General features: G+C 65.8%; 48 protein-coding genes and 2 pseudogenes (2 of these 50 running past the window's edge). 26 read left to right on the forward strand and 24 right to left on the reverse strand.

Annotated elements, in window-relative coordinates; genetic code table 11:
* Positions 1–2779, forward strand: partial view of a YhdP family protein gene (locus tag ACSBPQ_RS04360; protein ID WP_442683837.1) — the 3' portion only. It extends 1049 nt beyond the left edge of the window; only the last 2779 of its 3828 coding nucleotides appear in the window; its start codon lies off the left edge, out of view; the stop codon is at positions 2777–2779.
* A 49-nt stretch (positions 2780–2828) separates the two neighbouring features.
* Positions 2829–4274: a metalloprotease TldD gene (gene tldD, locus ACSBPQ_RS04365; protein WP_442683838.1), complete on the forward strand. Its 1446-nt coding sequence runs from the start codon at positions 2829–2831 to the stop codon at positions 4272–4274.
* A 69-nt stretch (positions 4275–4343) separates the two neighbouring features.
* Here tldD and yjgA read toward each other — a convergent pair whose 3' ends face one another.
* Positions 4344–4937 (reverse strand): ribosome biogenesis factor YjgA, encoded by a 594-nt coding sequence (yjgA, locus tag ACSBPQ_RS04370; protein WP_442683839.1) that lies wholly within the window; start codon positions 4935–4937, stop codon positions 4344–4346.
* A 215-nt stretch (positions 4938–5152) separates the two neighbouring features.
* Between yjgA and pmbA the strand changes: the two genes are divergently transcribed.
* Together pmbA and ACSBPQ_RS04380 are read left to right on the forward strand one after the other, a co-directional pair.
* Positions 5153–6520 carry a metalloprotease PmbA gene (gene pmbA / locus ACSBPQ_RS04375; RefSeq protein ID WP_442683840.1) on the forward strand — a complete coding sequence of 456 codons (1368 nt, stop codon included), beginning with the start codon at positions 5153–5155 and terminating at the stop codon, positions 6518–6520.
* Between the two features lie 81 nt (positions 6521–6601).
* Positions 6602–6991: a DUF4870 domain-containing protein gene (locus ACSBPQ_RS04380; RefSeq protein ID WP_442683841.1), complete on the forward strand. Its 390-nt coding sequence runs from the start codon at positions 6602–6604 to the stop codon at positions 6989–6991.
* A 79-nt stretch (positions 6992–7070) separates the two neighbouring features.
* On the opposite strand, the gene ACSBPQ_RS04385 is transcribed toward ACSBPQ_RS04380, so the two are convergent.
* The 5 genes from ACSBPQ_RS04385 to ACSBPQ_RS04405 all read right to left on the reverse strand — a co-directional run bounded on the left by ACSBPQ_RS04385 (position 7071) and on the right by ACSBPQ_RS04405 (position 11926).
* Positions 7071–7949 carry a polyprenyl synthetase family protein gene (locus ACSBPQ_RS04385; protein WP_442683842.1) on the reverse strand — a complete coding sequence of 293 codons (879 nt, stop codon included), beginning with the start codon at positions 7947–7949 and terminating at the stop codon, positions 7071–7073.
* Positions 7939–8199: an exodeoxyribonuclease VII small subunit gene (locus ACSBPQ_RS04390; RefSeq protein ID WP_442683843.1), complete on the reverse strand. Its 261-nt coding sequence runs from the start codon at positions 8197–8199 to the stop codon at positions 7939–7941. The genes ACSBPQ_RS04385 and ACSBPQ_RS04390 overlap by 11 nt, the downstream gene beginning before the upstream one ends.
* A gap of 31 nt (positions 8200–8230) precedes the next feature.
* Complete coding sequence (tilS, locus tag ACSBPQ_RS04395; protein ID WP_442683844.1) at positions 8231–9526, reverse strand: tRNA lysidine(34) synthetase TilS; 1296 nt, start codon at positions 9524–9526, stop codon at positions 8231–8233.
* A 175-nt stretch (positions 9527–9701) separates the two neighbouring features.
* Positions 9702–10193, reverse strand: coding sequence for a WG repeat-containing protein (locus ACSBPQ_RS04400; RefSeq protein WP_442683845.1), 492 nt, complete (start codon positions 10191–10193; stop codon positions 9702–9704).
* Positions 10194–10225: 32 nt separating this feature from the next.
* Positions 10226–11926 carry an alkaline phosphatase gene (locus tag ACSBPQ_RS04405; RefSeq protein ID WP_442683846.1) on the reverse strand — a complete coding sequence of 567 codons (1701 nt, stop codon included), beginning with the start codon at positions 11924–11926 and terminating at the stop codon, positions 10226–10228.
* 151 nt (positions 11927–12077) lie between these two features.
* On the opposite strand from ACSBPQ_RS04405, the gene ACSBPQ_RS04410 reads away from it, so the two are divergent.
* The 7 genes from ACSBPQ_RS04410 to ACSBPQ_RS04440 all read left to right on the forward strand — a co-directional run bounded on the left by ACSBPQ_RS04410 (position 12078) and on the right by ACSBPQ_RS04440 (position 19607).
* Positions 12078–13388 (forward strand): dicarboxylate/amino acid:cation symporter, encoded by a 1311-nt coding sequence (locus ACSBPQ_RS04410; protein WP_442683847.1) that lies wholly within the window; start codon positions 12078–12080, stop codon positions 13386–13388.
* Between the two features lie 658 nt (positions 13389–14046).
* A complete protein-coding gene (locus tag ACSBPQ_RS04415; protein ID WP_442683848.1) occupies positions 14047–14514 on the forward strand; it encodes a hypothetical protein in 468 nt (155 codons plus the stop codon).
* Positions 14511–15149, forward strand: a complete 639-nt coding sequence (locus ACSBPQ_RS04420; RefSeq protein ID WP_442683849.1) for a hypothetical protein — start codon at positions 14511–14513, stop codon at positions 15147–15149. The genes ACSBPQ_RS04415 and ACSBPQ_RS04420 overlap by 4 nt, the downstream gene beginning before the upstream one ends.
* A 47-nt stretch (positions 15150–15196) precedes the next feature.
* Positions 15197–16627 carry an adhesin gene (locus ACSBPQ_RS04425; protein ID WP_442683850.1) on the forward strand — a complete coding sequence of 477 codons (1431 nt, stop codon included), beginning with the start codon at positions 15197–15199 and terminating at the stop codon, positions 16625–16627.
* Positions 16628–16792: 165 nt separating this feature from the next.
* On the forward strand, positions 16793–17494 hold the full coding sequence (locus ACSBPQ_RS04430; protein WP_442683851.1) for a C39 family peptidase: 702 nt from the start codon (positions 16793–16795) through the stop codon (positions 17492–17494).
* Between the two features lie 11 nt (positions 17495–17505).
* On the forward strand, positions 17506–18273 hold the full coding sequence (locus ACSBPQ_RS04435; protein ID WP_442683852.1) for a hypothetical protein: 768 nt from the start codon (positions 17506–17508) through the stop codon (positions 18271–18273).
* A 47-nt stretch (positions 18274–18320) separates the two neighbouring features.
* Positions 18321–19607, forward strand: coding sequence for a hypothetical protein (locus ACSBPQ_RS04440; RefSeq protein WP_442683853.1), 1287 nt, complete (start codon positions 18321–18323; stop codon positions 19605–19607).
* A gap of 7 nt (positions 19608–19614) precedes the next feature.
* On the opposite strand, the gene ACSBPQ_RS04445 is transcribed toward ACSBPQ_RS04440, so the two are convergent.
* From ACSBPQ_RS04445 to ACSBPQ_RS04465, 5 genes and pseudogenes are all read right to left on the reverse strand, one after another.
* Positions 19615–20967, reverse strand: a complete 1353-nt coding sequence (locus ACSBPQ_RS04445) for a sigma-54 interaction domain-containing protein (RefSeq protein WP_442683854.1) — start codon at positions 20965–20967, stop codon at positions 19615–19617.
* A gap of 152 nt (positions 20968–21119) precedes the next feature.
* Positions 21120–22343: an ISL3 family transposase gene (locus ACSBPQ_RS04450; protein WP_442682939.1), complete on the reverse strand. Its 1224-nt coding sequence runs from the start codon at positions 22341–22343 to the stop codon at positions 21120–21122.
* A 135-nt stretch (positions 22344–22478) separates the two neighbouring features.
* Complete coding sequence (locus ACSBPQ_RS04455) at positions 22479–23213, reverse strand: C40 family peptidase (RefSeq protein WP_442683855.1); 735 nt, start codon at positions 23211–23213, stop codon at positions 22479–22481.
* A gap of 104 nt (positions 23214–23317) precedes the next feature.
* Positions 23318–23848, reverse strand: coding sequence for a C40 family peptidase (locus ACSBPQ_RS04460; RefSeq protein WP_442684506.1), 531 nt, complete (start codon positions 23846–23848; stop codon positions 23318–23320).
* Positions 23824–23912 (reverse strand): annotated as a pseudogene (locus ACSBPQ_RS04465) (glycoside hydrolase); the annotation flags it as partial. The pseudogene ACSBPQ_RS04465 and the gene ACSBPQ_RS04460, both read right to left, overlap by 25 nt.
* 48 nt (positions 23913–23960) lie before the next feature.
* Here ACSBPQ_RS04465 and ACSBPQ_RS04470 point away from each other — a divergent pair.
* The 7 genes and pseudogenes from ACSBPQ_RS04470 (at position 23961) to ACSBPQ_RS04500 (ending at position 30566) form a co-directional block, all read left to right on the forward strand.
* Complete coding sequence (locus tag ACSBPQ_RS04470) at positions 23961–24440, forward strand: FKBP-type peptidyl-prolyl cis-trans isomerase (protein ID WP_442683856.1); 480 nt, start codon at positions 23961–23963, stop codon at positions 24438–24440.
* 207 nt (positions 24441–24647) lie between these two features.
* The gene (locus tag ACSBPQ_RS04475; RefSeq protein ID WP_442684507.1) at positions 24648–25868 is read left to right on the forward strand and encodes a DUF418 domain-containing protein; all 1221 of its coding nucleotides are present in this window, start codon (positions 24648–24650) and stop codon (positions 25866–25868) included.
* Positions 25869–25877: 9 nt separating this feature from the next.
* A pseudogene (locus ACSBPQ_RS04480) lies at positions 25878–27128 on the forward strand (NAD(P)/FAD-dependent oxidoreductase).
* The gene (gene gorA, locus ACSBPQ_RS04485) at positions 27125–28477 is read left to right on the forward strand and encodes a glutathione-disulfide reductase (protein WP_442683857.1); all 1353 of its coding nucleotides are present in this window, start codon (positions 27125–27127) and stop codon (positions 28475–28477) included. Before ACSBPQ_RS04480 ends, gorA begins: the two are co-directional and overlap by 4 nt.
* A 104-nt stretch (positions 28478–28581) precedes the next feature.
* Positions 28582–29523, forward strand: a complete 942-nt coding sequence (locus ACSBPQ_RS04490) for a DMT family transporter (RefSeq protein ID WP_442683858.1) — start codon at positions 28582–28584, stop codon at positions 29521–29523.
* Complete coding sequence (locus ACSBPQ_RS04495) at positions 29520–29858, forward strand: MGMT family protein (RefSeq protein ID WP_442683859.1); 339 nt, start codon at positions 29520–29522, stop codon at positions 29856–29858. The genes ACSBPQ_RS04490 and ACSBPQ_RS04495 overlap by 4 nt, the downstream gene beginning before the upstream one ends.
* Before the next feature lie 42 nt (positions 29859–29900).
* Positions 29901–30566, forward strand: a complete 666-nt coding sequence (locus tag ACSBPQ_RS04500) for a rhomboid family intramembrane serine protease (protein ID WP_442683860.1) — start codon at positions 29901–29903, stop codon at positions 30564–30566.
* A gap of 67 nt (positions 30567–30633) precedes the next feature.
* Here the strand turns inward: ACSBPQ_RS04500 and ACSBPQ_RS04505 are convergent, their stop codons facing one another.
* From ACSBPQ_RS04505 to ACSBPQ_RS04515, 3 genes are all read right to left on the reverse strand, one after another.
* Complete coding sequence (locus ACSBPQ_RS04505) at positions 30634–32640, reverse strand: M13-type metalloendopeptidase (RefSeq protein WP_442683861.1); 2007 nt, start codon at positions 32638–32640, stop codon at positions 30634–30636.
* A 347-nt stretch (positions 32641–32987) separates the two neighbouring features.
* Positions 32988–35081, reverse strand: a complete 2094-nt coding sequence (locus tag ACSBPQ_RS04510; protein ID WP_442684508.1) for a M13 family metallopeptidase — start codon at positions 35079–35081, stop codon at positions 32988–32990.
* Between the two features lie 454 nt (positions 35082–35535).
* Positions 35536–35961, reverse strand: coding sequence for a hypothetical protein (locus tag ACSBPQ_RS04515; protein ID WP_442683862.1), 426 nt, complete (start codon positions 35959–35961; stop codon positions 35536–35538).
* A 49-nt stretch (positions 35962–36010) separates the two neighbouring features.
* Between ACSBPQ_RS04515 and ACSBPQ_RS04520 the strand changes: the two genes are divergently transcribed.
* The 3 genes from ACSBPQ_RS04520 (at position 36011) to ACSBPQ_RS04530 (ending at position 38602) form a co-directional block, all read left to right on the forward strand.
* A complete protein-coding gene (locus ACSBPQ_RS04520) occupies positions 36011–36163 on the forward strand; it encodes a hypothetical protein (RefSeq protein WP_442683863.1) in 153 nt (50 codons plus the stop codon).
* Positions 36160–37761, forward strand: a complete 1602-nt coding sequence (locus tag ACSBPQ_RS04525) for a phytoene desaturase family protein (protein WP_442683864.1) — start codon at positions 36160–36162, stop codon at positions 37759–37761. The genes ACSBPQ_RS04520 and ACSBPQ_RS04525 overlap by 4 nt, the downstream gene beginning before the upstream one ends.
* Before the next feature lie 136 nt (positions 37762–37897).
* Entirely contained in the window at positions 37898–38602 is a 705-nt protein-coding gene (locus ACSBPQ_RS04530) for a sel1 repeat family protein (protein WP_442683865.1), read from the forward strand.
* 464 nt (positions 38603–39066) lie between these two features.
* On the opposite strand, the gene ACSBPQ_RS04535 is transcribed toward ACSBPQ_RS04530, so the two are convergent.
* The gene (locus tag ACSBPQ_RS04535) at positions 39067–41943 is read right to left on the reverse strand and encodes a TonB-dependent receptor plug domain-containing protein (protein ID WP_442683866.1); all 2877 of its coding nucleotides are present in this window, start codon (positions 41941–41943) and stop codon (positions 39067–39069) included.
* Between the two features lie 155 nt (positions 41944–42098).
* Positions 42099–44129, reverse strand: a complete 2031-nt coding sequence (locus ACSBPQ_RS04540; protein WP_442683867.1) for an alpha/beta hydrolase family protein — start codon at positions 44127–44129, stop codon at positions 42099–42101.
* A gap of 169 nt (positions 44130–44298) precedes the next feature.
* Here ACSBPQ_RS04540 and apbC point away from each other — a divergent pair, with 169 nt between their 5' ends.
* Together apbC and dcd are read left to right on the forward strand one after the other, a co-directional pair.
* Entirely contained in the window at positions 44299–45159 is an 861-nt protein-coding gene (gene apbC, locus ACSBPQ_RS04545; protein ID WP_442683868.1) for an iron-sulfur cluster carrier protein ApbC, read from the forward strand.
* A 144-nt stretch (positions 45160–45303) separates the two neighbouring features.
* A complete protein-coding gene (dcd, locus tag ACSBPQ_RS04550) occupies positions 45304–45876 on the forward strand; it encodes a dCTP deaminase (protein WP_442683869.1) in 573 nt (190 codons plus the stop codon).
* A 67-nt stretch (positions 45877–45943) separates the two neighbouring features.
* Here the strand turns inward: dcd and ACSBPQ_RS04555 are convergent, their stop codons facing one another.
* From ACSBPQ_RS04555 to ACSBPQ_RS04565, 3 genes are read right to left on the reverse strand one after another with little or no spacing between them, the layout of a single operon-like run.
* Positions 45944–46111, reverse strand: coding sequence for a LiaI-LiaF-like domain-containing protein (locus ACSBPQ_RS04555; RefSeq protein ID WP_442683870.1), 168 nt, complete (start codon positions 46109–46111; stop codon positions 45944–45946).
* Positions 46112–46142: 31 nt separating this feature from the next.
* A complete protein-coding gene (locus ACSBPQ_RS04560) occupies positions 46143–46565 on the reverse strand; it encodes an HIT family protein (protein WP_442683871.1) in 423 nt (140 codons plus the stop codon).
* A complete protein-coding gene (locus ACSBPQ_RS04565; RefSeq protein ID WP_442683872.1) occupies positions 46562–47227 on the reverse strand; it encodes a dienelactone hydrolase family protein in 666 nt (221 codons plus the stop codon). Before ACSBPQ_RS04565 ends, ACSBPQ_RS04560 begins: the two co-directional genes overlap by 4 nt.
* Before the next feature lie 200 nt (positions 47228–47427).
* Between ACSBPQ_RS04565 and rimO the strand changes: the two genes are divergently transcribed.
* Positions 47428–48789 carry a 30S ribosomal protein S12 methylthiotransferase RimO gene (rimO, locus tag ACSBPQ_RS04570; protein ID WP_442683873.1) on the forward strand — a complete coding sequence of 454 codons (1362 nt, stop codon included), beginning with the start codon at positions 47428–47430 and terminating at the stop codon, positions 48787–48789.
* Positions 48786–49616, forward strand: coding sequence for a DUF3025 domain-containing protein (locus ACSBPQ_RS04575; protein ID WP_442683874.1), 831 nt, complete (start codon positions 48786–48788; stop codon positions 49614–49616). Before rimO ends, ACSBPQ_RS04575 begins: the two co-directional genes overlap by 4 nt.
* 36 nt (positions 49617–49652) lie before the next feature.
* Here ACSBPQ_RS04575 and ACSBPQ_RS04580 read toward each other — a convergent pair whose 3' ends face one another.
* Genes ACSBPQ_RS04580 through ACSBPQ_RS04590 form a run of 3 tightly spaced genes read right to left on the reverse strand, consistent with a single transcriptional unit; the run spans position 49653 to position 51492 of the window.
* Complete coding sequence (locus tag ACSBPQ_RS04580) at positions 49653–50219, reverse strand: YceI family protein (RefSeq protein ID WP_442683875.1); 567 nt, start codon at positions 50217–50219, stop codon at positions 49653–49655.
* The gene (locus ACSBPQ_RS04585) at positions 50216–50794 is read right to left on the reverse strand and encodes a cytochrome b (protein WP_442683876.1); all 579 of its coding nucleotides are present in this window, start codon (positions 50792–50794) and stop codon (positions 50216–50218) included. The genes ACSBPQ_RS04580 and ACSBPQ_RS04585 overlap by 4 nt, the downstream gene beginning before the upstream one ends.
* Positions 50791–51492, reverse strand: a complete 702-nt coding sequence (locus tag ACSBPQ_RS04590) for a YceI family protein (protein ID WP_442684509.1) — start codon at positions 51490–51492, stop codon at positions 50791–50793. The genes ACSBPQ_RS04585 and ACSBPQ_RS04590 overlap by 4 nt, the downstream gene beginning before the upstream one ends.
* A gap of 363 nt (positions 51493–51855) precedes the next feature.
* Here ACSBPQ_RS04590 and ACSBPQ_RS04595 point away from each other — a divergent pair, with 363 nt between their 5' ends.
* On the forward strand, positions 51856–55449 hold the full coding sequence (locus ACSBPQ_RS04595) for an ATP-binding protein (protein ID WP_442683877.1): 3594 nt from the start codon (positions 51856–51858) through the stop codon (positions 55447–55449).
* Positions 55450–55467: 18 nt separating this feature from the next.
* Here the strand turns inward: ACSBPQ_RS04595 and mdtD are convergent, their stop codons facing one another.
* Both mdtD and hemE read right to left on the reverse strand, forming a co-directional pair.
* Positions 55468–56883, reverse strand: a complete 1416-nt coding sequence (mdtD, locus tag ACSBPQ_RS04600) for a multidrug transporter subunit MdtD (protein ID WP_442683878.1) — start codon at positions 56881–56883, stop codon at positions 55468–55470.
* A gap of 359 nt (positions 56884–57242) precedes the next feature.
* Positions 57243–57292 carry the 3' end of a uroporphyrinogen decarboxylase gene (hemE, locus tag ACSBPQ_RS04605; protein ID WP_442683879.1) on the reverse strand. Its footprint extends 1024 nt past the window's final position, so the window shows 50 of its 1074 coding nt (coding positions 1025–1074); the start codon falls outside the window, past its right edge; its stop codon occupies positions 57243–57245.

The raw sequence follows: 57292 nt of genomic DNA on the forward strand, positions 1-57292 counted from the left end.
CGCGCTCAGCGATCAGCTGGAGCCCGGGGTGCGGCAATGGCTGGACGGTGCCAGGCCCATGCTGCGGTTCTCGGATGTGAGCATCAGCGGCCGTGCCGGTGGAACCCTGCAGGGCCGTGGTGAACTGGAGGAAGCCGCATTCTCGGCCACTGGCGGCAGGCCGGGAGTCAGCGGATTGCGGGGGCATTTCGAAGGCGACGGGCAGGCGCTGGCGCTGACCCTGCGCCCGGACCACCGAGTCGATTTCAACTGGCCCAGCGGTTTCGGCGTTCTGCATGAGCTGCAACTGGACGGGCAACTGGTCGGCTGGCGTGAAGGCGACAGCTGGCAGGTGGGCACGCCGGCGCTGCGCGTACAGGGCACCGACTACGCCGCCAATGTGCGCGGCGGGCTGCGTTTCCAGGGCGACGGTACGCGCCCGTGGATCAGTCTGGCCGCCGAGCTGGACGATGTGCCGATGACCGCTGCCAAGCGTTTCTGGGTGCGCTCGAAAATGAGCGAGGCGGCGGTGGCGTGGCTGGATGCGGCACTGGTGGACGGCCATGTGCGCAATGGCATCGGGCTGGCGGTCGGCGATCTGGATGACTGGCCGTTCCATGGCCACAACGGCCGTTTCGAGGCGCGCGGGCATATCGATGACGGCACCATCCGTTTCGCTGACGACTGGCCGCTGATGGACGCGGTGGATGCCGATATCGCCTTCATCGCCAACGGTTTTGAACTGCACGGTCACGGCGGGCTGGCCGGGGTGAAGGTCGACCACTTCGAGGCCGGCATCGCCGATTTCGCCGAATCGCGGCTGCAGGTGGCCGCGCGGACCGCCACCGACAGCCGCGCGCTGCTGGCGATGCTGCGCAAGAGCCCGCTGCAGGCCCGCTATGGCGAAACCCTCGACAACCTGGTGGTCTCCGGTCCGGCGGCGGTGACGTTCGACCTGCAGCAGCCGTTGCGTGCCGGCCAGCCGGGGCAACTGGCCGGCGAGGTCGAACTGCAGGGAGCCAGCCTCGCCGACCGCCGCTGGGACCTGAAGTTCGACAATGTGCGCGGCAAGGCGGTTTATGGCGGCAATGGCTTCGACGCGCCGGCGCTGGCGGTCCGCCACAAGGAGCGTGACGGCGTGCTGACCCTGCGTGCCGGTGCGCCGGTGCGTGATCCGGCCAATGCGTTCGAGGCCGAACTGACCGCCGCACTCGGTGCCGGCGACCTGCTGGACCGCGCTCCCGAGCTGGACTGGCTGCGGCCGTATATCGATGGCGTCTCGCACTGGACCATCGGCGTGACCCTGCCGCTCATGCCCGCCGGCAGCCGGATCGAACCGCCGACGCGGCTGAGCCTGCGCTCGGACCTGCGCGGCACCCGCCTGCGCTTTCCGGCGCCGCTGGACAAGCCGGCCGATGAGGCACTGACCACCACGGTGTCGACGGCGCTGCCGCTGGGCAGTGGCCTCACCGAGGTCGCTTTCGGGCGCCGGCTGGCACTGGCTGCGCGTACCGCCAATGACAGCACCGGGGTACAGGTCACCCTGGGCAGCGACGTGGTCGATCGTGCTCCGCCTGCCGACGGGCTGGTGGTCAACGGCCGCACCACCACGCTGGATGCGCTGGAGTGGATCGGGCTGGCCCGCGGCGGTGGCGATGATGCCGGTAGCGCCGCGGCGTTGGCGCTGAAGGAGATCGATGTGCTGGCCGCGCGGCTGCTGCTGGTGGGTGGCCACTTCGAGCAGACCCGGTTGCGTTTGCGGCCGGGCACCGATGCCATCGCGGTGCAGCTGGAAGGGCCGTCACTGGCCGGTGACCTGCGGGTTCCCAACGCCCGTGGCGCGGCGGTTAGCGGGCAGCTGGCACGCGTGTTCTGGCAGTCGGCCGCGCCGGCAGGTGCGGCGGCCGAGCGCGACAGTCCGGAGCCGGCGGTCAATCCGGCCAACATCCCGCCGCTGGCGCTGGACATCGGTGAGCTGCGCTTCGGCAAGACGATGCTGGGGCACACCGTACTGCGGACCCGGCCGCTGGCCGACGGCTTGAAGATCGAGCAGCTGCAGTTCCGTGCCCCCAGACAGGCCATCGATGTCGAGGGGGAATGGCGCGGTATCGGTGCCCAGGCGCACACGCATGCGACAGTGCGGGTGGACAGCGAGAATCTCGGCGGGCTGATGGACAATCTCGGCTATGGCGGGCAGCTGCGCGGCGGGCAGGGGCAGGTGCGGCTGGATGCACGCTGGCCGGGGACGCCGCAGGGGTTCCAGCTGGCCGGGCTGGAAGGCTCGCTGACGGTGAACGCCCGCAACGGCCAGTTGCTGGAAGTCGAGCCGGGCGCAGGCCGGGTGCTGGGCCTGCTCAGCGTGGCGCAACTGCCGCGCCGGCTGATGCTCGATTTCCGCGATTTCTATTCCAAGGGTCTGGCGTTCAACCAGATCGAGGGCCAGGTCCATTTCGGTGATGGCCTGGCACGCACCGAACGGATCGCCATGGAGGGGCCGGCGGCGGATATCACCATCCGCGGGCAGGCCGACCTGCGCACCCAGCAGTTCGACCAGACCATCGATGTGAACCCGCGCTCGGGCAACCTGCTGACCGTCGTGGGAGCGGTGGCCGGCGGGCCGATCGGTGCCGCCGTGGGCGCGGCCGCCAACGCGGTGCTGGGCAAGCCGCTGGGCGAGATCGGTGCCAAGACCTACAAAGTGACCGGCCCGTGGAAAGACCCGACGGTGGACGTGGTCGGGCGCGAGCCCGCGCGCCTGCCGCCGCCCGTCATCGAGCCGCTCCCGGCCGGGTCGCCGTGAACCACCGCTGCGGCTTGCGAACCGCTGCCGCGCCCCCATCTGGAACGACATGACTGACAACACCCTGACGCTCGCCGAATCCCGCCTGCTGCTGCCCGCCGGACTGGACGCCAACCGCCTGGAACGCACCTTCGGCACCCTGCTGGGGCCGGGAATCGACTTTGGCGACCTGTATTTCCAGCACTCGCGGCGTGAGAGCTGGAGCGTGGAGGACGGTATCGTCAAGGACGGCGCCCATTCCATCGAACAGGGCGTGGGCGTGCGTGCGATCGCCGGCGAGAAGACCGGTTTCGCCTATTCCGACGACATCCAGCCGGCTGCGCTGCTGGCGGCGGCGCAATCGGCGCGGGCCATCTCCCGCGAAGGCGGGGCGCAGAACGTGCAGTCGCTGGTGCGCGGCAGCGGGCGGGCGCTGTACCCGGCGCTGGACCCGGTGGACAGCATCGGCAACGAAGCCAAGGTGCAGGTGCTCAAGCGCCTGGACCAGTACCTGCGTGCGGCCGACCCGCGCGTGCAGCAGGTGATGGTGAGCCTGTCCGGTGGCGTGGATACGGTGCTGATCGCGCGCAGCGACGGCGTGCTGGCGGCCGACGTGCGCCCGCTGGTGCGCCTGAACGTGCAGGTGATCGTCGAGCAGAACGGGCGGCGTGAATCCGGCTATGCCGGCGGCGGTGGCCGTTACAGCTACGAGGAACTGTTTGCCGGCGAGCGGCCGGAACGCTTCGCCCGCGAGGCGCTGCGCCAGGCGCTGGTCAATCTGGAAGCGATCCCGGCCCCGGCCGGCGTGATGCCGGTGGTGCTCGGCCCGGGCTGGCCGGGCGTGCTGCTGCACGAAGCGGTCGGCCACGGCCTGGAAGGCGACTTCAACCGCAAGGGCACCAGCGTCTACGCCGGCCGCATCGGCGAACGCGTGGCCTCAAAGGGCGTGACCATCGTCGATGACGGCACCTTGGATGGCCGTCGCGGTTCGCTCAACATCGACGACGAGGGCACTCCGACCCGGTGCACCACGCTGATCGAGGACGGCGTACTGGTCGGCTACATGCAGGACACGCTCAATGCGCGCCTGATGGGCGTGGCGCCGACCGGCAACGGCCGCCGTGAATCGTTCGCGCACATGACCATGCCGCGCATGACCAACACCTACATGCGCGCCGGCGAGCATGATCCGCAGGAAATGATCCGTTCGGTGAAAAAGGGCCTGTATGCAGTCAACTTCGGCGGCGGCCAGGTCGACATCACCAGCGGCAAGTACGTGTTCTCGGCGACCGAGGCCTATCTGATCGAGGACGGCAAAATCGGTGCGCCGGTGAAGGGCGCCACGCTGATCGGCAACGGCCCGGAAACCATGCAGAAGGTGCGCATGATCGGCAACGATCTGGCACTGGACGAAGGCGTGGGCATCTGCGGCAAGGATGGCCAGAGCGTACCGGTGGGCGTGGGCCAGCCGTCACTGCTGATCGACGGTCTCACCGTGGGTGGCACACAGGCGTGACCCGGCACCGGCTGGAATGACGGTACAGAGCAGCGACCGGGATCAGTGGCCGCTGCCCGTGGTGCGGCTTCAGGTTGCGTCGTCGAGATCATCGGCGTCATCGCCGATGTCTTCCGCTTCTGCCGCATCGCCGCCTGCGATCAGCGAGGGCTCCATCAGCTCGCGCAGTACCTGGAAGATCTCGCGGAACGCACGCGGCGGCTTGTTTTTCGCCTGCTCCGCCAACGCGTTGCGCACCAGCGTACGCAGCTGCTGGCGGTCACCGTCGGGAAATTCCTCCAGCAGTTCCGCCAGTGCGGCATCGCCTTCGGCCAGCAGGCGCTCGCGCCAGCGCTCGATGCGGTGCATCAGCGCCACCGAGCGCTTGGAGGTCGCGCTGTTGGCTTCCAGCGCGTCGCGGATCGCCTCCAGCGTGGCGTCTTCCTCGCGACGCATCTGTTTGGCCAGGAACGCCAGCTGGCGCTTGCGCGCACCGTGAGCGGTGATGCGCTTGCTGTATTCGATGTGCTCCAGCAGGTCTTCGGGAATGGGCAGGCGCGCCAGCTGGGCCGGGGTCAGCGACACCAGCGTTTCACCCAGCGCCAGCACCTCCAGTGCCTCGCGCCGGTTCTGGCTGCGGCTTTCACTGAAAAATTCACCGGTTTCTTCGTCGCGTCCGCGCATTGCCTTGTTACTCGATTAAAGTTCGTGTGTACCGCAGCCTGCTTTGGAAAGCCCTTCTCCCTCCGGAAGAGGGGTTGGGGTGAGGGGACGGGCGAAGCCGCGTGCAATCGAAGTGCGAGGCTTCGCCCGTTCCCTCATCCGGCGCTTCGCGCCACCTTCTCCCGAGGAGAGAAGGAAATCATCGGCTTCGGCTGGATTTTTGAAAGGATAAAGCATTGAACACCAACCCCACCGAAACCCAGGTCGCCGACGACAGCCTGCCGCGACTGGAACAACTGGCCGGCATCTCCCAGCGGTTGCTGGAGAAGGCCCGCGCGATGGGTGCCACGCAGGCCGAGGTCAGCTGCAGCGAAGAGCGCGGGCTGGATGTGAACGTGCGCCTGGGCGAGGTGGAGACGGTCGAATCCACCCATGACCGCGGCATTGCGGTGACGGTGTATTTCGGCCAGCGCAAGGGCAGTGCCAGTACCGCCGACCTGCAGGAATCCAGCCTGGAGGCGACCGTGGCGCAGGCCTGCGCGATCGCCCGGCATACCGAGGACGACCCGGCCGCCGGCCTGGCCGACGCCGGGCTGATGGCGACCGAATTTCCGGACCTGGACAGCTGGCACCCGTGGGCGCTCAGCGCCGGGGAAGCGGTGGATCTGGCGCTGGCCTGCGAAGCCGCCGGGCGCGGGGTCGACGGTCGCATCAGCAACTCCGATGGCGCCTCGGCGGCCACCGCGCAAAGCCTGTCGGTCTATGCCAACTCGCACGGCTTCATCGGCCGCGAGCGCAGCAGCCACCATTCCATCGGCTGCGCGCTGATCGCCGGGCAGGGCGATGGCATGCAGCGCGATGGCTGGTACACCAGCGCCATCGCCCGCGAGGATCTGGACGACCCCGCGGCGGTGGGCCGTCGCGCCGCCGAGCGCACGCTGGCGCGCCTGCAGCCGCGCTCGCTGCCGACCGGTCAGGTGCCGGTGCTGTTCGCGGCGGAAATGGCGCGCTCTCTGATCGGCCATCTGCTGGGCGCGGTATCCGGCGGTGCGCTGTACCGGCGTGCCAGCTTCCTGCTCGACAGTGCCGGCACGCAGCTGTTCCCGGACTGGTTCGGCATCGATGAGCGGCCGCTGCTCCGGCGCGGGCTGCGTTCCAGCGCGTTCGATGGCGAAGGCGTGGGCACGCGTGATTCGGCGCTGGTCAGCGGTGGCGTGCTGCAGCGCTACATCCTCGGCAGCTACTCGGCGCGCAGGCTGGGGCTGACGACCACCGCCAACGCCGGTGGCGTGCACAACCTGCAGGTGGCGGCCAATGCCGGCGACCGCGCTTCGCTGCTGGCGGGGATGGGCACCGGCCTGCTGGTGACCGAATTGATGGGGCAGGGTGTCAACGGCGTGACCGGCGACTACTCGCGCGGTGCGGCCGGCTTCTGGGTGGAGAACGGCCAGATCGCCTATCCGGTGGATGGCATCACCATTGCAGGCAATCTGAAACAGATGTTCGCCACAATCGAGGCGGTGGGCAGTGATGTCGATCCGCGCTCGCATATCGCGGTAGGCTCGATACTCGTCGGCAGGATGACGGTTGCCGGCGACGATTGACGTATCCTAGCGGGTCGGCGGATGGGACCGCTCCCGCTGCCGCTAACAGAAGACCAATTACAAGGATTTGGGGAAAACACCATGAGCGAATTCGAAAACATGACCACGCCGCCGCCGGCACCGACCGGTGCGCCGTCTGCCGAGGAGCGCCAGTGGGGCATGTTCGCCCACCTGGCCACGCTGGTCGGCATCATCATTCCTTTCGGCACGCTGCTCGGCCCGCTGGTGGTTTGGCTGATCAAGAAGGACACCATGCCGTTCGTGGATGACCAGGGCAAGGAAGCGCTGAACTTCAACATCACCGTGTTCATCGCGCTGGTGGTTTCGGGCATCCTGACGCTGGTGCTGATCGGCCTGCTGCTGCTGGTCGTTGTCGGTATCGCATGGCTGGTGCTGACCATCATGGCCGCCCTGGCTGCCAACAAGGGCGAAGCCTACCGTTATCCGTTCACCCTGCGTCTGATCAAGTAATCCGGCGCTGGTGTGAATGCAAAGGCCCGGGCAGCGATGCCCGGGCCTTTGTGTTTTCCGCAGCGTGCTTCGGCAGCAGTCAGTGCGAGCGCTGGATGGTCAGTTCCGCCAGCGCCGCCAGTGCCCTGGCGCGGAGGCCGAAGGGGGCGAGGGTGTCGTGCATTTCCCCGGCCAGTGCCGCCAGCCGCGCCTTGGCGCCGTCGATGCCGAGCAGCGCCGGGAAGGTGGACTTGTCCTGGGCCGCATCCTTGCCGGCGGTCTTGCCGAGCTGCTCGGAGCTGGCTTCGATATCGAGGATGTCATCGCGCACCTGGAAGGCCAGGCCCAGGGCGCTGGCGAAGGCATCCAGCCGGGCGAGGTCGTCCTGGCCGGCACCACCACACAGTGCGCCCATGCGCACCGCCGCACGGATCAGTGCGCCGGTCTTGAGTGCATGCATGCGTTCCAGCTCCGCCAGCGACTGCAACTGGCCGGTGGCGTCGATATCCAGCGCCTGGCCGCCGCACATGCCGGCCACGCCGGAAGCGCTGGCCAGCGTGCGCAGGCAATCCAGCGCCAGTGCCGGTGGCAAGCCGGTATTGGCCAGCAGCTCGAACGCCCGGGTCTGCAGCGCATCGCCGGCGAGGATCGCGGTGGCTTCGTCGAAGGCGATATGGGTGGTGGCGCGGCCGCGACGCAGGTCGTCATCGTCCATCGCCGGCAGATCGTCGTGGACCAGCGAATAGGCGTGGATCAGTTCCACTGCCGCCGCGGGCGCGTCAAGCCGGTCTTCGTCGGCGTCGAACAGGTGGCCGGCCGCGTATACCAGCAGGGGACGCATGCGCTTGCCGCCACCCAGCGCGGCGTAACGCATGGCCTGGTGCAGGCCTTGCGGGGTGGCGTCGGGATCGGGGAGAACGGCTTGCAGCTGTTGCGTGGTGCGTTCGAGCCAGCGGTCGAACAGGGCGTCAGTCGTCATTGCCGGTGGTATCGAAAGGCTCGGATTTCTCCGGCTGGGCGGGATCGGTCAGCAGGCGCACGCGCAGCTCGGCCTGTTCCAGCGCCTGCTGGCACTGGCGGTACAGGCCGACACCGCGTTCATAGGCGGTCAGGGACTGTTCCAGGCTGAGATCGCCGGCTTCCATTTTTTCCACCAGATTTTCCAGTTCTTGCAGCGACTGCTCGAAGTGGGCGACCGGGGAGGCTTCGTTTGTGGACTTCTTGGGCATGGTGAAAGTGTGAGTGGCGCGGACGGCAGGGTCAATTCGATGCAGGCCCCTGCTGCCAATGCAGGCGGGCATGGCGGGTCTGCAGCCACTGCTGCAGCGGACCGGAGAGGATGCGGTCGCCGGCGGCCAGCAATTCACCCTCGCGCCACAGCAGCGGCAATCCCGCACGCTGCCACGGCGGGATATCCGACTCCTGCAGCAGCTGTTTGAGGGAGTGGGAGTGCTCGCGCCCGGGCAGGCGGATACGTTCGCCACCCTGACGCGCACGCACCTGCAAGGGGGTATCGAAGGTGGCGCCGGACAGGAGCAGCCGGTTGCCATCGGGCAGCGTCAGCGGCTGGGTGCCATCCCAGCGTGCCTGCCAGCCGGCCGGCCATGGAGTGGCGATGGTGAAGGCATGCAGTTGCCCACGCCAGCGGCTGATCTGCACGCCCTGCCAGACGAAGGCCGGCTGCAGGTCGGCGCGTGCGGACAGCAGGTGCCGCTCGATGGAATGCACGCCGTTGGCTGGCAACGGTGGCAATCGCAGGTGTTGTACCCACGCGCGGTACAGGCGTGCGCGGCGTGGCGCGGGCAGGGCGTTCAACGGCTGCAGGTCCAGCGTGTCCGCCGCTGTCAGGCAGGAGGCCAGATCACTATTGTCATGCGCGGAAAGCAGTTCCGAGGTCTCGGCGGCAAGCGCGGCGCTGCGGGCGAAGGCATGGGCGGCCTGCGGCCAGCGTGCCGCCAGCAGCGGCAGGATCTGCAACCGCAGGAAGTTGCGGTCGTGGTGGGCGAGCTGGTTGCTGGGATCTTCGATCCACTGCAGTCCATGGTGCTGCGCATGCTCCAGCAGGCGCGCGCGCGGGGTCGCCAGCAGTGGCCGCCACAGGTGTCCGGGGCCGAAGGCGCGGCGCTCGCGCATCGCCGCCAGTCCGTCGACGCCCGAGCCACGCAGGGCGCGCAGCAGGAAGGTCTCGGCCTGGTCATCGAGATGGTGCGCCAGCGCCAGCCATTCACCCGGCTGCATCGCCTGCATAAAAGCGTGGTGGCGCGCCTTGCGTGCGGCCGCTTCGAGGCCATCACCGCTGTCGTGCGGGACCTCCACGCGGATCACCTGCAGCGGAATGTTCCACTGCCGGCAGAGTGTGCGGCAGTGCGTCTCCCAGCCATTGGCAGCGGCCTGCAATCCATGGTGGATATGCACCGCCCGCAGCATGCCGGGTGTACGCGCGGGTGCGTGTGCGAGCAGGTGCAGCAGTACGGTGGAATCCAGCCCGCCACTGAAGCCGACCAGCACCGGGGTGTGGGCTGCGGCGTCGAGCAGGGAGGGGGAAAGCGGATTCATGGCCGCGTCGAGTATCGATGGCGGCGGTGAGGGCTGCAATTGTTGATGCCCGAAGTCTTGCAGGCCCGGCGTTAGCCGCGAGGTGGATAGGCCTTCAGAATCCGGACTGGTTGGAGATTCCATCGATGCCGGCTTCGTGGCTCAGGCCGCTCCCACAAACTCCTGCAAACCCCGCTCAGGGCAACGTTTTGCCCTGGCGGTTGATGCGGTAATGCTTGCCTCCCACGACGGATACATGATCCAGCGCATCGGGCTCGCCGAGCGTGCAGCCCTGGCAGACTTCGGCGACGCCATCCTTGAACGGCCAGGCCCAGTCAAAGCGGGCTGCGAAGGCCGGTTGCAACTGGTGATCGAAGTAACCGATCTGGCCGTCCACCCGGGCCCGGGTGAGGCCCTCCTCGAAATAGTCCGGGCCGTTGTCATAGGTGAGCACCGCCAGCTGGCGCCCATCGCGGCGCAGGTAATAGTGCTGCTGGCCGGCGCGGAGGGCGGCCAGCCCATCGGCATCGTATTCCAGCCGTGCCAGGGCGGCGCTGGAAATATCGAGCGTGCCGGTATCGGTCTGCTGGCAGCCTTCCAGCACTTCGAACATCGCCGTATCCAGCCGGTAACACGGCGTGGCGGCAGAACCTGTCACCGGCAGCAGGATCAGTGACAGCAATGCCATCACCGATCCGCGGGTGATGCGCGGCGCGTGGATCACTGTGCGTTGCGCTCGAACTTCTTCGGCTGCGGCAGCTCCACCGGTACGCCCTGCGCATCGCAGGTACCCAGTGCACACAGGCGCTCGCGCAGGCGCGGGGTGGCCTGCACGATCAGGTGATAGATGGTGTTCTGCTCCAGCGTGCCGCGCACCGCCTTGCTGCCGGGGCCGCGCGCCCAGATACCGACATCCTCGCCACCGTGCGATTCACTCTTGGACGGCACCAGTGCTTCCTGCATGTAGTCCACGTGTTCGGTGTCGACGTGGGTCAGGTCCGGGCGGCTGCTGGCGGGTTCGAAGCTGCTGGGCGAGTGCGGGAATTTTTTTGGCCCGGCCGGCTGCTGGTTGCTGGCACCGGTATAGCCCGGGCCGTTGGCGTAGCTGAGGGTGGTGTAGGGCAGGCCGAGGCCGTCACGGGCCAGGTCCAGCGCACCGGCACCGTCTTCGCCGCCCTTGTCCTTGACCTTGCCGAGGATGGCGTTGCCACGCGCCGGATAGCCGACGAAGTTCAGCGTGTGCGAGTGGTCGGCGGTGACGATGATCAGCGTGTCCTCGGCCGAGGTGGCCTCCGCCGCGGCCTTGACCGCATCGGACAGGGCGATGGTGTCGCCGAGGGCGCGGGCGGCGTTGCCGCTGTGGTTGGCATGGTCGATACGCGCACCTTCCACCATCAACACATAACCGTGCGGATGCGTGGACAGGTTGGCGATGGCGGCGCGGGTCAGCTCGGCCAGTGACGGCTCGCCGCCGCGGTCCCGGGCGCGGTCGTCCTCGTACTGCATGTGGTCCGGCTCGAACAGGCCCAGCAGCGCCGGCGCACCGGCGGCGGCCTTGAGCTGCTCGGCGTTCCAGACATAGGCACCCTGCGGGTGCGCAGCCTGCCACTCGGCCACCAGGTTGCGGCCATCCAGACGCAGGCCGACCTTGTCGTCGTACTCCGGATCCTGCTCGTTGACGGTGGTGAACTGGCCGCGACCGCCCCCCAGGGCGACCAGCGGGCCGCGTCCGTAGCGTGAGGTCGACAGCAGCTGCTGGGCGATATCCACACAGCCCTCGCTTTTGGCGGCTTCAGGCAGATGGGTGTCGTTTTCCCAGTTGCGCTCGGGCGAGTGCGCGTAGGTGGCGGCCGGGGTGGCATGGGTCAGGCGCGCGGTGGAGACGATGCCGGTGGCCATGTCGGCGCTGTCGGCCAGCTGCAGCCAGGTCAGCCGTTCCTTGTCGAGGCTGTCGGCGCAGTTGTTGCGGCTGCCGGCGCTGACGCCGATCGCGCCCATGTGCGATTTCACGCCGGTGGTGATGGCGGTCATGGTGCCGGCCGAGTCGGGGGTCTGCGAATCGGTGTTGTAGGTCTTGCTGAACGCGGTGGCGGGAAAGCGCTCCCACGACAGCAGATTCTCTTCCCCCGGCATGCCCTTGCGCTGGCCTTCCAGGATGCGTGCGGCGGCCACGGTGGTCAGGCTCATGCCATCGCCGAGGAACAGGATCACGTTCTTCGCCTTGCCGGCCATCGCGCCGTTGCCGGCAGCGCGGGCGGCGCCATCGCGGTACCACCATTGCGGGGTTTCACCTTCCGGGTGGGAAACCACCGGTACCTCCACCTGGATCGCCGCGCGCGACTGCGGCACGCCGGCGCTGCTGGCGCAGGCGCCGAGCAGCAGGGTGGAAAGGGCGACGGGAAGGAGCGCGACTTTTTGCATCGGTGCGGTTTTCGGGAAACGGATCAGGCGGCCATTATGGTCAAGCGCGGAAGGCATGCATATGACACGCAGCTTTTCCCTGCGGGGATCGTGTCGTGCCGGGGCATGCGCTATCGTTCCCGCCTTCGAATGGTTTTCCGGAAATCCTGATATGAGCGTGGTATCTGCCTGGCTGCGGATTCCCTTCTGGCAGCGCGTTGTGGGCGGTTTCGTGCTCGGTGCGTTGGCCGGCTGGGCGTTGGGGCCGGCGGCGGAAGTCTGGTTCGGTCCACTCGGCGAGCTGTACGTCACGCTGATCAAGATGATCGCGGTGCCGCTGGTGTTTTTCGCGGTCATCAACGCGATCTCCTCGCTGCACGGGCAGAAATCGGTGGCCGCGCTCGGTGGCCGCACCTTCCTGTGGTTCATCATCACCGCCGTGCTGGCGGTGGGCGTGGGGCTGGCCGTGGGCACGGTGATGCAGCCCGGTGCCGGTGGGCTGAGCCTGACCGTGGACGGCGCCTACACACCGCGTGATGTGCCTTCGGTAGCCAAGGTGCTGATGGAGGTGGTGCCATCGAACGTGTTCTATGCGCTGGCGGGCATCGGTACCCGTATCAACGAAGCCGGTGAGACCGTGCTGGCGGCCGGACGCGGGTCGATCCTGCCGGTGATCTTCTTCGCCGGCCTGCTGGGTTTTGCGATGGTCAAGCTCGGCGCGCAGGTGGCCGAGGCGCGCAAGCTGGTCGGACAGCTGAGCGAGATCATGATCCAGGTCACCCGCTTCGTGCTGGAGATGACCCCGATCGGCACCTTCGGCCTGATCGCCGGGCTGGTCGGCAGCTACGGCTTCGAGAAGCTGCTGCCGCTGGGCAACTTCGTGCTGGCACTGTACGTGGCCTGCGCGCTGCATATCCTCATCGTCTACAGCGGCCTGCTGCTGGCGCATGGACTGAACCCGATCAAGTTCTTCCGTGGCGCGGCGCCGGGCATGCAGGTCGCGTTCGTGGCTTCCTCGAGCTTTGCGGCGATGCCGGTGGCGATGCGTTCGATCACCGACAACCTCGGCGTCAACAAGGATTACGCCTCCTTCGCGGTGCCGCTGGGTGCCAGCATCAAGATGGACGGTTGCGGCGCGATCTATCCCGCGCTATGTGCAGTGTTCATCGCCCAGTACACCGGCGTGCCACTCACGCCGGAGCAATACGTGGTGGTGATGATCGCCTCGGTGCTGGGCAGCTTCGGCACCGCTGGCGTACCCGGCACGGCCGTGGTGATGGCCACGGTGGTGCTGAGCGCGGCCAACCTGCCGCTGGAGGCGATCGGCTACCTGTATGCGATCGACCGCATCCTCGACATGATGCGCACCCTGACCAACGTCACCGGGCAGATGGTGGTGCCGGTGATCGTGGCCAAGGAAACCGGGCTGCTTGACCAGAAGGTCTATGACGCGGCGACAGGGGCCGGCATCCGGGAGGGCTGAGCGCAGTCTTTCCACCCGCGCCGGGCATATCCACACGCAGCGCAGGCATCATGCGCCGGGCCTGTGATCCGGGGCGATCAGGACAGGCAAAGACCCCGCATCCTGAGGCCGCATCTGCCGGCCAGCAAACGGCTGGCCGTACTGTCTGTGGAATTCCCCGGTAGGGCATGTCGCTGGAAGGGCGATGCGTTGTCGTGGCTTGCTACCGGGCTGGTGGCTGCAGTCGCTGCCGTGCCCGGTGACCGCGTTGCGGTTGCAGCCGTCCGGCAGGTCCAGCATCAAGGCCCATGGAGTTGTGCCTGTGGAAACCGGCGGCCCATCTGCTGTCCACAGGCCGGCAACGCCGGTCGCTTTCCCCTGTGTAAGCCGATGTAACAGCACGGTGTAACAGGAGTGATACACCCGGCTGAAAGCCGCATCAGGGCTCTGCCAATGCCCCTGCGCATTGCCGATTGCGGCTGTGCCGGCAAGCGTGTGGCTGTAACAGCTGTACAGCTGGAGTTCAATTTAGTCCGTGGTAACTATCTGTTTTTAAAGGAAAACATGAAGTGGCACGGTAGCTGCTATCACCACTGCACAGGTTGATGGGGCAGGTGCAATGGAAAGCAGAACCGCAAGTCGTCATGTCGTCGTACTCGGGCTGACCCTAGTGGCGGCAATGGGTACGGCACAGGCTTCCGGCGCAAGGCAGGGAGTGAAGGCCAAGCCGGGTGAAATCGTCCTGCTGCGTGATGTGTCCACCCGCCCGGCCTATCGTCCCGCTCCGCCGGGCATGGCGTTGATCGCCGATACCTCACCGCGCAAAGAGCTGGGTGCAGCGCTGGGTCTGGGAAGCATGGATGAGCTGGGTGATGCCGATTACGCGGCACTGGGCTCGGGAATGGTCGACTCGCAGCATCAGGTGCAGGGCCAGACGACGGTGGAGCGCGTGACCGGCGGCATGGTGGGCAGCACCTTGGGCCGCGTGAGTGGCGAGGACGGCATGCTCTCCGGCAGCCGGCTGTCACAGACCATCGGTGGACCCATGGGCACGGTGAGCCGTGCCACGGGGGGTATCGGTGACCAGGTCCGCGGTGCACTTGCGCAATTCCCGCTGGGACAACCGGCCGGCACGGGTGGCAAATGAAAACCTTCCTGCACACCGTGGCATTGCTGCTCGGCGGTGGCCTGCTGTGGCCATCGGTCGCCAGTGCACAGTCCGCTCCAGACAGCTATGCGTCGATGCTCGGGTATTTGGCGCTGGACAGCCGTATCGATGGCGATGCACTGGTTGGCAGCAGTGGCGCGATCATGATCAATCAGGCGGCCGGTGACCTGAACCTGCAGGCCAACCTGCACAGCCTCGCCAGTGGGCAGATGGCAAACGCCAGTGTCGATGCAAGGCAACGGCATACCGCCGATACATTCGATACGCCGCTGCAGGCCACGGCCCGCATCGGTGGCAACGCGCTTTCCGGCGCCAGTGGAATTGTTTCAATCAATCAGGCCAGTGGTAGTGCCAACGCGGAATTGAATTCCGTTACGGCGGTGTTGGCCGCACAGGGCATACGCGAGGCAAGTGATGAGGCTATGGCCTCACCCGCAGCACTCGCGTCGGCGGGGGAGCAGTACGCAGTCCGTGATCCACGTGCCAGCCGCAAGGTGGGCGTGGACGCATCCGCATTGCGCGGGTTCGACGGTGTGCTGCAACTCAATCAGATCGCGGGATCAGGCAATGCCACGGAGAACAGATTGAGCATCTCCGTGCAGGGCACCCCGTGAGCAATGTTCCATCCACCCGATGCATCTGAAAATCAGAAGAGGGCACCATGAAAGCGAATAAATGGACTGTACTCGCCATGGCGGTTACCGCATTCACCATGAGTGCGGCGGCCAGTGCGGCGGACGACCAGAATGCGAGCGCGACTATCGATCACCAGCACAACGTGAACGAGACGCGTACCAATACCACCAATACCAACGAGAACATCAGTCACCAGCACGATGTCACCGAGACACGGACCAACATCGATACCGACGTGAACTTGGCGCTGGATGCGGCGGCGTGGCTGCGTTATTCCGAGGAGCACTCCAACACGAGTTCCTCGAACGAGGTCTATGAGAATGTCAGCAAGACCTCCAACATCCAGGCCGACGAGCGCAAGGAGAAGAACAACCACGGCGTCGATGTGAACCTCGAGAAGGACATGAGGCTGAGCTCAGACGTGAGGTTCTCCGGCTCTCCGACCATCACCGGTGATATCAACCTGGATTCGGCCGCGATTGCGATCATCGACAACCGTCAGTCGATCTCCAACAACTCTGCCGAGAATGACCTGCTGTCGAACGATGCTTCCATCGCCGATGACGTGGGCTCCTCTGCCTCCGGCAACCTGGGCTTCAACGTCGCCGCCGGCGACAACAACACCCAGGACAATGCCGCCGCACTGTCGGCAGCCGATGCCTCCTTCAGCTTCGGCATGGCCGATGCCGAAGTGTTCGTCAACCAGAGTGGCATGAACAACCAGACGATGAACTACGGCGTGACCAACGCCGCCAGCATCGGTGGCAATGCCTTCGCCAACGCGTCAGGCAACATCGGCGTGAACGTGACTTCGGGCAACAACAACGAGCAGAAGAACGCTCTTGCCGCCTCGGTAGCCACCAGTGCATACGCCACCTCGAGCATCAGCTCCAACCAGGTGTCCACGGGCAACGAAGTCAGCAATGACGGCTATTACGACTATGTCCTGAACACCTATGCCATCAACATGAGTGGCAAGGTCACCGGCAACACCAGCAGCCGCGGTACCGGTACTTACAACGGCACCGGCAATTCCTACCAGAAGACCAACTTCTACCCGGATAACTGGACCGGTGATCGCCACTCGGCAGGAAGCCAGACCGGGCATTCGGATTGGGACTTCGAGACCCAGGGCGCCGTTGCCAACCCGAACAGGCAGGGCGTGGGCGGTATGGCATGGGATACCGACGAGAAGGGCAACCTGAGCTTCTCGGAAATGGGTACCGCCGATCTGACGGCGAGCCTGAGCGGCCAGGTAATCGACCTGGATTGGATCGCGGTTGATGCGACCAATACCGCAAGCCTGTCGGGCAGTGCGTTCTCCGCGGCCTCCGGCAACATCGGCGTGAACGTGTCCTCGGGCACCGGCAACCTGCAGGCCAACAGCCTTGCGCTGGCCGTTGCACAGCCGTCGACCGGCGGTGGTGGTGGCGGTGGTGGCGGTGGTGGCGAGTAAGCAGTGACCGGAGCTTCACCCATGTGGGTGGTGTTCCAACCGTGAGCAACAAGCCCGGCTATCCGCCAATAGCCGGGTGATACCGGGAGCCCCTGTTCCTCTCCCCCGTGGAGCCGGGGCTCCCACCTGCTTTTCGTGTTCCAGAGCCATGGAGATGCCTGCCCCATGTTCCGCACGATACTGATGGCGATCTGCGTATTGCTGCTGCTGCCGGATACGGCGCGCAGCGCGGAAGTGGCGTTCGGCAACGTGCTGCCCAATGGCACGGTCTACCGTGGACAGGTCGAGAGCATGCATGAGCGGCGCTTCCGCAATCTCGTGCGCCAACACACCGATTACAGCTGTGGCGCGGCGGCATTGGCCACGATCCTGCGCCATGCCTATCACCTGGATGCGGACGAGGCGACCGTGATCGAGGGAATGATGGGAGTTGCCGATACGGAACTGGTGCGGCAGCGGGGGTTTTCACTGCTGGATATCAAGCGCTATGTCGAATCGCTGGGAATGCGTGGGCGCGGTTACCGCATCAGCGAGGAGCGGCTGAAGGCGTTGCGCGTGCCCGGTCTGGTGCTGATGGATGTACGCGGATTCCGCCACTTCGTGGTGCTCAAGCAGGTGCATGACGACTACGCGGAGATTGGTGATCCGATCCTCGGCAACCGCTCGGTTCCACTGAAGGAATTTCTTGATGCCTGGCCATCACGTGCGGTGTTCGTGGTGATCGGCAGTGATTTCGATCGCAATACCGTTCTGCTGCAGCCCAGCGAACGGCCCAGTGCCAGGGCGCTGTATGCGCGCCAGGGAGCCCGTCCCATTACCGATGCGGAGCTGGTGGACTTCGGGTTCACCCACGCGGATCTGTTCTGAAGGAGTTGGTCATGAACATTCTTTTTCCCGCATGCCTGATGCTGGCGCTGACCTCCGCGCTGCCGGTGCATGCCGGTGAGCAAACAAATCCACCCGGCAAGGGGCTGAGTGAAATTCCCGATCCGGAACTGAATCTGATGCGTGGCCGTTACACCGTCGGTGGTAATGCGGTGGCCTGGTTCGGAGTGACGATGATCTCGACCTGGCAGACCGCCAGCGGGCAGACACTGCAGGGAGCGCTCACGCTGGGCATGGATTTCAGCAAGGGCAAGACGCCCAGGATCAGCTTCACCCCGACGGTGAGCATTACCGCGGCCAACGCGCCACTTCCGGATTCCAGCGGCCGCAGCATCGACAGCAGTGGCCTGCAGAATGTGGCCGGGCTGAGCCAGAGCGTGCAGGTGGCCGGTGACGGCAACCGTGCCAGCAATGTCATCCATCTCAACGTCCGGGAGGGGGGCGGAGTCCCGGTGGGCGATGGCATGCAGGGGCCCGGAAGCGCCAGTGCGCAAGTGGGCGATGCGAGCGCGGTGGCCAACTTCGATGGTGACGCGATGCAGCTGGCATTGCGTATCGAAGGCCAGGGGGCGGTGCAGCAGTGGATGCGCAGTGGAAGTGTCGGCCAGGGCATCGAGTTGATGGCCGATGGCCAGCAGGTCAGCAATCGCCTGCAGCTGGATCTGGTCAGACAACCGCTGGCGGACAACCTGCCGCTGGCACAGAACGTAGCCCAAGCCATCACGCTGACCCGGGGGATCGGCGTAGGTGGGGGCCATTGAGACCGCGCGTTCGACGCGCTTTGATGGACATGGCAAGGAGTCCGGCAATGAAACGACTGGCGATGGCGGCGCTGGTGGGACTGGGTGGTGTGATGGTGCAACCGGCACTGGCACAGCAGCCGCAGTCCACAGGCACGAGCGATGAGGAGATCAAGGCACTGATGGCCCAGCTGGAGGCCCTCAAGGCCAGCTATGCCAAGGAGGTGCGGCGTCTGCGCGAACTGGACATGCAGGTGCAGGCGATACAGGCGCGGGTCAGTGGCAAGCTGGCACCGGCGACGGAAGCACCGGCCGCCGTGGCACAAACACCGCCGCAACCGGCCGAGGGTTATGCCAGTACCGCACAAGAAGCAGAGCAGGCCAAGGAGGCGGCACGTCGCAGCGTGGATGATGTGAAACAGCAGCAGTCGGCACTGTTCAACCGCCGGCTGACCCTGGAGAACAGCGTCAGCTATGCGCGCTATGACCGCAAGCAACTCACGCTCAACGGCTTCCTCGCACTGGATGCGATTTTCCTTGGCAACATCGCCATCGAGAATGTCGAATCCGATTCGCTCACCTACAATTTTGCCGCGCGCTGGGGAGTCAATCCCCGGTTGACGTTGAATCTGGATGTGCCGTACGTGGCGCGCAAAACCATCTATCAGAAGGGCGGTGCCGGAGGATCGGCGGCAGCCATCGCGCAGGAGGAAACGCACGGCACCGGCATCGGCGATGCGACTTTCAGCGCCAATTACAAGCTGTTCGGTGAAAAAGGCTGGCGACCGGAAACCGTGCTCACCGGCGGTGTCACCGCGCCCACCGGGCGTGAACCCTATGGCCTGGACTGGAAGGTGATCGAGCGCGATGACGACGACTTCATCCGTTTTGCGGTTCCGGCCAAACAGCCCACCGGCAACGGGGTGTGGCAGGCCAATATCGGCCTGTCGGCAGTGAAAACCGCCGATCCGGCGATCCTGTTCGCGAACATCGGCTATATCCGTTCCTTCACCCGCAGCTTCGGCGATATCGACTCCAATCCGGATACGGTCAATCCGGGTGAAGTGCAGCTGGGTGACGCGTATTACTTCGGCGCCGGTGTGGCGTTCGCCTTCAACGAGCGCACCAGCCTGAGCATCTCCTTCAGTGACCGGCTCAGCGCCCGCGCCAGCACCCGTTACAAGAACGGGCAGTGGATGAAGGTGATCGGCAGTGATGCCAATGCCGGCACACTCAACCTGGGGGTGACCTATGCGTTGACGCCCAAGGCGACATTGGTGAGCATGCTGGGAGTCGGGTTGACGCCGGACGCACCGGACTTCAGCCTGGCGTTCAAGCTGCCCTACATGCTGTAGGCCGCTGTCAGCGCAGCGTTTCCAGATCCAGCCGGTGTTTCCGGCACAGGCGGTAGATGGTGACGCGGGAGACTTTCATCAGCCGTGCGCAGGCGCTGATGTTGTACTGGCTCTGTTCAAGACAGGCCAGCAGCGTCTCGCGTTCGGCCGTTGCGCGGGCACAATCCAGTTGCGCGGTTTGTGCTTCGGCGCCGTCGCTGGTCAGTTCCATATCGGCGCAGCTGATCAGTTCACTTTCGCTGGTGATGGCTGCGCGCTGTACCCGGTTGAGCAGCTCGCGGACATTGCCGGGCCAGTGGAACCGGGCCATGGCCTGGCGGGCGGCCGCGCTGTAGCCACGTGCACGGATGGGGTGGTGGGCGCGGAATGTGGCGAGGAAGTGCCGGGCCAGCAGTTCGATATCGCCCTCGCGCTTGCGCAGCGGGGGGATCGACAGGCGCAGCACGTTGAGGCGGTAATAAAGATCGGCGCGGAAGCGGCCTTCGGCCACGGCCTGTTCCAGATCCACGTGGGTGGCGGCCAGGATGCGGACATCCACCGGGATCGGCTGGTTGCTGCCGATCCGTTCGATGGTCCCTTCCTGGAGTACCCGCAGCAGGCTGGTCTGGGCGTCCAGTGGCAGGTCGCCGATCTCGTCGAGGAATACCGTGCCGGTATGGGCGGTTTCGAACAGACCCTGGCGACGGGCGTTGGCACCGGTGAATGCACCGCGCTCATGCCCGAACAGTTCCGATTGCAGCAGCGTGGCCGGGATCGCGCCGCAATTGATCGCATGGAACGGCTTTCCTTTGCGACTGGAAAGGTGGTGCAGGGCGTGTGCCGCCACTTCCTTGCCGGTACCGGTCTCACCGGTGATGAGTACCGGAAGATCGACAGGGGCGAATTTGCGCAAGGTGGCGCGCATGCCGAGCATTGCCGTGCTCTCGCCCAGCAGGGTGTCCAGCGCCTCGCTGGCGTGCGTGGTATCCGGCGCAGAAGCGTCCAGGTCGAAGGACTGCAACTGGAGCAGCAGTTCCTTGAGGTCGGCGGGATGGGCGAAATGCTGCTGGCAGGCTGCCAGCAGGCGTGCGGTACACGGCTCGCTGTGCGGGAAATCGGCCGAGGTGATGGCAAACAGTGGCATGTGCCGGTGCTCGCCGATCAGCACCTCGATGCGTTCCAGCTCGCAGCGGGTAGTGCTGCGGAAATCTATCAGGCCGATGAGGAGGTCATTGCCGCGCAGGCCGATATCGGCGGGCTGCTGCGGCAACACCGCGCGTATCTGCCAGCCACTGGCTGCCAGCATCACACGTTCGCGTGCGCCCGGCTTTCCGAACCAGATCACACAGCGTTGTTGGGGGAAATCAGGTATGGCAGCCATGCTTGCTCACCGCGATCCTCGCGACACAAGTTATACCCCGGAAAAATCAGCTGCAACGGATTCCATACCTGAACAGGCGAAATTGAATGGTGGGCGGTGTATTTCGCATGGTGTGCTGCCCATTCATCCCTGACAGCGCGCAAAAAAAAGGTTCATCTCCCAATTCCGGGGAAGGCAGCGCGGATCTTGAGGAAGAAGTAGGCGTCATCGCGGTAGCCGTAGGCGATGCGCTTGATGACCTTGATCCGGTTGTTGATGCCCTCGACCAGGCCGGTGTGCATCGGCCAGCGGACCCGGCTGAGGATGCCGCGCCAGTAGGGGCGCAGGCATTTTGCAAAGTGCATCAAGGCCGGGATACCACTCTCCCGGGCGTGGCGCAGCCACTGCTTCCAGGCCCTGCGCCAGGCCCAGGCCGTCGGCGCGTTCCATAGTGTCTTGAGCTGTTCCTTCATCACATAGACCGCCATCAGCGACTGGTTGGCTTCCAGCACCTCGGCCAGCCGGACCTGCTCGTTGTCCTTCAGGTTCCCCGGGTTGCGCAGCAACAGCCAGTGCGAACGCTTGATCACCCGGCGTGCCGGCCTGTCGTGGCGCAGCTGATTGGCTGCATCCACCCGCACCCGGCTGATCACCTCGCGACCGTACTTGGCGATCACGTGGAACAGGTCGTAGACCACGCGGGCATCCGGACAGTGCTGCCGAACCTCCAGGTCGTAAGCCGTGTTCATGTCCATCGCCACGGCTTGGACCTGGGCGCAGCGCTCGGGCCCGAGCAGTTCGAAGAATGGCCGCACCTCGGCGCGGCTGCGGCCACGCCCCACCCACAGCACCCGCTTATGCTCCACGTCGACCACGACCGTGGCGTAGCGATGGCCCTTCTGGATCGCGAACTCATCCATCGCAATCCGGCGTACGCCATCCAGGTCAATTGGCCCCATGCGGCGCTCCAACGTCCGGAAATCGATCGCCTTGGCCGTCTTCCAGTCGATGTCGTGCCAGTCCGCGGCATACCTCACCGAGGTTGCCGTACACAGCCGGGCCACGCTGTCGGCCAGCCGCCGGGTCACCCGGGCATACGGCTCCAGCCAGTCCAACTGCTCCAGCCGCGGGCCGCAGCGTGGACATGCCAGCCGCAGCCGCTCGACCTCCAACTCCACCGGATCCTCGAACAACGACAGGTCGCGGATCCGGCGCACCGTGCGGTCGTGGATCGCCGTGACCACCTCGCCGCAGCTGCTGCAGCAGCGAACCTGGTCAGGTGCTGGCGTCAGCTCCAAGATCAGCCAGCGACGAGCTGCGCGTCGCTCGTGCCGCCAGTCCTCCACCCGATATCCCGCCCAGCCACCCAGTTGCGCAATACAATCCCCATCGGCCACGGCCGGCCCCAGCTTGTTGCCTCGAGAACAACAATTCTGCCCGGTCGGCCGTGCGCCTCTCTCCCCTCAGTTGGGAGAAGAACCAAAAAAAACCGCGGACATCGCCGCGGTTTCGACAGGCCTATGGATGCAGCGTCACAGTGCGACGCGACGGGCCTGCATGAATTTATCGCCCCAGTAGCCGCTGAGCAGGGTATCGGTGCGCACGTCCTTGCCGGTACTCGGCGCATGCAGGAAGCGGCCTTCGCCGACATAGATGCCCACATGGTCGACACGGCCACGGCGGCCGAAGAACACCAGATCACCGGCGTTCAATGCCGAGCGGTCGCGGATGAGTTCGGCGCTGGCCTGGCTGGCCATCTCGCGCGACACGCGCGGCAGCTCGATACCCAGTGCGGTGCGGAATACATAGCCGACCAGTCCACTGCAATCGAAGCCGGAGTCCGGCGAGGTGCCACCCCAGCGGTACGGAGTTCCCAGCAGGGTCATGGCACGGCGCAGGACCGACTGCACCTTGCCGTCGGTATCGTTGGCCAGTGCGGCTTCGGTGGCGGCAGAAACGCCTTGGGAGGCGTCGTAAGCGGAAATCAGGCGGCTCAGGTCGCCGGCAAACATCGCCGAGCGATCCATCAGCGGGATGGTGTCGCTGGCGGCCAGATGCGGCAGCAGCGCGGCGAGGGTGGCAGTGGCGGCCGCATCGGCCTTGCTGCGCGGTGCCTCGGCTTTGACGGGTTGCGGCTCGGCCTGCGCAGGGGTCTGGGCGAAGCAGGGCAGTGAGATCAGGGCCAGTGCCGCGGCGCAAAGCAGTCGGTGCGGCAGGAAAAAGGAGGGCTTGGTCTGGCTCGGGAGGGACGGTTTGGGATTCGTCACGCGGCAGTCACAGAAATTGCGATGGGCGATGATGCCCCGGATAGCTGGAGAGTAGGTATATATTTCGTTAAATATTCGTTATTCGTTGAAATGGTCTTCACATTTCAGTGGAGGACGCGCTTGGCACCGCTGTAGTGGTCGCGCCAGTACGCGCCGTCCAGCGAATCCAGGCGCACGGTGCCGCCGGTGCTGGGCGCATGCACGAAACGCCCTTCGCCCACGTAGATGCCCACGTGCCAGACATTGCCGCGCTTGCCGAAGAACACCAGGTCACCGGCGGCCAGGCGCTCGGGGGCGATCTTCGGCCCCTGCACGGCGGCCAGTTCCCGGGAGGTCCGCGGCAGGTTCAGCGCCAGCATGTCGCGATAGACATAGGTGACCAGGCCGCTGCAGTCGAAGCCGGATTCGGGCGTGTTGCCACCGTAGCGGTACGGCGTGCCCACCAGGCCCAGGGCCCGCATCAGTACCGAGGAGGCGGCGGCCGGGTCGGCGGGGCGCACCGGCGAGTAGTTCTGCGTGGATGCGCGCGGTCCTTGTTTGGGCGGGCTGGAGCCGCAGGCGGACAGGGCCGCGATGGCCAGGAGCGTGGCGGGCAGGCGCCACGAACGGATGCGGAAAACTGGCGTGATGTGCATGGAGCCCGGATAATGCGCCATCTCAGAAAGCCGCCATCATGGCGGCGTCCCGGGCGGCCGACAAGCCGTCCTCCAACGTCTGCCAACGGGCAGCCACCAGACAGAGTTGCGCATGAAGATCGAAAAAGACCGCGTTGTCCGTTTCCACTACACCGTTTCGGAAGTCGGCCAGGAGCCGATCGAAAGCTCCAAGGACCGTGATCCGCTGGCGATCCTGATCGGTCACGGCAACATCATCCCGGGTCTGGAAGCGGCGATGATGGACAAGGAAGCCGGCGAGAGCTTCGGCGTGGATGTGGTCTCGGCTGATGCCTACGGCGAGCGCCGCGAGGGCCTGACCCAGCGCGTGCCGAAGAAGCATTTCGGCAATGCCCGCTTGGTGCCGGGTGCGCAGGTGATCCTGCAGACCAACTTCGGCCCGCGTGCGGTCACCGTGCAGAAGGTCGGCATGACCGTGGTCGACGTCGACCTGAACCATCCGATGGCCGGCAAGGACCTGCATTTCGACGTGGAAATCGTGGAAGTGCGCGAAGCGGCTGAAGAAGAAGTGCAGCACGGTCATGTGCACGGCGACGGTGGTCACCAGCACTGAGTGCGGCCGCCAGCGTCACGAAACCAGGAACGGCCCGCCCATGCGGGCCGTTTTCCTGTGTGACAGGGCGGTTGCCGCGGCAACTTTTCCGCCCGCCGTCAGCGGCGCCGGGACGCTGTCACGCCGTGTCCGGCAACTGATACTGGTTTGACGTTCGCTGCTGTTGCCCGGGCTGCATGACGTGGCCCATGTCTGCCAGAAGGAGCCCTGAGCTTGTCCGACCCCACCTATCGCCCTGTTGCGCCGAACGAACGTATCGCCACGCTGGATGTGCTGCGTGGGTTTGCGCTGTTCGGCATCCTGCTGATGAACCTTGAGACGTTCAATGGGCCGCTGGAGCTTTCCTTCACCGGCATCGACCAGCACTGGCAGGGCATCGACCGCTGGGCAGACGCTTTCGTCTATATCTTCGTGCAGGGCAAGTTCTTCACCCTGTTCTCGCTGCTGTTCGGCGTCGGCTTTGCGGTGATGGCGCAACGCGCCGAGGCGGCCGGGCGCAATTTCACCCGCTTCTACCTACGGCGCAGCTGCGGGCTGCTGGTGATCGGGCTGCTGCATGCGCTGCTGTTGTGGTCCGGTGACGTTCTTCTCAGTTATGCGCTGCTGTCGTTCGTGTTGCTGGCATTCCGTGAGGCACCACGCAGCTGGCTGCCGGTGCTGGGTGTGGCCAGCTATCTGGTGCCGGTGGGACTGATGCTGCTGCTGGGCCTGCTGATGCAGTTCGTGGCGGCGGATGCGGCGGCGGGAATGGCGGCCGATGCGGCGGCCAGTATCGAGCGCCAGCGCCAGGCCTATGGCCATGGCGGTTATGGGCAGGCACTGGTGCAGCGCCTGCGTGATACCGGCGTGGCGCTGTCGGCGCTGCTGCTGGTCGGGCCGCAGGTCGGGGGCATGTTCCTGATCGGCAGCTGGTTCGCACGCAGCGGTGCCATCGCCCGGCCCGGGGAACATGTGCGGCTGTGGGCCGCACTGCGCTGGCTGGCCTTGCCGGCGGGACTGGCGGTGATGCTGCTCAGTGTCTACACCCTGCCTTACATCGCACCGGGGCGGTATGACCTGCCGGTCGGCATCGCCTCCGCGTTGGCTTCGGTCGCGGGATTGCTGATGTGCCTGGGCTATCTTGGCTGGGGCGTGCGCCTGGCCGATGGGCTGCGCTGGCTGGCACCGGTCGGGCGCATGGCCTTGAGCAACTACCTGCTGCAGTCGCTGATCTGCACGCTGGTGTTCTACGGCTACGGGCTGGGCTGGTACGAACAGATGGACCGGGTCTGGCAGCTGGTGTTTGCCGTCGTGCTGTTCGCGCTGCAGGTGCTGCTCAGCCGGCTGTGGCTGCAGTATTTCAGCTTCGGCCCGGTGGAGTGGCTGTGGCGGGCGGTCACCTACTTGCAGATGCCACCAATGCGTCGGCAGCGCGGGCACGACGCCTAGAATGCGCGGGTGAAATCCGCTCAAGACGATGTCCTGATCATTGGCGCCGGCGTCACCGGGCTGGCCACCGCGTTGGCGCTGTCCAATGCCGGGCGACAGGTGCGGGTGGTGGATGCCGGGCGTATCGGCGCGGCAACCTCGCACGGCAATTGCGGCACCATCACCCCCAGCCATGCGCCGCCGCTTGCCGCCCCCGGTGTTCCCGGGCGTGCGCTGCGCTGGATGCTGTCACCACAGGCGCCGCTGTACATGCCGCCACGGCTGGACCCGGCACTGTGGCGCTGGCTGCTGAAGTTCACCCTGCGCTGCAATCGGCACGACTAGCTGTACAGTGCGCGCGCACGTGCGGCGCTGCTCAACGATTCGCGCCAGCGACTGGCCGACTGGGTGGCGGACTACCGGCTCGATTGCGAGTTTGCGGAAGGGGGGCTGGATTATGTCTTCCGCGAGCGTGGCAACTTCGAGCAGCATGCGGCCCAGTGCGAAGCCCTGCAGTCGCTGGGCATCGCCACGCGGGTCATCGACGGTGCCGACTACCTGCGCCAGGAGCCGGCGTTCAACGATGGCGTGGTGGGCGCGATCCACTTCCCCGGTGATGCCAGCCTGCGGCCGGATCGCTATACCGCCGAGCTGGCACGGGTGCTGCGCGCGTGTGGTGTGCTGATCGAGGAAAACTGCCCGGTGCTGGGCATCGATCCGCAAACGGATGCGGTCACGCTGCAGACCGGCAACGGGCGGCGGCGTGCCACCGATGTGGTGCTGGCCACCGGTGCCTGGTCGCCACGGCTGGCGCGGCAACTGGGCTTGCGCGTGCCGATCCAGGCGGGCAAGGGGTATTCCATCACCGGCAGCCAACCGGCACAGGTGCCGCGGCGACCGGTGGTGCTGAAGGATCGCTCGGTGTTCGTGATCGCCTGGGAAAAGACCCTGCGGCTGGGCGGCACCATGGAATTTTCCGGACAGGACACACGCTTGAACGGCACCCGGCTGCAGGCGCTCGAGTCGGCGGCGCGGCAGTATCTGCGCCTGCCGATGGGCGATACCGTGCACGAGCGCTGGCACGGCTGGCGGCCGATGACCTGGGATGACCTGCCGGTCCTCGGCCGTTCGCCGCGCCACGCTCACATCTGGCTCGCAGCCGGTCATGGCATGCTCGGTATCAGCATGAGCAGCGGAACCGGACAACTGATGGCCGACCTGATCACCGGGCAGACGCCCGCAATCGATCCTTCTCCCTACCGTGTCGAGCGTTTCCAGTGAGCGCGCAGGCATTCGACGTGGTGGTGCTGGGCGGCGGCTCCGGTGGCCTGGCCGCCGCATTCCGTGCCGCCTCCCATGGCGCCCGGGTGGCGATGCTGGAGCCATCCGCACTGGGCGGAACCTGCGTCAATGTCGGTTGCGTGCCCAAGAAGGCGATGTGGCTGGCGGCGGACCTGGCCGGACGCCTCGCGCTGGCCTCCCGGCTGGGCTTCGATGTGCCGCAGGCACCGGGGTTGAGCTGGCCGCAGCTGCTGCAGCGCCGGCAGCACTACATCGACGGCATCCACGCCAGTTATCGCAAGCGCCTGCAGGACACCGGCGTTGTCCATATCGCCCGGCGCGGCCGGCTGCTGGACGCGCACACGGTGGAATGTGGCGATGGCACCCGGCTGCAGGCGCGGCATATCGTCATCGCCACCGGCTCGCATGCGCGCAAGCCGGACCTGCCCGGTGCCGGGCTGGGCGGTGTGTCGGATGATTTTTTCGCATTGCAGGCCGCGCCGGCGCGCGTGGCCATCGTCGGCGGCGGCTATATCGCGGTCGAGCTGGCCGGCGTGCTGCATGCGCTGGGCAGCGCGGTGACGCTGCTGGTGCGCGGGCAGCGGCTGCTGTCGGGATTCGATGCCGAAATAACGGCGCAACTGGCCGACAACCTGCGCCAGCAGGGCGTTGATGTGCGCTTCGGCTGCAGCACACAGGCGCTGCGGCAGGGCGATGACGGTATCCAGGTGCAACTTGAGGATGTCCCGGCCGCGCTGGTGTGCGACAGCGTGCTGTTCGCCACCGGACGTGCGCCGAACACGCAGGGACTGGGGCTGGAAGCGGCCGGTGTGGCACTGGATGAGGCCGGCGCCATCCGCGTCGATGCGTTCCAGAACACCTCGGTGGACGGCATCTGCGCGGTGGGCGATGTGACCGCGCAGGCGATGCTGACGCCGGTGGCCATCGCCGCCGCGCGCCGGCTGATGGATCGCCTGTACGGTGGCCAGCCGGAGGCGAAGCTGGATTACGCCAACATCCCCAGCGTGGTGTTCACGCATCCACCGCTGGGCAGTGTCGGCCTGAGTGAAGAACAGGCGCGCGCGCGTTTCCAGCAGGTCACCACCTATCACAGCCGGTTCCGGCCGATGCTGCAGGCGTTGGGTGACGGACAGCTGCGCACGCTGTTCAAGATGGTCTGCGCGGGCGAGGAGGAAAAGGTCGTCGGCATCCATCTGCTCGGTGATGCCGCCGATGAGATCCTGCAGGGCTTCGCGGTGGCACTGAAGATGGGCGTCACCCGCGCGCAGTTGAATGACACCGTCGCCATCCATCCGACCTCGGCCGAGGAAGTGGTGTTGATGGGCTGAGGCGCCGTGGCCGGTCGCAGCCAGGGCCCGGGCAGGTCCCATACCTGCCACGCATCGACGCGGTGGACTGCCGATAATGGGCGCCCCCCGCACCGCCCCTGTCGATGGACACGCTGCCCCGGCCCGTTGTCGCGCCATTGCCCACCCGTTCCCGCCGCCTGTTGATCGGCGGCCTGCTGCTGGCCGGCGCAGGCGCCATTGCCGCGTCCGGCAAGGCGGTGATCGTCAAACTGGCCTACCGCTACGGTGTGGATGCGGCCGCACTGCTGGCGCTGCGCATGCTGGTGGCGTTTCCGTTCTTCATCGTGATGGGGGTGTGGGCCGCGCGGCGGGTGCCGCCGTTGTCGCCGGGGGATCGCTGGCGGGTGCTGCTGCTGGGGTTTACCGGCTATTACCTGTCCAGCTATCTGGATTTTCTCGGCCTGCAGTACATCACCGCGACGCTGGAGCGGCTGATCCTGTACCTGAGCCCGACACTGGTGGTGCTGATCACGCTGGTGCTGCTCAAACAGCGGCCCAGCCGGCGGCAGGCGCTGGCGCTGGGCGTGAGTTATCTGGGGGTGCTGCTGGCCTTCGGCCAGGACATCCAGCTGGATGGTATGCGCACGCTGGTGGGTGCGGCGCTGGTGTTCGCCAGCGCGCTCAGCTACGCGCTGTATCTGTTCGGCAGCGGCCAGGTGGTCGGGCGTATCGGTGCGGTCCGGCTGACCGCCTACGCCAGCGTGGTGGCCTGCGTGCTGTGCATCGGCCAGTACCTGCTGCTGCAACCGTTCAGTGCGCTGTGGCGTTTTGCCGCGCCGGTGTACTGGCTGTCGCTGCTCAACGGCACCGTATGCACCGTGCTGCCGGTGCTGGCGATCATGATCGGCGTCAAGCGCATCGGCTCATCGCTGGCCGCGCAGGTGGGTATGCTGGGGCCGGTTTCCACCATTGTGCTGAGCGTATGGCTGCTGGACGAACCCATGGGCCTTTCGCAGGGCGCCGGCACGCTGCTGGTGCTGGCCGGCGTGCTGCTGGTGGGCAGCAGCGTGGCGAAACGCGCATGACTACCAGCCCGGCCGAGGGCCATGCACGGATCCTGGAGGTGATCCGGCAGATTCCACGGGGGCAGGTCCTGGGCTACGGCGAAGTGGCGGCCAAGGCCGGCCTGCCGGGACGCGCGCGGCTGGTCGCCCGTCTGCTGGGAATGAATGATGATCCGGCGCTGCCCTGGCACCGGGTGCTGCGCGCCGATGGCCGCATCGCGATGCCGGAAGGCTCCTCCGGCTGGCGCGAACAGTGCCAGCGGTTGCGTGCCGAGGGCGTGGCGGTCGAGAACGGCCGGGTGAAGCGGGCCAGACCGGTGGATACGCTGGATGCGGCAATCTGGGGGTTGCGCTAGGCGCTGCGGCTATCATGGGCGGCAGTTTCCCCGGATGCCGTCATGTTTCCCCGATTGCCGAAGATCACCCAGACGCTGCTGATCGCCAACGTTGTCCTGTTCCTGCTGCAGCAGTTGCCGCAGTTGGGCGGGATGTTCACCCAGCTGATGCTGTGGCCGCTCGGCTCGCAGCAGGCGTTCCTCGACTCCCCCGGTTTCGAGCCGTGGCAGCTGCTCACTTATGGCTTCCTGCATGGCAGTTTTGGCCACCTGTTCTTCAACATGCTGGCGCTTTACATGTTCGGCGCGCCGCTGGAAATGACCTGGGGCGAGAAGCGTTTCCTCACCTATTACCTGGTCTGCGTGGTGGGCGCGGGGCTGTGCCAGCTGCTGGTGACAGGCATGTTCGGCGAATTCAACCCGGTGCTGGGCGCTTCCGGTGGCGTGTTCGGGTTGCTGCTGGCCTTCGGCATGCTGTTTCCGAACCAGCGGGTGATGCTGCTGTTTCCGCCGGTTCCGATGAAGGCGCGGACTTTCGTGATCGTCTTCGGTGCGATCGAGCTGCTGCTGGGTTTTACCGGCTGGCAGCCGGGCGTGGCCCACTTCGCGCACCTGGGCGGCATGCTGTTCGGCTGGCTGCTGATCCGCTACTGGCGCGGGCAGCCGCCGTTCAACAACCGGCGCGGTGGTGGCAGTGGTCGTCCCAACCATCTGCGTCGGGTGAAGTAAGCCCGATCAGCAGCAAAGAAAAAGGCGCGGATTCCGCGCCTTTTCCATGTCCCGCATCAGCGGTGCATCAACGCCAGATTTTGATCTGCTCGGCTTCGACCCGCTGCATCGGCTGCCCGGGCTTGCAGCTGAAGCTGGCACCAAAGGCGGGCAGGTTGGCCAGCGGGCCATTGCCGCGCCAGTGGCCGGGCGCATGCACATCACTGCCGAGGCGCTGCACCGCCTCGTTGGGCGACACCTGCGTGGCCCACAAGCCGGCCCATGCCGTGAAGAACGCTTGCTGCTCGGCGGGCTTGGCCTCGGGCTGGGCGGTGCTGAAAGCCTCCCAGGCGATTTCCACGCCGGACAGATCGGCCATGTTCTCGGCGCGGGTGAGTTCGCCATTGACCTTGGCATCCTTCACGCCTGGGTAGGCGTAGGCGCTGTACTGGGCGGCGACGCGGTTGCCGATCAGCGTCCAGGCGCTCTTGTCGGCCGGGCTCCACCAGCTGCGCAGCTCACCCTTGGCATCGATCAGGGCACCCTTGGCGTCGATCGCGCGGCTGATCTCATGGGCGACCAGGCCCCCGAAGGCGCCGAACTTTCCGGCACTGCTGGCGCTGTCGGCGAAAATCGGCCCCTGCAGCGCGGCGGCGGTGACGATCAGCCGGTTCTGCGCCAGGTCGTAGACGATCGCCGGCTGCTGCGGCAGCACGTCCCAGCGGCGGTCGGCATTGCCCTTGCCGATGCGCTTCATTTCCTGCGCGTGGCGCCAGGTGGAGGCGATCAGCATGTTGCCGCCGAAGCTGCCACGGCCCATCGGCTGCACGCTGTAGTCCAGGTCGCGCAGCGGGGTGCCGATCTCGATCTTCATCGCCGCCAGCTTGGCTTCGGCTTCGGCCTTGGCCTCGGCGCTCAGCCAGCTGTTGCGTTTGACCGCGGCGATCTGCGCTTCACGCACCTGGTCGACCATGAGGCCGGCCTGGCGGCGCACGTCGCGGCTGATGTAGCTGTTGGCGTACTCGTGGCCGAGCATCGGCCCGGCGGCGACATTGATGGCATCGAGCACCGCGTCCTGGCGCGACGGGGCAATGGTCTGCCCGCGCAGCAGGCGCCCGCGGAACTCGAACTCGGCGTCGCGGTAGGCCTTGGACAGGTACGGCGCCATCGAATCGCCCACGCGCCAGCGCAGGTAGGCCTTCCACTGCGAGGCGGGCAGGCGCACGACCAGGGCGTTGATCAGCTGGAATAGCGCCGGGTCGGCCAGCGAGACCAGGTCGTCGTTGACGCCCTGCGCCTTCAGGAACGCGTCCAGCTGCAGGTTGCGGTAGCGGCCCAGTTCCTTGGTGGTGACCGGTGCGTAGTTGTTGAACGGATTGTTGATGTCGGCCACCGAATGCGCGCTGCGCGCCAGTTCGGCTTCCAGGCCGATGACCAGCGCCGCTTCGGCGTCGAGCTTGTCGGCCGGGGTGCCGGTCAATGCGAGGATCTGTTTCACGTAGGCGCGGTAGCGCCCCATCAGCGCGACGGTGTCGGCATCGGTGCGGGTGTAGAAGGCCGGGTCCGGCAGGCCCATGCCACCCTGCATGAAGTAGCCGATATGGCGGTCCAGCGCCTTCAGGTCCACGTCCGGGGCGAAGTTGAAGGCCACCGGGATGCCGACCTGGTGCAGCGCGGCGATCGAGGCGGGAATGTCCTTGGCCTTCTTGATCGCATCGATGCGGGTCAGCAGCGGGGCGATCGGCTTGGAGCCGTCGGCTTCCACCGCCGCTTCATCCAGGCCGCTGGCCCAGAAATCGCCCAGCAGTTTCTGCACGTTGCCCTGTGGCGTGTTCATCGCGTTGTCCAGCAACTGGCGCTGCTGGGTGCGGGTGTTGGCGGCCAGTTGCCCCAGCGCGCTGACGGCACCGGTCTGCGGCACCGGGTTGGCCTTGAGCCAGTCGGCATTGGCCGAGGTGTAGAAATCCGTGCAGGCGGCGCTGACGGCCGGTGCCCGTGCGGAGGCTTTCTTGCGGGCAGCCTCGGCATCGGAGGTGGACAGCAGGGTGACCAGACCAAAGGCGAGGGCAAGCGAAAGCGGGCGAACGTTGGGCATGTGGTGCATATCCGCAGGAAGGGCAAAGTGCGCGGAGTTTAACAAGCCGCCGGAAGATTGGCGCTGGCAGCCGGTCGCGTTTTCGCGTGTCGGCGACGGCCCGCGATGCGCGACCTACGTGCAGCCGATATGCAGGAGCGGCATGCAGGAGCGACATGTAGGAACGACGTAAGTCGCGACACCTTCAACGAAGAGCGGCACCGGCCGAGCGCCATTGCAACCGGGCGTGCGACCTGCACCTGTTCGCTTTCACGCCGTTTCCCGCTCCCGCACAGGGACCGGAAGGCGGGAAACAAGAAGGTCCGGCAATGCCGGGCCTTCGAGGGTGTTTCAGCGCAGCGCGGCGATTACCAGATCACCACCTGCTTGTCGCCGGTGCGGACCATCGGCGAGCCGGCCTTGCACTGGAACGCGGCGGCGAAGGTCGGCAGGTTGGCCGGTGCGCCCATCGCGCGGAACTGCGCCGGGGCGTGCGGGTCGGTGGCCAGGCGGACCTTGGCGTTCTCCGCGGTGTACTTGGTGCGCCACACCGTAGCCCAGTTGGCGAAGAAGCGCTGGTCACGGCTCAGGCCTTCCACCTTCGGATCTTCCTGGCCGGCGGTGGCCTTCTGCAGCGCGTCGTAGGCGGTGGCCAGACCGCCCAGATCGGCGATGTTCTCGCCCAGCGTCAGCGAGCCGTCCACGTGCTGGTCGCCCACCTTGTAGTCGTTGAACTGGTTGACCAGCTTGTCGGTCAGGCCGGTGAAGCCCTTGGCATCGGCCGGGGTCCACCAGTTCTCGAAGTTGCCGGTCGGCCCGAAGCGGCTGCCCTGGTCGTCGTAACCGTGGGTCATCTCATGGCCGATCACCGCACCGATGCCGCCGTAGTTCAGGGCGTCGTCGGCGTTCGGATCGAAGAATGGCGGCTGCAGGATGGCGGCCGGGAACACGATCTCGTTCTGCAGCGGGTTGTAGTAGGCGTTGACCATCTGCGGGGTCATGCCCCACTCGGTCTTGTCCACCGGCTGGCCGATCTTGCCCAGCGCCCACTGGTAGTTGAAGGCGTTGGCGGCGCGCACGTTGCCCAGGTAGTCGTCGTGGCTGGTGCTCAGGCCCGACCAGTCACGCCACTTGTCCGGGTAGCCGATCTTCGGGGTAAAGGTCTCCCACTTGGCGATGGCCTTGGCCTTGGTCTCATCGCTCATCCACGCCAGGCCCTGGATGCGCTCTTTCAGCGCGTCGGCCAGGTTCTTCACCAGCACTTCCATCTTGGCCTTGGCTTCGGGCGAGAAGGCGACCTTGACGTACATCTGGCCGAAGGCTTCACCGGCGTTGTTCTCCACCGTGCCCAGCACCTGCTTCCAGCGCGGCTTGATTTCCTTCTGGCCGTTGAGCTCCTTGCCGTAGAACGCGTAGTTCTCCTGCACGAAATCATTGCTCAGGTACGGCGAGGCGCCGTCCACGGTGTGGAAGCGCAGGTAGGCGCGCCACACGGCCGGGTCGGTATCGCCCAGCATCTTGCTCACTTCCTCGTGGAAGGCCGGCATGGCCAGCGAGAACGTGGCCGGGGCGGCGATGCCCTGGGCCTTGAAGAACTCGCTCCAGCTGAAGTTCGGGGTCAGCGTGTCGGCATCGGCCACGCTCACCGGGTTGTAGTACAGCGACACGTCGCGCGACAGCTCGACACTGGACTTGGAAGCCTTGGCCAGACGGGTTTCGAACTTCACCACGTCCCCGGCCTGCTTGGCGGCGTCGGTCGCCGGCACGCCGGACAGCTCCAGCACCTTGGCCACGTGCGCCTGGTAGGCCTTGAGCTTGTCGGCCTTGGCGGCGTCGGTGTAATAGGTCTTGTCCGGCAGGCCCAGGCCACCCTGCATGGCGTAGGCCATGTTCATCGACGAATTCTTGAAGTCCGCTTCCGGGCCGAAGCCGAACAGCATGTTCTCGCCCTTGGCCGCGCTGCTGCGCAGGTAGCTGGCGATGGCGTCCTTGTCGGCCAGTGCATCGATGGCGTCCAGGTCGGCCTTCAGCGGGGTGATGCCCAGCGCGTTGATCTTGGCTTCGTCCATGCCCGAGGCCCAGAAGTCACCGACGATCTTTTCCACGCCGGTGGCGTTGGTCATCGCCGCGGCCTGCTCGGCCAGCTGGTGCTGCACGGCGACCGAGCGCTCGTCGAGGATGGTGAAGGCACCCCAGCTGGTGCGGTCGGCCGGAATCTCGTTGGCACTGAGCCACTTGTCATTCACGTAGCCGCCGAAATCGGTGCAGGCGTCCTTGCTCGGGTCCAGGTCCGCGGCGGTGAAGGCGTTGTAGGCCGGCAGCTTGGATTCGTCCAGCTTCAGCTCGGTGGCGGCGGGCGCAGCGGCGGTGGCCGCCGCGGCCGGGGTTTCTTCTTTCTTGCAGCCGATCAGCGCGGCCGACACGGCCAGGGACAGCAGCAGGATCTGGGGTTTGCGAACGATCACGGGATTGGCCTCCAGGCCGAATTCGAAGCACAGGTGAGGCCGCGGGAGCCGGGGCCAACGCAGGAAGATACGCCTGAAACCGATGAGGAAAGGGTGTAGAAGGTCATGGCCGCAGGCAGGTCGGACCTGCTGCAGCGGGGCCGGCGGCAGCAGCCATGACCAGGATATCCAGCCGTATCCGGGGCTCGATCGTCATCGGCGGCGGCCACAACGGCCTGGTGTGCGTGGCCTATATGGGCAAGGGCGGCGCGGCGATGACCGAGACTTTCCACCCGGGCTTCCGAAACTCGGTGGCCTGCATCAATCGGGGCGTGCGGACTGCCCGCATGCACGACGTTCCCGCCACGCGTGATGCGGTGCAGATGATGGAGGCCGTCCTGGGTATGTGTCCCCCGGTGCGGCGGGAACGCAACCCCCTTCCGACGCACAACGTCCAGATGCGTGCCGCGCCTCATTCTGAGGTGAGCGGAAGTTCCTGCCAGACCACGGTTGTGTCCGGGATGGCGCCGAGGACGGCTCCTGAGAACCACTGGATTCCGTAGTCGAGGGACTCTGCCACGTCCTGACCCCCGGACCCGAACAGCAGCACCATCTGACCCGCGTCCACCTGCACTCGCTGACAGAACCAGCCGCCGTGTACAAACCTGTCCTCATCATCAGGACCATGCAGGTACCCGGTCCACGCGTCGAAGCGGTCTTTGAGCTGCTCCATCGCGGAAGTCGACACCGTGGCCAGCACCGTCGCCTGTTTGGTGAGCCCCCGGTTGTTTTCCGTCGACCACACCCAGTCCATGTTCATCCGGTAGCGCCGCGGATCACCCTCGGCAAGCTCGGGAAGAGTCCGGGGCGTGGGCTTAACCCTGTTGTTCATGCTCATGCGGCAAGGGTAGCACTCGGTGGGAGGAGGCCAGTACCCAGGAACGTCCGTGAAGTACTGGACAATGTCGATGACCTACATCTGGCCGAAGGCTTCGCCGGCGTTGTTCTCCACCGTGCACGGCATCTTGCTCACTTCGGTGTGGGAGGCTGGCATGGCCAGCGGGAACGTGGCCGGCGGCAGTGCTATACAGCAGCCATGACCAAGATATCCAGCAGTACCTGGGACGCGATCGTCATCGGCGGCGGCCACAACGGCTTGGTGTGCGCGGCCTACCTGGGCAAGGGTGGCAAGCGCGTGCTGGTATTGGAGCGTCGGGACGTGGTCGGTGGCGCGGCGGTGACCGAGGAGTTCTACCCGGGTTTCCGCAACTCGGTGGCCTCTTATACGGTGTCGCTGCTGCAGCCCAAGGTCATCGCCGATCTGGAGCTGGAGCGGCATGGCCTGCGTGTGGTGCCGCGGCGGATCAACAACTTCCTGCCCTTGCCGGACGGGCAGTACCTGCTGGCCGGCGGTGGGCGCACACAGGCCGAAGTGGCGAAATTCTCGCCGCGCGATGCCGAGCGCCTGCCCGAGTACGAACGGCGGCTGGAGCTGTTCGCCGATGTGCTGCGCGCGCTGGCCTTGCAGGCGCCTCCGAATGTCACCGATGGCGGCTGGCTGCAGGCGCTGCCGCAGCTGTGGAAGGCCGGCAGGCTGGGCCTGCAGCTGCAATCACTGGATGCGGCGCTGAAGCAGGAGCTGCTGGATCTGTTCACGGTCTCGGCGGCGGAGTATCTGGACCGCTGGTTCGAGAGCGCGCCGATCAAGGCGCTGTTCGGCTTCGATGGCATCGTCGGCAACTATGCCAGCCCGTATGCACCCGGCACCGCTTACGTGCTGCTGCACCACGTGTTCGGTCAGAGCAATGGCGTCAAGGGCGCGTGGGGGCATGCGATCGGCGGCATGGGTGCGATCACCCGGGCGATGGCGCGTGCGGCGCAGGAGGCAGGTGTGGAGATCCGCACCGGGGTGGGCGTGGCGAAGGTGCTGGTCGAACAGGGCAGGGCGGTGGGTGTCGTTACCGGCAACGGCGAAGTACTGCGCGGCAAGGCCATCGTCGCCAACGTCAATCCCAAGTTGTTGTATGAGCAGTTGCTGGAGCCGGCCGTCGTGCCGGAGGCCACACGCGAACGCATGCGCAACTGGCGTTGCGGCTCGGGCACGTTCCGCATGAACGTGGCGCTGTCACGGCTCCCGGATTTCAGTGTGCTGCCGGGCCATGGCGACCACCTCACCGCCGGCATCATCCTCGCGCCCAGCCTGGACTACATGGATCGCGCATATGTGGATGCACGCCAGCACGGCTGGTCACGCGAGCCGGTGGTCGAACTGCTGATTCCCAGCACCCTGGACGACTCGCTGGCGTCACCGGGGCAACATGTTGCCAGCCTGTTCTGCCAGCACGTCGCCCCGCAACTATCCGGAGGCCGCAGCTGGGACGACCACCGCGAAGAAGTGGCCGACCTGATGATCGCCACCGTCGACACGTACGCACCGGGTTTTGCCGCGTCCGTGCTGGGCCGGCAGATCCTGAGCCCGCTGGACCTGGAGCGCACCTTCGGCCTGATCGGCGGCGACATCTTCCACGGTGCGCTGAGCCTCAACCAGCTGTTCAGCGCCCGCCCGATGCTGGGGCAGGCCGACTACCGCGGCGCGATCCCCGGGTTGTACCTGTGTTTCTCCGGCACCCATCCCGGCGGCGGCGTGACCGGTGCACCGGGGCATAACGCGGCGCGTGTCGTGTTGTCAGAACGGTAGGCCGGCAGGCGAGTCCCGGCCGAAGGCATGCACTGATAGGGCGATGTGAAAGCTGGTGGGATTGGTCGGTGAGGAGTTGCATTTACTTCCCGGCCACCTGCCTCTAGGCTGCCAGCTCGCCCAAGGAAGACAAGCTATGCGACTGCGCCTGACCCCCCTGCTGTTACTCCCGTTTTTCATGCCTGCAATGGCCGCCGACACACCGCCTGAAAGCAGCGAAACGATGGTCAATGCGGGCTTCCTGGATAGCCATCCGGACATGATGTACCGGCAGTGGGGTGTAGATGCGCTTCACCGCGGAAAAGTCGATCAGGCGATGGAGAACTTCCGTCTGGCGGCCCGTTATGCCGACAAGCCGGCGCAAGGCTATCTGGGGGAAATGTACTGGTTCGGGGTGGAGCGGCCCGCCGATCGGGTGATGGCTTTCGCCTGGATGGATGTGGCTGCCGAGCGTGGCTATCCGCTGTTCGTGGAATTGCGTGACCAGTACTGGGCGGCGCTACCGCTGGAGCTGCATGAAGCAGCCCGTGCGAAATCCCGGCAGCTGGCAGCGGAATATGGTGATGCTGTCGCCAAGCCGCGTATCGCCGCGGTGCTTGTCAGGGGGCTGCGGGCAATGACGGGAAGCCGGACAGGATCGATGTCCAACAACGTCGATATCGTCTATTCCGAAGGCGGCATGAGCCGGACCATCAAGGCCGACCGCATGTACGACAAGAAATATTGGGATCCAAAGCTCTACCAGCAGTGGCAAGACGATACCTGGATGAAGATCCGGCGAGGAAAGGTTGAAGTGGGAACTCCCGCCATGGCCATTCCGTCGGCGACGGATAACCCCTGATTTCCTGACGCTTTCATACTGCTTGGCCGAGTGGGTTGGTATGCATCCTGTCGGATGCATATCGCCCACGGGCCGCTATATCTGACGCCGGATTTCCGCGCGCCCCGGCTCTGTGCAGGCTGTCTGGTGCTGGCTGGATCGGGCCAGGGTCGCCAGCGTACGCGCCACGACACCGTATTGGTGTGCGGCCCGGTGCGATTTCCCCGCGGACGAACATTCCACTCAGTCGCTTTTATGGGCCGCTGCCACGGTCAAGTGCCGACGGTGGAGTGGTAGCCGTGTGCTGTCGTACAACTCCTCGGTTGACCATTACGCCTGCCAGGAGAGGAGGTAAAGGCTCACCGGTGCCCGTGCCTCGACACTTGCGGTGAGGATGAGGCCTTTTCCAGCAATTCTGTGCCCCATAAAAAAAGAAGAGGCAACTTGCGTTGCCTCTTCTCCTGTTTCAACTCAAGCGTTTTCTATCAGAACTTGTACTTCAGACGCACGAACGGGGTGCGGCCGTAGTAGTCGTACTGGGTAGCGAACGCCGGGACGTTGCCGTAACGGGTGGCCGTGCCGGTGGACATTGACGGCGGCTTGGCGTCGAACACGTTGGAAATACCCACCAGGATCTGCCAGTCAGGCTGGTTATAGCTCAGCGAGGCCGTGTGGTAGAAGCGGGCATCGGCAGTGATGTCGCGGTAGGAGTCCGGACGGCCCTGGTAGGTGAACTTCTCGACGATATCGGTGTTGGAGGTTTCACCGATGTACATCGTCAACCAGTTGTAGGTCCAGTCGCCACGCTTCAGGCTCATGCCCATGTTGGCGACCAGCTCCGGACGACCGACGTAGCCAAGCACATCCGAGTCGCTCAGGCCGCTGGCTTCAGCGCTGTCAAACAGCTGGGAAACGTCTTCCAGGGTGTAGGTGACCTGGGTGTCCCATGCAAACTTGCCAAAGCTGAACTCGTGCTCCCAGTTCGCGGTGAGGTCCCAGCCACGGGTACGCTGCTTGTTGATGTTGACGTACTGCGCGTAGACCTCGGTGATCTTGTGGGCTTCACCACCGGTGGCCGGATTACGGACCATCAGATCGCAGAAGTTGTTCGGATAGTTGGCGGCACCATAGCAACCGCCGACGATGTCACCGGCACCCAGCGAGGCGATCTGATCGTTCACTTCGTAATCGAAGTAGTCGATGGCGATGCTGAGGTTGGCAAACGACGGCGTGAACACGATACCGGCGCTCTTGGCCTTGGAGGTTTCCGGCTTCAGCTGACCGGCGCCACCACTGGTGTAGACGGTAGCGCTGCTGTTGCCTGCGGCGGTATAGGTTTCCGGGATGCCGGCGGCGGCGCAGTTGGCACGCAGCTGGTCATTGCTGCTTTCACCCCAGCGGATGCACGGATCGATCGCGGTCTGGGCCAGGAAGCCGCTCTGGTTGCCCAGGTACAGCTCGTACAGGCCCGGTGCGCGGTAGGAGGTGCCGATGGTGCCGCGTGCGCGCAGGGACGGGATGATCTGCCAGTTCAGGCCCAGCTTCCAGACGTTGTCCGAACCGTCCACCGAGTCGTATTCGAAAATACGGCCGGAGGCGTTGGCGGACAGGGATTCGATGCCCGGAATGCCCTTGAGCAGCGGAACTTCCAATTCCACAAACGCTTCCTTGACCTTGTCGTCACCCTTGGTCACGTTGGCGCTGGAGGAGCCCCACAGATTCTTGTTGCGCGAGGCTTCGCCCGGCTGGTCGTCGATCTTGTAGTAGCGGTATTCCAGGCCGGCAGCCATGCCAACGGCACCTGCAGGCAGCTCGAACAGCTCGCCGCTGAAGATGGCATTGATCGACGACTGGTCGTAGGTGGTCTTGCCCTTGTCCCAGATGCCCAGGATGCTGACCAGCTCGTCGACCTTGGAGCCATCCAGATAGCCCGGATCGAAGTAGTTGGCAGCCGGCGTGTCACCAGCGCCCGGACGGGTCAGGTCGCCGGTGATCGAATTGTTGATGCCGAGATTGTTGTACGTGCCACTGGAACGGCTGTAGTTGGCGTTGACTTCCCAACCCCAGCTGTCGGAGCTCTTGAACAGGCCATCGAGCTTGTTGGCGAAATAGAAGTAATCCACTTCCACTTCGGTCATGGACTTGAACGGCAGCACGGGCATGCCGTAGTCAACAGCGCCGCCGGCCGGACCTTCGACAACCGGGAAGAATTGGCGCCAGCCGAAATTCTCGGTGGTGCGGTTGTTGTACAGGAACTGGGTCTTCCAGTTGAAGGAGTCAAAGCCGAAATCGGTGGCCAGATAGGCGGACTTGCGTTCCTGGCGGTTGATGATGTGGGCTTCACCAAAGCGCGCGAAGTTCAGCGGCTCCTGGTAGGAGGCCTGTGCACTGTTGGCATAGGTGGTGTTCTTGCGCGGGACATAGCCCGGGAACGGCCCGATGGTGCTGCCATCCTGCGAAGGCACATAACGGGTGCCAAGGAAGTAGTCATCGATGACGTTGACCAGCAGGTTGTTGCAGTTGGCCAGCGGCGTGCCGGCGTTGATCGAATTGTCGACGCGATCGATGCGGTTGCCGTCTGCGTCCTTGACCAGGTCTTCCGAGCACTTGAGGAAGTCACGGTCGCCACGGGTCAGCTCGTTGTGGCGATACCACTCCACAGCGGCAACCACGCTGCCCTTGTCAAAGCTCCAGCCATTGGCGAGCGAGGCTGAGAACACTTCGCCACCGCCGTGCTGCGGAATGCGCGAGGTGACGCTCAGTTCCGGACGATCGAAATTCTTCTTGGTGATCAAGTTGACCACACCGGCCACGGCGTCGGAGCCGTAGATGGAGGACGAGCCGTCCTTCACGATTTCAGCGCGCTGCAGTACGGCGGTCGGGATGACGTTCAGGTCGAACGCGCCGACGGCACCACGGGTACCCGCCGGGCCCGGACGCTGGCCGTCCAGCAGGACCAGCGTGCGGTTGGCGCCCAGGCCGCGCAGTGAGAAGGTCTGCACGCCGGTACCGCCATCGACCACAAAGCCGCCGAACTGGTGGGTGATCTGGGTTTCGGCAGCACCGATGGCCGATTTCTGCAGGAACTCACCGACGTTGACCTGGCCCTGGGCCGTGTTGGTCTCGGTTTCAATGGTGAAGACCGGCGAAGTGGTCTCGTAATCAGCACGACGGATCAGCGATCCGGTGACGGTGATCTTGTCAAGATCGGTGGTGCTGGAGTTGGCCTTCGTTTCGCTTGCTTTTTCGGCCTGGTTCCCGGCGGCTTCCTGAGCCAGGACGGGTGCTGCCTGTAGGCAGGCAAGGACCGCCAAGGTCAATGGCAGTCGGATTGGTGAAGTGTGCCCGTTGGCTTTGCGCATCTTGGTGAATCCCTACTTGTTATGTTTCGGTTAATAGAGTCTAGGGAGCGTGGAAAATAAATGCAATATGAATAATTTTCAATTGGAACAACCTTCTGGTTGGTGGGTGTTCAGGCTGGCCCCGCCTTTGCGGTGGCCAGCCACGGGGAATCGACTCAGATGCCGCCGGGACCACATTCGTCGCGGAGGAAGCTTTCCATCAACGGCAGCGTCGCCTGGTAGTGGCTGGGATACCACGGCATGCTGTGGGGCATGTCTGCGATCAGCTCGAACTTGGCGGGCACCTTGCCTTTGACCGCGTTGTAGAAGTTGCGGGCATGCGACGCCGGGGTGCGTACGTCACGGTCACCCACATAGAGCAGGATCGGAAGCGTTGCCTTGTCGGTATTGCGCATTGGATCCATGCCGGTGACGGTCTGTCCCTGCAGGATGCGCTGGATGCGGTTTTCGCTCCATGACATGCCGATCCGGGCAAGGTCGGTCACCGGGGCGCCGGCAATGGCGCACTGGAACGGTGACGGGCTGCGTACGGAGGCCGCCGCGGCAGCAAAGCCGCCGTAGGAGTAGCCGAAGATCGCAAGTCGATCCTTTGCGGCGATGCCCTGGGATACAAGCCATGCGGCGGCATCATCGTTGTCGTCCTGCATGGTCAGGCCCCACTGCTTGTCACCGGCGATCCAGTGGTCGCGTCCAAAGCCCATGGAGCCGCGATACTGGGGACGGATGACGGCGTAGCCGCGCGAGGTGAAGAACGGGACCCAGCCCGAGCGATCCCAGCCGGTATAGTCGCGCGCCCAGGGGCCGCCGTGGGGATGTACCAGTGCAGGCAGTGCCGCATCGCCCTGCTTCCAGCCGGCGGGCAGGTCCAGGATCGCCGGAATGCTCCGGCCATCGCGCGCGGTATAGGTTACCCAGCGCTGCTCGCCGACCTGCTTGCTGTCGATCCAGGGGCGCTCGCTGCCAAGCGGGGTCACGCTTTTGCGATCCATCAGCATATAGAACGCGGTGGGCTGGCTGGCGCTGTCTGTTGTGAACAGAACGCGCGAAAGATCATCGTTATAGCCGGTGATGGATACGTGCTGTTCCGGGTATGCCAGCTTCAGGCTGTCATGGAGGGCCTTCATCTGCGGGTCGATGTAGACCACCTCCGGGCGGGGACCCACTACCGAGAACCCCAGCACCTGGTTGAAGTTGCTGGAGCGGGTGCCAAGAACAAGCCCCCCGATCGGATATTGCGGGTGAGCGGCAAGTGGCTCTTTGTCGAACTGCTGCGTCGCCGGATCATAGAGGCGTGCCTCGACCTGATCGGAGAACTTGTCAGTGAGTACATAGAGCTTGCCGGTGGCATCGTCGATACCGGCGATATTCATGCTGACGCGGGTGCTGAGCTTGACCGTGAGCGGGTCATGCTTGACGAACTGCCCGTCCGGGCCCTTGATCAGGGTCTGCTGCTCGTACTCGTTGGGGCCGGTCGGCTCCAGCAGGTCGCGCGTGAGCAGTTCGCCATCGCGTGGATGGAACAGGCCGGGAGAGCTGCGTGCACCACCCCGGAACAACAGTTCGGTCTGCCCGGTCTTCAGGTTGTACCGGTAGTAGTTCGAGGAAAGGGTTGACTGGTTGATCTGCGCGATGATGACCCTGTCCGGATCCAGCGGCAGCGAATGAACCAGGGACGCGGTGCCGGTCAACTCGAGGCAACGCTGCGTCTGTTCGCTGATGCCAATTTTCCGGGTGTTGTCGGCGAACGCTTCGCTGAACTTGGTCTGGGCGGGATCGGTCAGGTAGGCCTTCATCAGGAAGGTCTTGGTGGAGCCGGTCGAGTTGCCCTCTCCGCAGCCGGCCAGGGCGCCGGTGAACTCCTGGCGGCCGATGACCAGGGTTTTCCCTGCTTTCAATGCGTTGGCGGCAATGAACTTCATCCGGTCGCCCGACGGGGTGATCGCGGTGGGGCCGGCGGCAAGGTTGTCCACGTCCCAGTTCGCCAGCGCCGTTTCTTTGTAGTCACTGCCCGGTGAGGCCACGATGGCAACCAGACGTTTGCCGTCGGAACTCATGCTCATCGACTGGATGGCTGGGATCTTGGCGAAATTCTCAGTCGCCAGCGGTGTGGGGGCGGCGTGGAGGGTGGCGACTGCAGCCGTTGTGGCAATTGCAAGTGCGACTTTTGCGAGGCTAAGGGCTTTCATTTGGCATCACGTCCTTGAGTGGTGAGAAAACACATGCATGGTCAGGTGCAAATCGATAAAGATGAATGGATGATGTACCGGCATTGGATTTTGCCGGATATGGCGGAAAACGGATACTGCGTGCCGATGTGGCACCATTTGCCTGTTTTCCAGGACTGCAGATATCCCCATGTCAGTGAATGATGCTTTGGCGCGGCCGGTGACCCATCGGGTCCAGAAAGGCCTTTCTCCCCATCCGCGCATCCGCAACGTGATTGCGATCGGCTCGGGCAAGGGCGGGGTGGGCAAGTCCACCACGTCGGTGAATCTGGCGCTGGCGCTGAAGGCGCTGGGCGCGCGGGTCGGGGTGCTGGATGCGGATATCTACGGGCCGAGCGTGCCGGCGATGCTGGGCCTGAGCGGTCGCCCGGAAAGCCCCGACAACAAGAGCATCGAGCCGATGCGGGCGTTCGGGGTGGAGGCGATGTCGATCGGTTTCCTGGTCGAGCAGGATTCGCCGATGATCTGGCGCGGGCCGATGGCGACTTCGGCGCTGACCCAGCTGTTCAACGACACCCGCTGGGGTGACCTGGACTACCTGCTGATCGACCTGCCGCCGGGTACCGGTGACATCCAGCTGACGCTGGCACAGAAAATCCCGGTGGCCGGAGCGGTGATCGTCACCACGCCGCAGGAGATCGCCACGCTGGATGCGCGCAAGGCCTTGAAGATGTTCGAGAAGGTCGAAGTGCCGGTGCTGGGCATCGTCGAGAACATGGCGGTGCACACCTGCAGCAACTGCGGCCATGCCGAGCACCTGTTCGGTGAAGGCGGCGGCCAGCGTATCGCCGAGCAGTACGGGGTGCCGCTGCTGGGCTCGCTGCCGCTGGATATCCGTATCCGCGAGCAGGGCGATGTGGGCACGCCGGTGGTCGAGGCGGCACCGGAATCGGCTGCGGCGCAGGCGTATCTGGCGGCGGCGCGGCGGATGGTGGAAGAGTTGGGCAAGCGCCCGCGCGCCGGGATTCCGATTGTTTCCTCGCTGATCTGACCACAGCAGCGTTCAAGCACGCAGACCGGGCCTCCTTCCGCAGTGAAGCGGCCCGATCCACTGCGGCGACCTGGCCGCATGTGCTGCGCTAGAATCGCCGCCCCGGCCACTGACACGTTGTGGCGCCCGCATCAGGACCATTGAATGAGCATCAAGAGCGACCGCTGGATCCGCCGAATGTCCGAGCAGCACGGCATGATCGCGCCGTACGAAGCAGGCCAGGTCAAGCAGGTCGATGGCCAGCGCATCGTCAGCTATGGCACCTCCAGCTACGGCTATGACGTGCGCTGCTCGCGCGAGTTCAAGGTGTTCACCAACATCAATTCGACCATCGTCGACCCCAAGCACTTCGACCCGAAGAGCTTTGTCGACATCGAGGCCGACGAGTGCATCATCCCGCCGAATTCGTTCGCGCTGGCGCGTACGGTGGAGTTTTTCCGCATCCCGCGCGACACGCTGGTGGTGTGCCTGGGCAAGAGCACCTACGCGCGCTGCGGCATCATCGTCAACGTCACCCCGCTGGAGCCGGAGTGGGAAGGCCATGTGACGCTGGAGTTCTCCAACACCACGCCGCTGCCGGCACGCATCTATGCCAATGAAGGCGTGGCGCAGATGCTGTTTTTCCAGGCCGACCAGGACGACATCTGCGAGACCTCGTACAAGGATCGCGGTGGCAAGTACCAGGGCCAGACCGGGGTGACCTTGCCGCGCACCTGAGGGTGGCAGTGGGTGGACAGAAAATGGCGCGGGATTCCGCGCCATTTTCGTTGGGCGGGGCGTGTGCCTACTTGCCGCGCCCGAACAGCATGCCGACGCCGACGGCGACCAGGATCACCGGCCACCAGGTGGCGATCAGACGGCCAAGGCTGGCATCGGTCCAGCCCAGATTGCTGGCGAGAAGGAACAGGCCGACGATGATCAGGATCAGGGCGGCGATCAGGTTGGAGCGCATCGGGTGGCGGTTTCCGTAGTGGACAGGGGGCTTATCGTAGCCGCTGGCGCCACTGTTCGACATGCGTGCCGAGCGTATCGGCATCGAAGCGCCGCGCCGGGCCGCTGCCCCATACCGGGCCCGGCCAGGCCGGGTCGCCGTCATGGCGGCCGACCAGGTGCAGGTGCAGGTGCGGCACGATGTTGCCCAGCGCGCCGATGTTGAGCTTGGACACGCCGGGGGTGTGCTTGAGCAGCTGCGATATCTGGTTGATCTCGGCCAGCAGCAGGCGTTGCTGGCCGCCGTCCAGGTCGATCCACTCGCTGGCACCGGGAACGCGCGGAACCAGCACGATCCACGGAAAGCGCTCGTCGTTCATCAGCCGGATCTGCGACAGCGGTCCGTCGGCGATGAGCACGCTGTCGGCGGCAAGGCGGGAGTCGAGGTCGAAATCGGACGTCACAGCTTCGGTCATCGCAGGTTCTCGCTGAAGAAGGCCAGGGTGCGTTCGCGCGCCAGTGCGGCACTGGGGGCGTGGTAATGGTTGCCGACCTCGCGGTTGAAGGCGTGGCCGGCGGGGTACACGTATACCGGCATTGTCGGTTGCTTTTCACGATGCGCCGCAACGGCGGCCGGGGGGATGGAGCTGTCCTGGTCGCCGAAATGGAAGATGGCCGGGGCCTTGAACGGTGCATCGAGGAGTGGCACGTTGCGCGCGCCGTAGTAGCTGGCCGAGGGCAGGCCCAGTTGCTGCGCGGCCAGCAGGGCGACGCTGCCGCCCCAGCAGTAGCCCACGCTGCCGACCTTGCCGTACCGGGCCAGCTGCGCGGCCGCGGCCGCGACCACCGCGACGGCGCGCTCCAACCCCAGCGCGTCCACCAGCGCCTTGCCACGGGTTACCCCCGTTGCGTCGTAATCCAGTTCCCGTTCCGCCTCGGAAGCGACCAGGTCGAAGAAGGACGGTGCCAGCACCGCGTAGCCCTCGGCGGCGTACTGTTCGGCCACCAGGCGGATGTGGGCATTGGCGCCGAAGATTTCCTGGATGACGACCAGTCCGGCACGCGGGGTGCCTTCGGGCAGCGCCTGCCAGGCGCGGACCGGGCCGGCAGTGGTGGTGAGGGGGATCCATTGCGACATGGAGAACTCCGTTGGTGAAATTGCGGACATTCCGCCCGGCTTCCGGCGGGGAAGGCGGGAGGACGGACACGACGGCTTTGGATCATCCCCCTGAACGGGCGTATTAAGCCAGTTGCAGGGTGTGGCCGCGGGTGACCGGTATAATCGCGGCCTTTCCGGCCCTGCGGTCGTCCGGCTCCGGCCCCCAGAATTCTGTGAACATGTCCCAGCTGAACCCCAAAGTCGGCTTCGTCAGCCTTGGCTGCCCGAAAGCCCTCGTCGATTCCGAGCGCATCCTCACCCAGCTGCGGGTGGAAGGCTATGACATCGTGCCGTCCTACGATTCGGCCGATGTGGTGGTGGTCAACACCTGCGGCTTCATCGACTCGGCCGTGGCCGAATCGCTGGATGCCATCGGCGAGGCGATGAACGAGAACGGCAAGGTCATCGTCACCGGCTGCCTGGGCAAGAAGGGCGACATGATCCGCGAGCATTACCCGGACGTGCTGTCGGTATCCGGCCCGCAGGACTACACCAGCGTGATGGACGCGGTGCATGCCGCGCTGCCGCCCAAGCACGATCCCTTCATCGACCTGGTGCCGGATTACGGCATCAAGCTGACCCCGCGTCATTACGCCTATCTGAAGATTTCCGAAGGCTGCAACCACCGCTGCAGCTTCTGCATCATTCCCTCGATGCGCGGCGATCTGGTGTCGCGCCCGGTGGATGAAGTGCTGCGCGAGGCCGAGCGGCTGGTCAAGGGTGGCGTGCGTGAGCTGCTGGTGGTGTCGCAGGACACCTCGGCCTACGGCGTGGACCGCAAGTACGCGCCGGGCACCTGGCGCGGCAAGGAATACGCCACGCGCATGAAGGCGCTGTGCGAAGGACTGAGCGAGCTGGATGCGTGGACGCGGCTGCATTACGTCTACCCGTATCCGCACGTCGATGACGTGGTGCCGCTGATGGCCGAAGGGAAAATCCTGCCGTACCTGGACATCCCGTTCCAGCATGCCAGCCCGCGCATCCTCAAGCTGATGAAGCGCCCGGGTGCGGTCGACAAGACCCTGGAGCGGGTGCTGCGCTGGCGCGAGATCGCGCCGGACATCACCGTGCGTTCGACCTTCATCGTCGGCTTCCCCGGCGAGACCGAGGCCGAGTTCGAGCAGCTGCTCGAGTTCCTCGATACCGCCCAGCTCGACCGCGTCGGCGCGTTCGCCTACTCGCCGGTGGAGGGCGCCACCGCCAACGACCTGCCTGACCCGGTGCCGGAAGCGGTGAAGCAGGAGCGTCTGGCCCGTTTCATGGAAAAGCAGGCGGCCATTTCCGCAGCCAAACTCGAAGCCAAGATCGGCAGCGTGCAGCAGTGCCTGGTCGATGTGATCGAGGACGATATCGCTGTGGCCCGCTCCAAGGCCGATGCGCCGGAAATCGACGGCCTGGTGCATATCCAGAACGCCGCCGAAGCCGGGCTGCGCGTGGGGGATTTCGTCGACGTGGAGATCACCGACAGCGACGAGCACGACCTGTTCGGTGACGCCCTGATCAAACCGGCGGCCAAGGCGTTCGATCTCAAGGTGCTGTGACCGGGACGGCATCCGGACCCGGCGCCGGCAGTGTCCGGCGCCGCTTCATCGCCCCGCCGCGCGGGGAGGTGGCGCCCGGATGCTTCGCGCATCCGCTGTTCGCGGACTTCACTGCGTACCGTGAGTGGATGACGGCGCCGGAATGGCCGGCCATCGATGTCCTCAACCAGGCGATGCCGCGGCATGGGCCGCGCTTCATTGCGCAGGATGCGGCCCTGCTGGCCGATGGCCTGCATTACGAAACCCGGATCGCGCAGGGGTGTATCGCCACCCGCGAGCAGAACTGGCATGACCTGTTCAACGCGATGGTGTGGGTGCGCCATCCGGCCATCAAGCGTGCGCTCAACGGGCAGCAGTGCCGGCATATCGCACGGATGGGGCCGAATACCCGTAACCGCGCCCAGCAGGCGCTGACCCAGTTCGATGAAACCGGGGTCATCGTGCGTATGCGCAATGCGGCCCTGCTTGAACTGTGGGACCGGCATGACTGGAGGGGGCTGTTCGAGCCACAGCACTGGCACGAGGGCGATATCGCCATCGCCGCGGTGATCGGCCATGCGCTGATGGAGCAGATGCTGGTGCCCGGGCGCCTGCTGGTGGGCAAGTGCGTGGTGGTGGCGGGCGATGACACCGCCGCCTGTGTGGCGCAGGTGGCCGGGGCGATTGCCGCAGGGGACATGCTGGCCGCTGCGGCGGAGCTGCGGCCGCTGCCGTTGGCGGGCATTCCCGGCTGGCACGCGGAGCAGAGTGCGGACTTCTATGCGCAGGCCGATTACTTCCGGCCACTGCGTGCGGGGCGGCAGTACCCGCCGCTGCAAGGAAGGTAGTCGTGGTGCCGGAGAGTGCCCGGCACCACAGGGACATCAGTCAGCGTTGAACCGGACCACCGTGCTGATCGCCGTTTCGTCCGGGATGGTGTTGACGTCGCTCCAGTCACCCCCGCCCACGCCGAAGTCCAGACGGCGGACGGTGGCCTTGCCGGTCAACACCGGCTGCGCACCCGGTGTCCAAGTGAAGGTGAGCGTCACCGGTTTGCTGATACCACGCAGCTCCAGCGTGCCATCGGCCGCGTAGCGGTTCTCACCCAGTGCACGGAAGCCGGTGGCGCGGTAGTGCGCCCTGGCAAAACGGGCGACGTTGAAGAAGTCGGCACTTTGCAGGGTGGCGTCGCGGTCGCTGTTGCCACTGCTGACACCGGCCAAGGGAATGTCGACCTCGAGCTTGCCCGCCGCCGGATCGGCCGGGTCAAAGCTGAGCCGGGTCTGGAAGCCGGGGAAGCGGCCGGTGAAAATTTCACCGTCATACTTGGTGGCGAACACCAGCGTCGAACCGGCCGCCTGGGTGTAGTCGGCCGCCAGCGCCGGTGTGGCCGCGAGCAGGCCGGCCAGGGCGGCGGCGGTGGCCAGCGGGGAGGGGAACTTGAATGTCATGCGCCATCCTTCTGTGGGGAGTCGAGCCAGCCTTGCGGCAGCATGCGTACCAGCGTGGCATCGCGCAGCTGCAGATGGTGGTAGAACGCGGCGCCGGCATGGGCGACCACCAGCAGGATCAGCGCCCAGAAGCCCCATTCGTGGGCATCGTGGAAAATTTCCCGCAGTGATTCGCTGGGGGCCACCAGCTTGGGCATTTCCCACAGTCCGAACAGTTTGAACGGACGCAGGCCGCTGGCCGAGTCGTACAGCCAGCCGGACAGCGGCATGGCGAACATCAGCCCGTACAGCAGCCAGTGCGTGAGCGAGGCGGCGCGCGCCTGCCAGCCAGGTGTGGCCGGTACCGGTGCGGGTGCCCCGGCATACAGGCGCCATGCCAGCCGCAGCACCACCAGCACCAGCACGCTGATGCCGATGGACTTGTGCATCGTGTAGATCCAGAAGTATTTCGGGGTTTTCGGGAACTCGCCCATGACCAGGCCGACGATGCCCAGGGCCAGGATCAACAGGGCGATCAGCCAGTGCAGGGTCTTGCTGATGCCGCCCCAGCGGTCGATGGTGTTTTTCAGGGTCATGGGTGCGTGTCCATTTCGTTGTCGAGGGCGGCATCGGCCGCGTCTTGCAGTGGGTCGTTGGAGGGGGTGGGAGGAATATCGGGGGCCGGTGCCTCGGCGTTGCCATCACGCACCGCCTCGGCTTCGATGCGCAGTTCCACGCGGTCGCCGATCACCGGTTTCCACGCATCGATGCCGAAATCGGCACGGCTGAGTACCGTGGTGGCGGAAAAGCCGGCGGTACGGCGGAACGGCGGTAGCGGGTGGCGCTTGAGCTGGTTGAAGGTGACTTCCAGTACCGCATCGCGGGTGACGCCGCGCAGCGTCAGCAGGCCGTGGATGCGGGCATGGGTGGCATCGAGTGGCTCGATGCGGGAGGAAACGAAACGCGCCTGCGGGAAGCGCTCGCCATCGAGCAGGTTGCGCGCCAGCGTGGCCTGGTTCCACTTGTCGTCGCCCAGGTCCAGCCGGGTGACGGGAACGCTCACCTCGAGCCGGGCGCTGGACCAGTCGTCAGGATCGAATTCGAGCACGCCCTCGCTGCCGGAAACCGTACCCAATGCCTGCGAGAAGCCGGCATGTTCGATGGAGAACAGCACCCGGGTGTGTACCGGGTCCAGCCGGTAACGTGCGGGGGCAGCATGGGCGAGCAGGGGCAGCAGGCCGCAGGCCAGCAGCAGGAGGAGTCGTGGCACGTCGGTTCGGCTCCGGTTCGGGATATCAGGATTCTAGGCGTAGCACTGTCAGGGATTGTGTCGCTGTCAGGTAATGGATTGTTACCGCAGTTGCAGGTGGGAGGGGAGTGCGGCGCGGCGTTGCGGCTTTGTTCCGCTCAAACGGGACGTATAGAGTGCGCTGCTGGAACAGCGGCGCGCGCCGCAGGGCCGGGGCGCGGTGCAATCGGGTGGTATCCGGGGAGCAACAGGTGGCGATGACGCATCTTTGGGGAAAACAGGGGCTGCAATGCTGATGTCATGGCGGGGATGTCGGCCGGATTCGGTTGTCGAAGCGGCGCCTGGCCGGCGGTGGATGCATTGCCGAAGCCGCAGCGGCTCCACTGCTGTTGCCGGAGCGGTGCCGTCATGATCCCGCGGCTGCTGCCATGGCTTGCAGGCCTGCTGGCCTTGCTGGCGATACCGGCGATGCCCGTACAGGCGGAGGTGCCGGCGACGCCGCAGCCCCGGCAGATCACGGTGGCCGACGGGCTGCCGTCGAGCAATATCAATGCCTTTGCCGAGGATGGCTTCGGTTACCTGTGGCTGGCCAGTCGCGATGGCCTGGCCCGCTTTGACGGCCGCAACTACCGCATCTGGCGGGCCAACGATGGCTTGCGCGACAACCTGGTGTGGAGCCTGCACGTGGATGCCCGCAACCGGTTGTGGGTGGGGACGCAGAACGCCGGCCTGGCGATGCTGCCGGCCGAACGTGACCGGTTCACCTTCTACGACCGCGAGCACTACCCGCAGATCGGCAGCAATACGGTCTGGAGCATCACCTCCACACCCGATGGCAGCCTCTGGTTCGGCACCAGTACGGCCGGCCTGCACCGGCTGGCGGCGGACGGAACCCTCACCCGTTTCATGCCGGTGCCGGGCGATACCCGCAGCCTGCCCTCGGCGGCGGTGGGCTATCTGGCGGTGACGGCTGACGGCAGCCTGTGGGTGGGGACCAAGGATGGCCTGGCGCGCTGGGATGGAACCGGTTTCGAGCGGATGGCGGCCGGAGTGTTGCCCTCGCCGCGGATCAACGGCCTCAAGGTCGACGAGCAGGACCGTCTGTGGATAGCCACCAACGAAGGGGTGGCGGTGCGGGAGGCCAATGGCCACTTCCGGCGTGCCGAGTGGCGCGGCATGGCCGCGGGCGATGTGCTGAACGTGCTGCAGTATTCGGACGATGGCAATTACTGGCTGGACACCCGCTCGGGCCTTGGCCGGATGCGGCTGGGCGACGTGCAGAATGTGCCGTTGTACAGCGCGCAGGAACGGGGGCTGGTCAAGCCGAACTGGAGCAGTGCCCATGAGGACCGCGAGGGCGGGCTCTGGTTTGCCAGCACCAATGCGGGCCTGTGGCACCTGTCGCCGAACTGGCGCCAGTTTTCGGTGTTCTCGCGCCTGCTGGATGACCCGGCCTCGCTGCGCAATCCCTATGCGCTGGCACTGGCGCCCTCGGCCTCCGGCGGCATCTGGATCACCGGTACGCGCGGCGCGCTGGACCGGCTGGACCCGTTGACTGGCAAGGTCGAACACCACCTGGCCAGCATCGATGGCAACAACTGGCCGCAGTCGATAGTCGAGGACCGGTTCGGCAGGGTATGGATCGGCAGCCTTGATGCGCTGATCCGCTACGACCCGGCCAGCGGGGCGACGCGTCGCTGGGATCGCGGCAGCGGTGTCGATGCGGCGCTGCCGGGTGATGGCGACGTGGTGCAGGTCTGCGATGGCGGCACGCTGTGGGTCTATTCCGAAAACGGCGGGATGCAGCAGCGCGATCTGGACGGGCGCGTGCTGCGCTACCTGCCGCTGGGAACGTCCGGCCTGCCGTTGTCTGTGGTCTCGGACATGCGCTGCGGGCCGCAGGATCAACTGTGGCTGGCGACCGAGAGCGGGCTGATGGCGTGGGTGCCGGAGCTGGCCGGATTTGAACGCCTGCCGGGCAGCACCCTGGACAGGATCTACACGTTCCGGGTCACCGATACCGGCGTGGTCTGGGTGGCTGGGCTCGGGCACATGGACCAGTACCTGTGGGACGGGCAGCGGCTGGCGTTGCTGGACAGCATTGGCGCCGAACACGAATTTCCGGCATTGGCACCGGGTGGACTGGTGGTGGACAGCGACGGTGTGGCGTGGGCCAGCAGTGCGCGCGGTTTGATCCGGATCGACCCGGCCAGCCGTTCGATCCGCCTGTATGGCGTGCATGACGGGCTGCCGGGACAGGAATTCCGTCGGCGTGCGCTGGTGCAGGCCACCACCGGACAGATTGCCGGGGGCACCCCCGAGGGCGTGGTGCTGTACGAACCGTCGCTGCTGAAACCCTCCGGCCGCCAGCCGCCGCTGGTGATCGAGCGGGTGAGCGTGCGCCGTGACGAGCGGGCGCACGACCTGACCGGGAAGCAGCCGTTGGAAATCGAGGATGGTGACCGCGACCTGCATATCGTCGCGCGGCTGCTGTCCTTTGCCGACTCGGCGACCAACAGCTACCGCTTCCGGCTTGGCGGCTACGACCCGGACTGGGTGGAAGTCGGCGCCACCGGCGAGCGTCTGTTCTCGCGCCTGCCGCCGGGTCATTACCGCCTCGAGGTGCAGGCCAAGACCTCCGACAACGTCTGGTCGAAAATGCAGACGCTGGCTTTCCACGTGCAGCCGCCGTGGTGGCGCAGTGCCGCCGGCATGACCTCGCTGATCGTGCTCGGGGTCGCGCTGCTGGTGTTTGCCGGCTGGCTGTACCGGCGCCGGCTGCGCCGTATTAACGTGTGGCAACTGGCCCGGCACAAGCAGGAACTGGCCGAACAGGCCTCTGATGCCAAGACCCGCTTCCTGGCCACGCTCGGGCATGAGGTGCGCACGCCGATGACCGGGGTGATGGGGATGAGCGAGCTGCTGCAGTCCACCAAACTGGACGAGGAGCAGCGCGGTTATGCCGATTCGATCCGGCGCGCGGGCGAGCACCTGCTGCGGCTGGTCAACGACGCGCTGGACCTGGCCCGTATCGAGGCCGGCAAGCTGGAGCTGCAGCAGCAGCCCATCGACCTGCACCAGCTGCTGGCCGATGTGCGCGGGCTGATGGAGCCGCTGGCGCTGCGGGGCGGGCTGGAATTCGTGTCCGACGCGCAGGTGCCGGTGGGCACCTGGCTGGATGGCGATGCGATGCGTCTGCAGCAGATCCTGCTGAACCTGCTCAACAATGCGATCAAGTTCACCCGCGGCGGCTCGGTGACGTTGCAGGTGACGCTGGAGCCGGGAGGCCGCGGGGTGCACTTCCACGTCCGCGACACCGGCCCGGGCATCAATGCCGAGCAGCGCCAGCGCCTGTTCCGCCGTTTCGAACAGGCCGAAGGGGCACGCACGACCGCGCGTTTCGGTGGCAGCGGGCTGGGTCTGGCGATCTGCAACGAGCTGGTCACGGCGATGGGGGGCAGCATCGAGGTGGTCAGCAGCCCGGGGCGCGGCGCCTGCTTCAGTGTGTCGCTGCCGCTGGAGTGGCGGACGGTCGCCGGTGGCCCAATCACCAGCACCAGCACCAGCACCAGCACCAGCACCAGCATTCAAGCCAGCCCCGGCCAGGATCGCGCGCTGCCACCGCTGTGCATCCTGCTGGTGGAGGACGATGCCACCATCGCCCAGGTCATCAGCGGCCTGCTGATGGGCCACGGCCACCAGGTCGTGCATGTGCCGCACGGCTTGGCGGCGCTGTCGGAGGTGAGCAGCCGCGCCTTTGATGTGGCACTGCTGGATCTGGACCTGCCCGGCATCGACGGGCTCGGCCTGGCCCAGCAGCTGCGGGCCCAGGGCCAGACCCTGCCGCTGGTGGCGGTGACCGCGCGCTCGGACGCCGAAGCCGAACCACAGACCCGCGCGGCCGGCTTCGATGCGTTCCTGCGCAAGCCGGTTACGGCGCGGATGCTGCTGGATGTGATTGCCACGGTACTGGAGGCCCGGCACCGCGACACCGGCCACTGAGCCGCGGCATTGCGTCCGTTATTCGACCACTTCCTCGACCGTGCGCGGGTGCGGGCGGTTTTCGGGCAGTTGCCAGAACACCAGGGTCGAGCTGAGGGTGATGATGCCGACGCAGACAAAGGTGGCGTGCAGTGCCCGCATCGCGTCATGGCCGCCCAGATGGCTGCCGAATGCGGCCAGCAGACTGCCGGCGGCAGCGGCGCCGAAGCCGGTGGCCAGCATCATCACCATCGACAGCAGGCTGTTGCCGCTGCTGGCCTGGGTGCTGTCCAGATCGCGCAGCGTCACCGTGTTCATCACCGTGAACTGGATCGAGTTGAAGGTGCCGAACACCGCCAGCTGCAGGATCTGCTGCCACAGCGGCTGGCCCGGCTGGACGATGACGAAGCTGGCCATCGCCAGCCCCACGCAGACGGTGTTGACCATCAGCACGTGGCGGTAGCCGTAGCGTTCCACCAGCTTCACCGCTGCGCGTTTGGCGGCCATCGCCGACAGCGCCACGGGAATCATCATCATCCCGGCATTCATCGGGCTCATCCCCAGCCCGACCTGCAGCAGCAGCGGGATCAGCAGCGGCATCGCGCCACTGCCCATGCGCGAGAACAGGTTGCCGAGGATGCCGATACGGAAGCTGCCGACCTTGAACAGGGTCAGCGGGAACAGCGCGTTGGCCCGGCCGGCGGCATGCAGCCAGTAACCGGCCAGTGCGACCAGGCCGATCACCGCCAGCACGATCACCAGCGCCGGTGCCGAGCCGAACGTGGAGGTGCCATCCAGCGCCAGCGACAGCGCGATCATGCCGAAGGCCAGCATCAGGTAGCCGGCCAGGTCGAAGCGCAGTTTCCGGTGGCCATAGTGGTTGGGCATGATCCGCAGCGCGGCGATGAAACCGATCACGCCGATCGGCAGGTTGATCAGGAAGATCCAGTGCCACGAAGCCACTTCCACCAGCCAGCCGCCCAGGGTCGGCCCCAGCAGCGGCCCCATCAGCGCGGGGATGGCGATGAAGCTCATCGCCGCCAGAAACTGCTCACGCGGGACCGTGCGCATCACCGCCAGCCGTCCCACCGGCAGCAGCATCGCCCCGCCGACGCCCTGCAGCACGCGTGAGGCGACCAGCCAGCCCAGCGTGGGCGACAGCGCACAGGCCAGCGAGCCGAGGGTGAACAGCACGATCGCGGCCAGGAAGGTGCGGCGGGTGCCGAAGCGGTCGGCGATCCAGCCCGAGGCCGGAATGAAACTGGCCACCGCCAGCGCATAGCTGAACACCACCGACTGCATCTGCAGCGGGCTCTCGCCGAGGCTGCGCGCCATTGCCGGCAAGGCGGTGTTGACGATGGTCGAATCCAGCATCTGCATGAAGATGCCCAGCGACACCAGCCACAGCAGCGGCTTGTGGCTGGAGCGGGCGGCGCTGGCGTCGGCTGTCGGCATCACATCCTCGGTATCCGGGCGGGGCGGCCATTGTCAGCGCCGGCAGGTGCAGAAACTGCGTAGAGCGCTGGCCGCTGTCGAACCGGTGTGATCGGACGGGCGGATCGCCTGCACGGCAAGCGGGATGGGAGCGCAAGTCCGGTACTGATGGCCCGTGGTCCACGGTGCTGCTGGCGGCCACCGTTGCAGTGGCCGGTCCTGGTGGACAACAGGGTGCGGCGGGACTTCCTCGCCGTGGAACAACGCCGGGGCAGGCGCCGGCGGCGGTTGTATGCGGATCGGTGTGGGTCGTCCGTGGCCGGCTGAACGGCCGCGGGGGGCTGCCGGACAATGGATGGGCCATTGTCCGGCAAGCGGCTTCAGCGGCGGCTGTGGTTGTGGACGGCGTCCACCAGCACGGCGACGTGCT

This window comes from Stenotrophomonas sp. JC08 (genome assembly GCF_052180205.1).
Lineage (GTDB): Bacteria > Pseudomonadota > Gammaproteobacteria > Xanthomonadales > Xanthomonadaceae > Stenotrophomonas.

Bases quoted from the DNA above. Each gene is read 5' to 3' on its own strand.
- tldD (WP_442683838.1), top strand. From the start codon at position 2,829: ATGACTGACAACACCCTGACGCTCGCCGAATCCCGCCTGCTGCTGCCC.
- yjgA (WP_442683839.1), bottom strand. From the start codon at position 4,937: ATGCGCGGACGCGACGAAGAAACCGGTGAATTTTTCAGTGAAAGCCGC.
- ACSBPQ_RS04380 (WP_442683841.1), top strand. From the start codon at position 6,602: ATGAGCGAATTCGAAAACATGACCACGCCGCCGCCGGCACCGACCGGT.
- ACSBPQ_RS04385 (WP_442683842.1), bottom strand. From the start codon at position 7,949: ATGACGACTGACGCCCTGTTCGACCGCTGGCTCGAACGCACCACGCAA.
- ACSBPQ_RS04390 (WP_442683843.1), bottom strand. From the start codon at position 8,199: ATGCCCAAGAAGTCCACAAACGAAGCCTCCCCGGTCGCCCACTTCGAG.
- tilS (WP_442683844.1), bottom strand. From the start codon at position 9,526: ATGAATCCGCTTTCCCCCTCCCTGCTCGACGCCGCAGCCCACACCCCG.
- ACSBPQ_RS04400 (WP_442683845.1), bottom strand. From the start codon at position 10,193: ATGGCATTGCTGTCACTGATCCTGCTGCCGGTGACAGGTTCTGCCGCC.
- ACSBPQ_RS04405 (WP_442683846.1), bottom strand. From the start codon at position 11,926: ATGCAAAAAGTCGCGCTCCTTCCCGTCGCCCTTTCCACCCTGCTGCTC.
- ACSBPQ_RS04410 (WP_442683847.1), top strand. From the start codon at position 12,078: ATGAGCGTGGTATCTGCCTGGCTGCGGATTCCCTTCTGGCAGCGCGTT.
- ACSBPQ_RS04415 (WP_442683848.1), top strand. From the start codon at position 14,047: ATGGGTACGGCACAGGCTTCCGGCGCAAGGCAGGGAGTGAAGGCCAAG.
- ACSBPQ_RS04420 (WP_442683849.1), top strand. From the start codon at position 14,511: ATGAAAACCTTCCTGCACACCGTGGCATTGCTGCTCGGCGGTGGCCTG.
- ACSBPQ_RS04425 (WP_442683850.1), top strand. From the start codon at position 15,197: ATGAAAGCGAATAAATGGACTGTACTCGCCATGGCGGTTACCGCATTC.
- ACSBPQ_RS04430 (WP_442683851.1), top strand. From the start codon at position 16,793: ATGTTCCGCACGATACTGATGGCGATCTGCGTATTGCTGCTGCTGCCG.
- ACSBPQ_RS04435 (WP_442683852.1), top strand. From the start codon at position 17,506: ATGAACATTCTTTTTCCCGCATGCCTGATGCTGGCGCTGACCTCCGCG.
- ACSBPQ_RS04440 (WP_442683853.1), top strand. From the start codon at position 18,321: ATGAAACGACTGGCGATGGCGGCGCTGGTGGGACTGGGTGGTGTGATG.
- ACSBPQ_RS04445 (WP_442683854.1), bottom strand. From the start codon at position 20,967: ATGGCTGCCATACCTGATTTCCCCCAACAACGCTGTGTGATCTGGTTC.
- ACSBPQ_RS04460 (WP_442684506.1), bottom strand. From the start codon at position 23,848: ATGCACATCACGCCAGTTTTCCGCATCCGTTCGTGGCGCCTGCCCGCC.
- ACSBPQ_RS04470 (WP_442683856.1), top strand. From the start codon at position 23,961: ATGAAGATCGAAAAAGACCGCGTTGTCCGTTTCCACTACACCGTTTCG.
- ACSBPQ_RS04490 (WP_442683858.1), top strand. From the start codon at position 28,582: ATGGACACGCTGCCCCGGCCCGTTGTCGCGCCATTGCCCACCCGTTCC.
- ACSBPQ_RS04495 (WP_442683859.1), top strand. From the start codon at position 29,520: ATGACTACCAGCCCGGCCGAGGGCCATGCACGGATCCTGGAGGTGATC.
- ACSBPQ_RS04500 (WP_442683860.1), top strand. From the start codon at position 29,901: ATGTTTCCCCGATTGCCGAAGATCACCCAGACGCTGCTGATCGCCAAC.
- ACSBPQ_RS04505 (WP_442683861.1), bottom strand. From the start codon at position 32,640: ATGCCCAACGTTCGCCCGCTTTCGCTTGCCCTCGCCTTTGGTCTGGTC.
- ACSBPQ_RS04515 (WP_442683862.1), bottom strand. From the start codon at position 35,961: ATGAGCATGAACAACAGGGTTAAGCCCACGCCCCGGACTCTTCCCGAG.
- ACSBPQ_RS04525 (WP_442683864.1), top strand. From the start codon at position 36,160: ATGACCAAGATATCCAGCAGTACCTGGGACGCGATCGTCATCGGCGGC.
- ACSBPQ_RS04530 (WP_442683865.1), top strand. From the start codon at position 37,898: ATGCGACTGCGCCTGACCCCCCTGCTGTTACTCCCGTTTTTCATGCCT.
- ACSBPQ_RS04535 (WP_442683866.1), bottom strand. From the start codon at position 41,943: ATGCGCAAAGCCAACGGGCACACTTCACCAATCCGACTGCCATTGACC.
- ACSBPQ_RS04540 (WP_442683867.1), bottom strand. From the start codon at position 44,129: ATGAAAGCCCTTAGCCTCGCAAAAGTCGCACTTGCAATTGCCACAACG.
- apbC (WP_442683868.1), top strand. From the start codon at position 44,299: ATGTCAGTGAATGATGCTTTGGCGCGGCCGGTGACCCATCGGGTCCAG.
- dcd (WP_442683869.1), top strand. From the start codon at position 45,304: ATGAGCATCAAGAGCGACCGCTGGATCCGCCGAATGTCCGAGCAGCAC.
- ACSBPQ_RS04555 (WP_442683870.1), bottom strand. From the start codon at position 46,111: ATGCGCTCCAACCTGATCGCCGCCCTGATCCTGATCATCGTCGGCCTG.
- ACSBPQ_RS04560 (WP_442683871.1), bottom strand. From the start codon at position 46,565: ATGACCGAAGCTGTGACGTCCGATTTCGACCTCGACTCCCGCCTTGCC.
- ACSBPQ_RS04565 (WP_442683872.1), bottom strand. From the start codon at position 47,227: ATGTCGCAATGGATCCCCCTCACCACCACTGCCGGCCCGGTCCGCGCC.
- rimO (WP_442683873.1), top strand. From the start codon at position 47,428: ATGTCCCAGCTGAACCCCAAAGTCGGCTTCGTCAGCCTTGGCTGCCCG.
- ACSBPQ_RS04580 (WP_442683875.1), bottom strand. From the start codon at position 50,219: ATGACATTCAAGTTCCCCTCCCCGCTGGCCACCGCCGCCGCCCTGGCC.
- ACSBPQ_RS04585 (WP_442683876.1), bottom strand. From the start codon at position 50,794: ATGACCCTGAAAAACACCATCGACCGCTGGGGCGGCATCAGCAAGACC.
- ACSBPQ_RS04595 (WP_442683877.1), top strand. From the start codon at position 51,856: ATGATCCCGCGGCTGCTGCCATGGCTTGCAGGCCTGCTGGCCTTGCTG.
- mdtD (WP_442683878.1), bottom strand. From the start codon at position 56,883: ATGCCGACAGCCGACGCCAGCGCCGCCCGCTCCAGCCACAAGCCGCTG.